The sequence below is a fragment of the Vibrio hyugaensis genome (genome assembly GCF_002906655.1).
Taxonomy (GTDB): domain Bacteria; phylum Pseudomonadota; class Gammaproteobacteria; order Enterobacterales; family Vibrionaceae; genus Vibrio; species Vibrio hyugaensis.
In genome coordinates this window covers 749,728-807,398 of the sequence record NZ_CP025795.1, presented here as the reverse complement: position 1 = coordinate 807,398, position 57,671 = coordinate 749,728, and the positions used below count along the sequence as shown (strand labels likewise).

At 44.3% G+C, this 57,671-nt stretch carries 48 protein-coding genes (2 of these 48 only partly in view); 17 read left to right on the top strand and 31 right to left on the bottom strand.

The window, feature by feature from the left end:
• Positions 1-755, bottom strand: partial view of a sensor domain-containing diguanylate cyclase gene (locus tag C1S74_RS20845; protein ID WP_231578838.1) — the 5' portion only. It extends 199 nt beyond the left edge of the window; 755 of the gene's 954 nt are visible here — the first part of the coding sequence; the start codon lies at positions 753-755; the stop codon falls past the left edge of the window.
• Between the two features lie 325 nt (positions 756-1,080).
• Here C1S74_RS20845 and C1S74_RS20840 point away from each other — a divergent pair, with 325 nt between their 5' ends.
• Positions 1,081-1,401, top strand: a complete 321-nt coding sequence (locus C1S74_RS20840; protein ID WP_045399686.1) for a hypothetical protein — start codon at positions 1,081-1,083, stop codon at positions 1,399-1,401.
• Between the two features lie 239 nt (positions 1,402-1,640).
• Complete coding sequence (locus C1S74_RS26550) at positions 1,641-1,802, top strand: hypothetical protein (RefSeq protein ID WP_167391153.1); 162 nt, start codon at positions 1,641-1,643, stop codon at positions 1,800-1,802.
• 306 nt (positions 1,803-2,108) lie between these two features.
• Here C1S74_RS26550 and C1S74_RS20835 read toward each other — a convergent pair whose 3' ends face one another.
• The 4 genes from C1S74_RS20835 to C1S74_RS20815 form a co-directional block, all read right to left on the bottom strand.
• Complete coding sequence (locus C1S74_RS20835; protein WP_045399684.1) at positions 2,109-3,371, bottom strand: metal-dependent hydrolase family protein; 1,263 nt, start codon at positions 3,369-3,371, stop codon at positions 2,109-2,111.
• 87 nt (positions 3,372-3,458) lie between these two features.
• The gene (locus C1S74_RS20830) at positions 3,459-4,256 is read right to left on the bottom strand and encodes an XRE family transcriptional regulator (RefSeq protein ID WP_231572665.1); all 798 of its coding nucleotides are present in this window, start codon (positions 4,254-4,256) and stop codon (positions 3,459-3,461) included.
• Positions 4,257-4,759: 503 nt separating this feature from the next.
• Positions 4,760-5,035 (bottom strand): ANR family transcriptional regulator, encoded by a 276-nt coding sequence (locus tag C1S74_RS27140; RefSeq protein ID WP_045399680.1) that lies wholly within the window; start codon positions 5,033-5,035, stop codon positions 4,760-4,762.
• A gap of 250 nt (positions 5,036-5,285) precedes the next feature.
• Positions 5,286-9,509 (bottom strand): Ig-like domain-containing protein, encoded by a 4,224-nt coding sequence (locus C1S74_RS20815; RefSeq protein WP_103415359.1) that lies wholly within the window; start codon positions 9,507-9,509, stop codon positions 5,286-5,288.
• Positions 9,510-10,332: 823 nt separating this feature from the next.
• On the opposite strand from C1S74_RS20815, the gene C1S74_RS20810 reads away from it, so the two are divergent.
• Positions 10,333-11,346, top strand: coding sequence for an OmpA family protein (locus C1S74_RS20810; protein WP_052437285.1), 1,014 nt, complete (start codon positions 10,333-10,335; stop codon positions 11,344-11,346).
• 576 nt (positions 11,347-11,922) lie between these two features.
• Here C1S74_RS20810 and C1S74_RS20805 read toward each other — a convergent pair.
• The 5 genes from C1S74_RS20805 to C1S74_RS20785 form a co-directional block, all read right to left on the bottom strand.
• Positions 11,923-12,966: a GMP reductase gene (locus tag C1S74_RS20805; protein ID WP_045397571.1), complete on the bottom strand. Its 1,044-nt coding sequence runs from the start codon at positions 12,964-12,966 to the stop codon at positions 11,923-11,925.
• A gap of 451 nt (positions 12,967-13,417) precedes the next feature.
• On the bottom strand, positions 13,418-14,953 hold the full coding sequence (locus C1S74_RS20800) for a bifunctional ADP-dependent NAD(P)H-hydrate dehydratase/NAD(P)H-hydrate epimerase (protein WP_045397569.1): 1,536 nt from the start codon (positions 14,951-14,953) through the stop codon (positions 13,418-13,420).
• A gap of 90 nt (positions 14,954-15,043) precedes the next feature.
• The gene (locus C1S74_RS20795; RefSeq protein WP_038875327.1) at positions 15,044-15,484 is read right to left on the bottom strand and encodes a PAS domain-containing protein; all 441 of its coding nucleotides are present in this window, start codon (positions 15,482-15,484) and stop codon (positions 15,044-15,046) included.
• The gene (locus tag C1S74_RS20790) at positions 15,484-16,488 is read right to left on the bottom strand and encodes a response regulator (RefSeq protein WP_045397566.1); all 1,005 of its coding nucleotides are present in this window, start codon (positions 16,486-16,488) and stop codon (positions 15,484-15,486) included. Before C1S74_RS20790 ends, C1S74_RS20795 begins: the two co-directional genes overlap by 1 nt.
• Positions 16,489-16,810: 322 nt before the next feature.
• Positions 16,811-17,719: an aldo/keto reductase gene (locus C1S74_RS20785; RefSeq protein ID WP_045397563.1), complete on the bottom strand. Its 909-nt coding sequence runs from the start codon at positions 17,717-17,719 to the stop codon at positions 16,811-16,813.
• 95 nt (positions 17,720-17,814) lie between these two features.
• On the opposite strand from C1S74_RS20785, the gene C1S74_RS20780 reads away from it, so the two are divergent.
• Positions 17,815-18,222 (top strand): helix-turn-helix domain-containing protein, encoded by a 408-nt coding sequence (locus tag C1S74_RS20780; RefSeq protein WP_045397561.1) that lies wholly within the window; start codon positions 17,815-17,817, stop codon positions 18,220-18,222.
• Here C1S74_RS20780 and C1S74_RS20775 read toward each other — a convergent pair.
• Complete coding sequence (locus C1S74_RS20775; protein ID WP_156145314.1) at positions 18,209-18,649, bottom strand: hypothetical protein; 441 nt, start codon at positions 18,647-18,649, stop codon at positions 18,209-18,211. The genes C1S74_RS20780 and C1S74_RS20775 overlap by 14 nt on opposite strands.
• Positions 18,650-19,434: 785 nt before the next feature.
• On the opposite strand from C1S74_RS20775, the gene clcA reads away from it, so the two are divergent.
• On the top strand, positions 19,435-20,841 hold the full coding sequence (clcA, locus tag C1S74_RS20770; protein ID WP_045397555.1) for a H(+)/Cl(-) exchange transporter ClcA: 1,407 nt from the start codon (positions 19,435-19,437) through the stop codon (positions 20,839-20,841).
• 261 nt (positions 20,842-21,102) lie between these two features.
• On the top strand, positions 21,103-22,068 hold the full coding sequence (locus C1S74_RS20765) for a TDT family transporter (protein ID WP_103415358.1): 966 nt from the start codon (positions 21,103-21,105) through the stop codon (positions 22,066-22,068).
• Between the two features lie 63 nt (positions 22,069-22,131).
• Here the strand turns inward: C1S74_RS20765 and C1S74_RS20760 are convergent, their stop codons facing one another.
• Together C1S74_RS20760 and folE are read right to left on the bottom strand one after the other, a co-directional pair.
• Positions 22,132-23,373, bottom strand: coding sequence for an NRAMP family divalent metal transporter (locus C1S74_RS20760; RefSeq protein ID WP_045397548.1), 1,242 nt, complete (start codon positions 23,371-23,373; stop codon positions 22,132-22,134).
• Between the two features lie 277 nt (positions 23,374-23,650).
• The gene (gene folE / locus C1S74_RS20755; protein WP_042605649.1) at positions 23,651-24,304 is read right to left on the bottom strand and encodes a GTP cyclohydrolase I FolE; all 654 of its coding nucleotides are present in this window, start codon (positions 24,302-24,304) and stop codon (positions 23,651-23,653) included.
• Positions 24,305-24,592: 288 nt separating this feature from the next.
• Here folE and moeA point away from each other — a divergent pair, with 288 nt between their 5' ends.
• Together moeA and moeB are read left to right on the top strand one after the other, a co-directional pair.
• A complete protein-coding gene (moeA, locus tag C1S74_RS20750) occupies positions 24,593-25,828 on the top strand; it encodes a molybdopterin molybdotransferase MoeA (RefSeq protein WP_045397544.1) in 1,236 nt (411 codons plus the stop codon).
• Positions 25,829-25,837: 9 nt separating this feature from the next.
• Positions 25,838-26,587 (top strand): molybdopterin-synthase adenylyltransferase MoeB, encoded by a 750-nt coding sequence (gene moeB / locus C1S74_RS20745; protein ID WP_045397541.1) that lies wholly within the window; start codon positions 25,838-25,840, stop codon positions 26,585-26,587.
• 136 nt (positions 26,588-26,723) lie between these two features.
• Here moeB and ribB read toward each other — a convergent pair whose 3' ends face one another.
• The 7 genes from ribB to luxC form a co-directional block, all read right to left on the bottom strand.
• A complete protein-coding gene (gene ribB, locus C1S74_RS20740; protein WP_045397538.1) occupies positions 26,724-27,416 on the bottom strand; it encodes a 3,4-dihydroxy-2-butanone-4-phosphate synthase in 693 nt (230 codons plus the stop codon).
• A gap of 22 nt (positions 27,417-27,438) precedes the next feature.
• Positions 27,439-28,140, bottom strand: a complete 702-nt coding sequence (gene luxG / locus C1S74_RS20735) for a flavin mononucleotide reductase LuxG (RefSeq protein WP_045397536.1) — start codon at positions 28,138-28,140, stop codon at positions 27,439-27,441.
• A 5-nt stretch (positions 28,141-28,145) separates the two neighbouring features.
• The gene (gene luxE / locus C1S74_RS20730) at positions 28,146-29,279 is read right to left on the bottom strand and encodes a long-chain-fatty-acid--protein ligase LuxE (RefSeq protein WP_045397533.1); all 1,134 of its coding nucleotides are present in this window, start codon (positions 29,277-29,279) and stop codon (positions 28,146-28,148) included.
• A gap of 85 nt (positions 29,280-29,364) precedes the next feature.
• Positions 29,365-30,339: a luciferase subunit beta gene (gene luxB, locus C1S74_RS20725; protein ID WP_045397530.1), complete on the bottom strand. Its 975-nt coding sequence runs from the start codon at positions 30,337-30,339 to the stop codon at positions 29,365-29,367.
• Positions 30,340-30,365: 26 nt separating this feature from the next.
• Positions 30,366-31,433: a luciferase subunit alpha gene (luxA, locus tag C1S74_RS20720; RefSeq protein ID WP_045397527.1), complete on the bottom strand. Its 1,068-nt coding sequence runs from the start codon at positions 31,431-31,433 to the stop codon at positions 30,366-30,368.
• Positions 31,434-31,468: 35 nt separating this feature from the next.
• On the bottom strand, positions 31,469-32,386 hold the full coding sequence (locus tag C1S74_RS20715; RefSeq protein WP_045397525.1) for an acyl transferase: 918 nt from the start codon (positions 32,384-32,386) through the stop codon (positions 31,469-31,471).
• A gap of 15 nt (positions 32,387-32,401) precedes the next feature.
• Positions 32,402-33,835, bottom strand: a complete 1,434-nt coding sequence (gene luxC, locus C1S74_RS20710) for a long-chain-fatty-acyl-CoA reductase LuxC (RefSeq protein ID WP_045397523.1) — start codon at positions 33,833-33,835, stop codon at positions 32,402-32,404.
• A gap of 640 nt (positions 33,836-34,475) precedes the next feature.
• Here luxC and C1S74_RS20705 point away from each other — a divergent pair.
• From C1S74_RS20705 to C1S74_RS20685, 5 genes are all read left to right on the top strand, one after another.
• A complete protein-coding gene (locus C1S74_RS20705) occupies positions 34,476-36,590 on the top strand; it encodes an LruC domain-containing protein (protein ID WP_045397521.1) in 2,115 nt (704 codons plus the stop codon).
• A gap of 12 nt (positions 36,591-36,602) precedes the next feature.
• On the top strand, positions 36,603-37,070 hold the full coding sequence (locus C1S74_RS20700) for a hypothetical protein (protein ID WP_045397520.1): 468 nt from the start codon (positions 36,603-36,605) through the stop codon (positions 37,068-37,070).
• Positions 37,071-37,223: 153 nt separating this feature from the next.
• On the top strand, positions 37,224-37,523 hold the full coding sequence (locus tag C1S74_RS20695) for a hypothetical protein (protein WP_045463044.1): 300 nt from the start codon (positions 37,224-37,226) through the stop codon (positions 37,521-37,523).
• A 50-nt stretch (positions 37,524-37,573) separates the two neighbouring features.
• On the top strand, positions 37,574-38,404 hold the full coding sequence (locus tag C1S74_RS20690) for a sulfurtransferase (protein WP_045397508.1): 831 nt from the start codon (positions 37,574-37,576) through the stop codon (positions 38,402-38,404).
• A gap of 21 nt (positions 38,405-38,425) precedes the next feature.
• The gene (locus C1S74_RS20685) at positions 38,426-40,717 is read left to right on the top strand and encodes a bifunctional diguanylate cyclase/phosphodiesterase (protein WP_045397505.1); all 2,292 of its coding nucleotides are present in this window, start codon (positions 38,426-38,428) and stop codon (positions 40,715-40,717) included.
• A 50-nt stretch (positions 40,718-40,767) separates the two neighbouring features.
• On the opposite strand, the gene C1S74_RS20680 is transcribed toward C1S74_RS20685, so the two are convergent.
• A complete protein-coding gene (locus C1S74_RS20680; protein WP_045397503.1) occupies positions 40,768-42,063 on the bottom strand; it encodes a glycoside hydrolase family 18 protein in 1,296 nt (431 codons plus the stop codon).
• Positions 42,064-42,189: 126 nt separating this feature from the next.
• Complete coding sequence (locus C1S74_RS20675; RefSeq protein WP_038873779.1) at positions 42,190-43,191, bottom strand: sugar-binding transcriptional regulator; 1,002 nt, start codon at positions 43,189-43,191, stop codon at positions 42,190-42,192.
• A 465-nt stretch (positions 43,192-43,656) separates the two neighbouring features.
• Between C1S74_RS20675 and tal the strand changes: the two genes are divergently transcribed.
• Together tal and tkt are read left to right on the top strand one after the other, a co-directional pair.
• On the top strand, positions 43,657-44,607 hold the full coding sequence (tal, locus tag C1S74_RS20665; protein WP_045397500.1) for a transaldolase: 951 nt from the start codon (positions 43,657-43,659) through the stop codon (positions 44,605-44,607).
• Between the two features lie 79 nt (positions 44,608-44,686).
• Complete coding sequence (tkt, locus tag C1S74_RS20660) at positions 44,687-46,678, top strand: transketolase (protein WP_045397499.1); 1,992 nt, start codon at positions 44,687-44,689, stop codon at positions 46,676-46,678.
• 122 nt (positions 46,679-46,800) lie between these two features.
• On the opposite strand, the gene C1S74_RS20655 is transcribed toward tkt, so the two are convergent.
• From C1S74_RS20655 to aroG, 3 genes are all read right to left on the bottom strand, one after another.
• Complete coding sequence (locus tag C1S74_RS20655; protein WP_045397497.1) at positions 46,801-48,363, bottom strand: methyl-accepting chemotaxis protein; 1,563 nt, start codon at positions 48,361-48,363, stop codon at positions 46,801-46,803.
• Positions 48,364-48,581: 218 nt separating this feature from the next.
• Entirely contained in the window at positions 48,582-49,754 is a 1,173-nt protein-coding gene (locus C1S74_RS20650) for an MFS transporter (protein ID WP_045397494.1), read from the bottom strand.
• Positions 49,755-49,938: 184 nt separating this feature from the next.
• Positions 49,939-50,997 (bottom strand): 3-deoxy-7-phosphoheptulonate synthase AroG, encoded by a 1,059-nt coding sequence (aroG, locus tag C1S74_RS20645; protein ID WP_045397492.1) that lies wholly within the window; start codon positions 50,995-50,997, stop codon positions 49,939-49,941.
• Between the two features lie 459 nt (positions 50,998-51,456).
• Here aroG and C1S74_RS20640 point away from each other — a divergent pair, with 459 nt between their 5' ends.
• Positions 51,457-52,437, top strand: coding sequence for an OmpA family protein (locus C1S74_RS20640; protein WP_045397490.1), 981 nt, complete (start codon positions 51,457-51,459; stop codon positions 52,435-52,437).
• Positions 52,438-52,924: 487 nt separating this feature from the next.
• Here the strand turns inward: C1S74_RS20640 and cyoE are convergent, their stop codons facing one another.
• From cyoE to C1S74_RS20620, 4 genes are read right to left on the bottom strand one after another with little or no spacing between them, the layout of a single operon-like run.
• Positions 52,925-53,836, bottom strand: coding sequence for a heme o synthase (gene cyoE / locus C1S74_RS20635; RefSeq protein WP_045397488.1), 912 nt, complete (start codon positions 53,834-53,836; stop codon positions 52,925-52,927).
• On the bottom strand, positions 53,829-54,848 hold the full coding sequence (locus C1S74_RS20630) for a COX15/CtaA family protein (RefSeq protein WP_045397486.1): 1,020 nt from the start codon (positions 54,846-54,848) through the stop codon (positions 53,829-53,831). Before C1S74_RS20630 ends, cyoE begins: the two co-directional genes overlap by 8 nt.
• A gap of 11 nt (positions 54,849-54,859) precedes the next feature.
• Positions 54,860-55,396 carry a hypothetical protein gene (locus tag C1S74_RS20625; protein ID WP_045397484.1) on the bottom strand — a complete coding sequence of 179 codons (537 nt, stop codon included), beginning with the start codon at positions 55,394-55,396 and terminating at the stop codon, positions 54,860-54,862.
• Positions 55,393-56,157 (bottom strand): SURF1 family protein, encoded by a 765-nt coding sequence (locus tag C1S74_RS20620; RefSeq protein ID WP_045397481.1) that lies wholly within the window; start codon positions 56,155-56,157, stop codon positions 55,393-55,395. The genes C1S74_RS20625 and C1S74_RS20620 overlap by 4 nt, the downstream gene beginning before the upstream one ends.
• Between C1S74_RS20620 and C1S74_RS20615 the strand changes: the two genes are divergently transcribed.
• Complete coding sequence (locus C1S74_RS20615) at positions 56,156-56,392, top strand: DUF2909 family protein (protein ID WP_005425979.1); 237 nt, start codon at positions 56,156-56,158, stop codon at positions 56,390-56,392. The two genes, C1S74_RS20620 and C1S74_RS20615, sit on opposite strands and share 2 nt — an antisense overlap.
• A gap of 2 nt (positions 56,393-56,394) precedes the next feature.
• On the opposite strand, the gene C1S74_RS20610 is transcribed toward C1S74_RS20615, so the two are convergent.
• Both C1S74_RS20610 and C1S74_RS20605 read right to left on the bottom strand, forming a co-directional pair.
• Entirely contained in the window at positions 56,395-57,279 is an 885-nt protein-coding gene (locus C1S74_RS20610; protein ID WP_045397479.1) for a cytochrome c oxidase subunit 3, read from the bottom strand.
• 11 nt (positions 57,280-57,290) lie between these two features.
• Positions 57,291-57,671, bottom strand: the 3' portion of a protein-coding gene (locus C1S74_RS20605; RefSeq protein WP_045397476.1) for a cytochrome c oxidase assembly protein. Its footprint extends 225 nt past the window's final position; only the last 381 of its 606 coding nucleotides appear in the window; the start codon falls outside the window, past its right edge; it ends in the stop codon at positions 57,291-57,293.

The following is a 57,671-nucleotide window of genomic DNA, read 5'->3' as shown; positions in this document are numbered from 1 at the left end:
GATTGAATGGTTTCTTTCAGACGATAAATTGCTTCAAATGCATTACGAACGTTGGTCTCTGGCATGATGATGGCGAACTCTTCTCCGCCAACACGAGCGACGATGTCTGTCTCTCGACACTGCGCTTGCATCAACTTTCCCAGTTCTTTGAGCACTTGATCACCAACATCATGGCCATGTTGGTCGTTGATTTGTTTGAAGTGGTCAATATCGATAATGGCTAACGTGGTATTAGAAGCCTCGTAACGGTCAGCGATAGTCGCATGACGCGCTAACTCTTTGTCAAAACGACGACGATTCCAGCAGCCAGTCAGTGGATCTTTTTCAGCAAGGTTCTTTAGCTTGTTCTCTAAACGAGCACGGCGACTGATATCTCTAAAGCTCACGACATAACGGTCTCTCATTCCCACCCCCATTTCATAATGAGTCACATGAGTATCGAGTGTTAAGTGATCACCAAAGCGATTGGTGACTTTAATCTCACCTTTCCAATGGGCTTTTGCACCAAGCTTATCTAGCGCCTCATTCAAGGTACTAAAACCATATTGGGTAAGGTTTTCACCGTTTAGTTGGGAGCGAGTATAACCAATTAACTTAGCAAAACTCTTATTAGCAAAGTCAATGCGCTGGTGCTGGTTAAGGATAACCACCCCGGTTATTGAGTGCGCGGCAATGCCGGCAATCTTTTCATCAATACGCCTGCTCTCTAGTTGATAGTTACGCAACACCATCATCAACCCGATGACAAGCAACATGAGAGCCTGCCAACTATAGTCATGCGTAAGAGTATAAATTCCCCAACCTGTAATAGTTAACAGATAAACAAAAGGAAGGAACTTTCGCTTGGTGTCGCTAGTAAATTGTCTCGCATTCATAATGCGTGCTCCGAATGATTCGATAAGCAGAGATTATTGAATTCAAGCAATTAAGATTTACCAATTCGCGCCACGCGTTCATCGCTGACATGGTTCTGACAAAATAAGTATCGTGATTTGTTCTTCGTCAATGTCGCTTAATGGCAATTTTTGAACGTCATTCATCTTTACATTACTCATCAGATTGATTGAATTTGGAAAGAAAATGAAAGCACATAACGCCCTTTTGATTTTACTGACTAGCACCATCGGTTTTAATGCTTACGCGATCACTGACGCCAGCAAGATTGGCGCAAACGCTGGAGCAATGAGTTACTGTTACGACCACATCGCATCAGGCAAAGACAAATCAAAGTATCGCTTATTGAAGCTGAAAACCTTGGAAGAATACCAAGATCTAGACAGCGATGACCGAGCGAGAGCGCTTGTTATGAAGAAAGCAGCTGAGGATGGTGAATACCTTGGCGATCCGCTGGACAAATCTCGCTGCAACAGCCTCAGAAAAATGTTATTTGTGAAATACTAATAGCACCAGAATCCAGCAAAGCCATCACTTGTTAGTGGTGGCTTTTTTTGTATTTATTCAGCGCCAATCAATAAATTCATGGGAAGTATCTTTAGAGAGTCAAACCAATATTAATTTTCTATCTTTACGTCGAGAGTGGCGCTAAATGGTAAGCCCATGTTCTCCCTTATTCCTACTATATCGCTACAGGGTATGCATTGAGCGACAGGAGTCCCCCACTTAAAAAATGAGAGACAAATATGACTTACGCAGAGTTCAAACAAACTGATTTACACACTTGCCTGACGGTTGCTGGCGAGTTAATGATGACAATTGGCAAAGTTGCCTTCAAAACCGTAAATATTTTATTCAAAGCCCTTTGTTGGTTGGCCGTTAAAACTTACCGTTATGTTATGAAGTAAACTCGTTCGAGTCCCCTTCTACTTCTCTCCCTCTTTCAATCGAGAACCTTCTTTATTAAAACCGTGCCTTATTTAAGGCGCGGTTTTTATTCATCTTCCATATTGTCTGGTCATTTTCTTTCTTTAACTCATTCACCTGTTGCCGTTTACTCCACTTCCTCGGACTACCTAGAACAACTGTCCCTCATATAACTGTTTGGACAGAACACTGGAGAGTTCCATTCGCGCTTTTTATTAACTAATTACACACGGTTTAAAACGCAAAAAGGTGCTCAATGAGCACCTTTAGTAAGGGAGGTAATTCGCTTATAGCGTGTTCTTGTAAACCAGACCGTCTTTCATGATCAACTTTTGTGTTTCAGTATTTGCGATACATTCCACACCCTCTAATGGGTTCCCATCGATGATCAGTAAGTCTGCGTAAGCACCTTCAACGATTTGACCCAATTTACCTTCTTGGTATGGGTGTTGGTAAGTCGACATTTCGAATAGACGACCACAGTTTGATGTCGCCATGCGCAGCGCAGTGATGGTGTCGAACGTTTTCTCAATTGCACGAAGTTCATTCAGTTGCGTTGCATGTACATTGGTTTCGCCTACACAGTCAGTACCAAATGCGAGGTTTTGAATATCGTATTTCTTGATAAGGTCTGCCGACTTAAACATCGCCTTACCAACGCGCTCGGTTTTTCGGTAAGTCTCTTCGTTTGGCAACGGGATCTTACGTTCTGCAATCAATGATGACGTGAAGTATGATGGAACAAGCCAAATGCCTTTCTCTTTCACAATTTGAGCGATTTCTTCATCCATAATGGTGGCGTGCTCAAAGGACATTACGCCTGCCTCTGCGGCACGTTTCATCGCTGGCGCTGTATGAATATGAGCCGCCACATAGGTTCCATAATCGCTTGCCGCTTCCACCGCCGCTTTCATTTCATCTAACGTGTATTGCAACGTATCCAGTGGATCGAACGTCGAGGATGCACCACCACCTGCCATCACTTTGATTTGTGACGCCCCCATAAATAACTGCTCACGAACGGCTTTCAACACTTCAGCACGACCATCAGCGACCTTCATTGCACCCAACTTCATCATTGGAGAATCTTCATGACCATTCGCTAAACGTTCTTGAGCTTGGTTTTGACGGTAGTCAGCGTGACCACTGGTTTGCGAGATTGCAGCCATAGATGGCAGAATGCGTGGACCTTTGGCATAACCTTTATCGATACTGTTCTTCAAACCTAGGGTATTACCGGCCACATCACGAATGGTAGTAAATCCGCGCATCAACATCTCTTCTGAAATTTTCGCTGAACGAATCGCCACTTCTTCACGCGTCATGGTATCAATCTCGTTGAAAGGCGCTGATAGCGTGATGTGCACGTGCGCATCAATCAAACCTGGCATCACCGTTTTTCCTTCGGCATCAATGACTTGATCAGCATTCGAGTCATCCACTTTCCCGATTTGCGTGATTAAGTTGTTTTCAATCAGAAGATCCACATTATTCAGAAGTTGCTCACCTACACCGTTAAACACGTTGGCATTTTTAATTACGATACTCATGGTTTCTATCTCCGAGTCAGTTGTCTCAATACCGTTGCATCATATCGAGCGACTCGGAAATAGAATTGCCATTTCGCGACATTGAAATCAATCCAGACTCACGCCAATTTTCGAGATAGATTCGGTCACATCTAAAAACGGGATTGCACGACCGATTGGAATTTCATCTTTTCTAAAGTCACGAAGATTGCACAAGTTACAGTCTGGAACGCAGTTATCGAGGCATTCGAGCTTTTCTTTGACCTTTTTTAAGAGTACCGGATTAGATATCGACTTGATTATATTGTGTCTAAAGAGGTAGACGCCCATGCTACCTTTCTCTTTTGGCGGGTAGTACTTTACCTCTTCTGCATTAAAGACCAGTTTACTGAAAGCGACCAGCGGTTGGAAATCGACAATAAAGAAGTAAGCGTATTCTTTCTTACCAGAATATCTGATTAAGTAATAGCAAAGTGCCTGAACGATCAATTCAAAATAATGAGCGGAGTTTGTATAGTACCCCACACCAATCAAACAACTGCGTTCGGCAACTTCCTGTGGGATGGTAATGAATGAAGAAAACCCATTAATACCTTCGATGTTCATCATGCCGTACCAATGACCAACCGTGGCATCTTGATCGTTTTTAATCAAAACGCATTGATACTTCACTTCACTCGCTTTCTCTTGAAGGTCTTGATAGAAACGCTTCAACGGTGAGATATTGTGGTTGAACTCTTTGAACATGTCTGAGTACTCATCAAACGTCAGACTTTTGATTTCGCTTTTAAGTGGTCCAGAAACCTTGCGATAAGAGAGATTAGAGATAGAGAAATCAAGTGCCCTAACTAATGCACTGATAACAATATCATGTTTGTTGGAGTAACGAATTTTTGATAGATCCATACGTAAAAGCACCTCTATCAAATCGATATCCAAACACCTAGCAATATAAAGCTGCTTGTATATTGGTGGCACACTTTTACCTGTAAACCACCGACTAAGAGTTATAGCGTCTAGACCTTTAAACTGTTCATAATCCTTATTCTGTAATAATGCGATAAGATCTTTTCGAGAAATACCTCTAGTATCCACCCATCGACTCAGTTCATCTTGAAAACAATAAGTCATATCACTTCCCCCTCACTATAAAACTCGAAATGTAATTTTATAAAACCGTACTTCTAGGTTAGAAATTGCATTAAAAGCCTTGAATACTTCTATAGGTATTCTCTATCGATCAATGTCGCCAACTATAGGGGGAGGTTATTAAATTTTTCCTGATTTAGAAATATGTCTTTATTACTCTCAGATTTTTCTTACACGACATCAAGAACCTCTGAAAGATAAGTCTCGAGAACTAAACGCTTCTTTAAGGTTTTACTAAGGACTGAGTAAAAGATCCTTCTTCAATTATCTTTCAGATAGTTAAGTCGACTCAGGCCACGTAACGCCTCTCTCTTCTCCTCCCTTTGATCGAACGTCTCAGGTATAAAGCACATACTATGCTCTCTACCACGTGAGCGGCAAAAATCTGAACGAAGTAGTGCCCAGTACCTATCCGTGCTACTTTCAGGTGCTTTTGAGGCAGCTTCTAACCAAAGTTCGCAAGCCATGCCCCATTCGTATTCTCTTTCATTATCGCCAGCTTGCTTTGCTAACTCTAAATACACTCGATTAGCCATATGTTCACCTATGCTTCTGCTATGAAAAAGAGCATCTTACGAAGTACAAAAGAACAAAAGATAGCATCTAAGGGTGATATAATTCGTGCAAAGCAATTTAAAGAGCTCATGGAATTAACATCAAAAAAGACAGAACATTTGCATGTTCTGTCTTTTAATTTCCAACAAGCTTTCACTTAAATATGAGAGTTTAAGCGGTGACGATAACTAGGTATTCCCAATAATCGCTCTAACCTACAGTATTTAGCTATCAATCGATACTACAAATCAAATTCGCCCTACCAAAACTACTTGAAATCAAATCATATGTATCTGTTATAAATTCCCTTCCAGTACTTGGGCTTGTGGCACCATCTTCAATATAAACAGCCCTTTTTACTGGCCCCGATGCAGTTCGAGGTAATATTCTTCCGAAAATATCAGCGGTAAGGCCATAGGACCAATATTGACTAGTAGAATCCCAACTAGAAACATCAGCAGGTCTGAACTCCGAATTGAAGATCTCAATAAATGCAGCTTCATTTATTGACTTATAACCAAGATCCTCACAACTTCGGCTCTCGCCTCCGACATCATCTTCCAAAACTTGTATTATCTGTGTGAACAATATCACTTCTTTTGAAACACAAGTAACACCATCTTTAACACACGCAGTCAAAGTGACTTTTCCTGCAATTTCTGGAGCCATAGGGTTCGTTGTAATTGAATAAGACACAGGGTCAAAAGTAGCTAACCCAATGACAGAAATATCAACTTCCCAATCCAAACTCCCAACATACTCTACCGTTCCAATATCTGAATATTCAGCATAAACTTTATAGTGCTCTGTGATAGGTCCCAGATAATTATACACAGGTATGCTTGCTGCCCCGTCAATGTAAAGCGCATGCAACTTGTCCTCAGTTATACCCACATTCGCGCTAGCAGAGAACAAAACATCATCAAATTTCCCAGATACAGCTATAACCGAGCTACCAATAGAGATACCTTTTACAATTCCATTCCCGGAAATGTAACCGGTAGTAACAGTCGCAACATCTGAATTTTCGCTTTTCCAATGTATTGAGGGATCATCAGTGACATTTAACTCAGAGCCATCAGAAAAAACCAAGGTTGCAATAAACTCTTTCTCTATTCCAACGGGAAGCAAGCGTTCTACAGGAGAAACTTGAAGCTCCATAACAACTGCATCTGTTACTTGCAACTCCGCACTAGCGCTAAAGGTTTGGCCATTTGCAACGCCTGTCGCGGTAATGATGGCTTTGCCTACAGCAAGGCCTTCGACATCACCTTTAGTTTCCTCTGTATTACTGACACTGGTAGCACCATCGTTATCACTACTCCAGCTAATGGACTCATCTTTAGTCACATCCAAAGCACTGCCATCTGATAGATATGCCGTTGCTGTGAACGAGTACGTTAAACCAACAGGTATTTCACTTATCTTTGGCGCCACGACTAATGATTTCACCACTGCATCCGTCACTTGCAACTCCGCACTGGCGCTAAAGGTTTGACCATTTGCAACGCCCGTCGCGGTGATGACCGCCTTGCCTACAGAGATACCTTCGACATGACCTTTTGTCTCGTCTGCATTACTGACATTGGTGGCCACATCATTATCACTTCCCCAGCTAATGGCCTCATCTTTAGTGACATCCAAAACACTGCCATCCGATAGGTACGCCGTTGCCGTGAAAGGTTGCGTTAGACCTACGGGTATTTCACTTATCTCTGGCGTGATCACTAGTGACTCCACCACAGCATCCGTTACTTGCAACTCCGCACTGGCGCTAAAGGTTTGGCCATTTGCAACACCCGTCGCGGTGATGATTGCCTTGCCTACAGCGAGACCTTTGGCTGAACCTTTTGTCTCTTCTGTATTGCTGACACTAGCTACTTCATTATCATCGCTGCTCCAACTAATAGCCTCATCTTTAGTGACATCCAAAGTGCTGCCATCCGATAGGTAAGCCGTTGCAATGAAGGGATGTTTTAAGCCGACTGGGCTCTCACTTACCTTTGGTGTGACCACTAATGACTCAACCACCGCATCCGTTACTTGCAACTCCGCACTGGCGCTAAAGGTTTGACCATTTGCAACGCCCGTCGCGGTAATGATCGCTTTGCCTACAGCATGGCCTTTGGCTGAACCTTTGGCTGAACCTTTTGTCTCCCCTGTATTACTAATACTGGCTACTTCATTATTATCACTACTCCAACTAATGGCCTCATCTTTAGTGACATCCAAAGCACTGCCATCCGATAGGTACGCCGTTGCAATGAAGGGGTGCTTTAAACCAACGGGGATCTCACTGACCTTTGGTGTGACCACTAATGACTCAACCACAGCATCCGTTACTTGCAACTCCGCACTGGCGCTAAAGGTTTGGCCATTTACAGCACCCGTTGCGGTAATGATCGCCTTGCCTACAGCGAGACCTTTGGCTGAACCTTTGGCTGAACCTTTTGTCTCCCCTGTATTACTGACACTGGCTACCTCATTATTATCACTACTCCAACTAATGGCCTCATCTTTAGTGACATCCAAAGCACTGCCATCCGATAGGTACGCCGTTGCAATGAAGAGGTGTTTTAAACCAACGGGGATCTCACTGACCTTTGGTGTGACCACTAATGACTCAACCACCGCATCCGTTACTTGCAACTCCGCACTGGCGCTAAAGATTTGGCCATTTACAGCACCCGTTGCGGTAATGATCGCCTTGCCTACAGCGAGACCTTTGGCTGAACCTTTGGCTGAACCTTTTGTCTCCCCTGTATTACTGACACTGGCTACCTCATTATTATCACTACTCCAACTAATGGCCTCATCTTTAGTGACATCCAAAGCACTGCCATCCGATAGGTACGCCGTTGCAATGAAGAGATGTTTTAAGCCAACGGGGATCTCACTTACCTTTGGTGTGACCACTAGTGACTCAACCACAGCATCCGTCACTTCGAATTCCGCACTGGCGCTAAAGGTTTGGCCATTTACAACGCCCGTTGCGGTAATGATCGCCTTGCCTACAGCGAGACCTTTGGCTGAACCTTTTGTCTCCTCTGCATTGCTGACACTGGCTACCTCATTATTATCACTACTCCAACTAATGATCTCATCTTTAGTGACATCCAAAGCACTGCCATCTGACAGGTACGCCGTTGCAATGAAGGGATGTTTTAAACCGACTGGGCTCTCACTTACCTTTGGTGTGACCACTAGTGACTCAACCACGGCCCCCGTCACTTCCAATTCCGCACTGGCGCTAAAGGTTTGGCCATTTGCAACGCCCGTTGCGGTAATGATCGCTGTACCTACAGCAAGACCTTTGGCTGAACCTTTTGTCTCGTCTGTATTACTGACACTGGCTACGGCACTATTATCACTACTCCAACTAATGGCTTCATCTTTAGTGACATCCAAAGCGCTGCCATCTGACAGGTACGCCGTTGCAATGAAGGGATGTTTTAAACCGACTGGGCTCTCACTGACCTTTGGTGTGACCACTAGTGACTCAACCACGGCCCCCGTCACTTCCAATTCCGCAATGGCGCTAAAGGTTTGGCCATTTGCAACACCCGTCGCGGTAATGGTCGCTTTACCTACAGCGAGACCTTTGGCAGAACCTTTTGTCTCTTCTGTGTTACTGACACTGGCTACGGCACTATTATCGCTGCTCCAACTAATGGCCTCATCTTTAGTGACATCTAAAGCACTGCCATCCGATAGGTACGCCGTTGCAATGAAGGGATGTTTTAAACCAACTGGGATCTCGCTTACCTTTGGTGTGATCACTAGTGATTTCACCACTGCATCCGTCACTTGCAACTCCGCACTGGCGCTAAAGGTTTGGCCATTTGCAACACCGGTCGCGGTTATGATCGCTGTACCTACAGCGAGACCTTTGGCAGAACCTTTTGTCTCTTCTGCGTTACTGACACTGGCTACGGCACTATTATCGCTGCTCCAACTAATGGCCTCATCTTTAGTGACATCTAAAGCACTGCCATCCGATAGGTACGCCGTTGCAACGAAAGGATGTTTTAAACCAACGGGGATCTCACCTACCTTTGGTGTGATCACTAGTGACTCCACCACTGCACCCGTCACTTGCAACTCCGCACTGGCGCTAAAGGTTTGGTCATCTGCAATACCCGTCGCGGTAATAATGACATCACCTTCAGATACTGTAGTTACTATCCCTTTGTGATTAACTACGGCAACTTCATTATTACTAGAATGCCAAGTAATATACTCTTCATTGGTTACATCATATGACAACTTATTAGATAAAAGCGCCTCTGCTTTGTAAGACATAGAAAAACCAACAGGAGTCTTTGATACCTTAGGAGATACGTTCAACTCAGTGACTTTTTCGGGTAAAACTCCCGGTTCTCCAAGTAAACCTTGGTCTCCATTATTACACCCAGATAATATTAGGAGGGTAAACAAAAAAACTATATATCTCACAAACTTTACTTCCTCTACTATGTCTTATTCTGTCAATTCATCGAGCGAACTTTAAATCGATAGCTCTAGCAGTTGTATACAAAGAGTTTTTCTATATTGTGCAAGTAATTAATCTTGCTTAAGAAAAATAAAAAATATTACATACTTTATAATCAAAGATATAAATGCCAACTTAGATTTAGCCTAGCACCATTTTTAAGTGGTCGCTATTTGAGCACTACAGATGGATTACGTAAAGTAAGAAAAGTCTGAACCTCGTTACAGTAACTTCTCATTCAAGAACTTTCCTGTTGTAGTCAACTGATTCCAGACAGTAAATTAGACCGACTTTCTGCTTTAACAAGTGGAACATTGGGGTTAAAGCTGCGTGCGCTTGGTTTTTTGCCATGAGCATTTTACTTTAACGTATTTGTAAGCGTAGAAAGACAAAAAACCGAATCGGCTATGGACTCAAACGACGCGATGTAGATATCTAGCAACACAAGTCACTGCCTCTTTACTATTGGGAAGCAATGCAAGAGATTAGGGTTATGTGTATCGCTGTATCTGTGTGTCTTGGATAGTCCGTGATTCAGTCTTTGAAGTTCGCGACGAGGACGTTCACATCAACTTACTGGCGCACTTTGTTGCCTACAGGTGGTGAATAAGTTGGTCACTGATCATGTTCAAAGTTCTTTCTCATTAATTCTCCTGGATCGACGTCTACTATTATAAATAAATAGAGAGACTGACGTCGTCAGCGAAAAAATAATCACCTTGACAACTCACTGCACTTATTTAGAGGACACTTATGAATAAGGCCTTATTAGTATGGTTAATTCCCATGATACAGACCTTCCCCGCCCTTGCGGCAGAGAAGCAGGTTTCAGCATTAGAAGATGTGAGCGTGTTATCTTCCCAAACGTCTGCTCATTTTTATCTTGGAGGCCGTTTAGGTTGGTCGGTCTTTAAAGATGCCTGCGGTCGTGAAGCTAACGCTTGTAACGATCAAACATTTGGTGCTGGTCTCTATGGCGGTTACCAATTTAATGATTGGTTTGCCCTAGAGGGTGGTGTTACAGATTATGGTAAACCAGATGCTCGCTATGACGCAGGATCCGTTAGTGCAGATACCTTTGGTGCAGAACTATCAGCGAAACTATCTTACTCCCTTTCCCCGAAGTGGTCTCTCTTTGGCCGCTTAGGGGGGGCTTATCAAGATATTGAAAAAGTCTCTGACAATAGCAAAAAACAAAGTAGCCAAGACTGGAATACCCTCGTTGCATTAGGGGTAAACTATCGCTTGTCTCCGCAGTGGTCTCTGCGCAGTGAGTATCAGTTTATTGATGGTATCGGTGACAGCCGTGCTCTTCAGTCTGATTTACACTTTACTTCTTTAGGACTCACCTATCATTTTGTCCAGCACACACCAACACTGAATACATCATCAACGCCAGCGCCTTCACCTGAGTTACCTCAAACAGTTGTGATAGAGAACGTTCCAGTTAAGATCAATATTTTATTTGCTTTTGACTCTTCTCACATGCAAAGCAGCGATGAGCTTAATCAACTAGTGACAGAATTCAAAAAGGGTAAGTTGGGGCAAGTATTCATAACTGGGCATTCCGATAACCGCGGAACAAAGGTTTACAATCAAGCTCTATCAGAACGTCGAGCGAAAGCAGTAGCGGAGTATTTGGTTGAAAATGGTGTGGCATCTGAAAAACTCATTGTCTTAGGTCTAGGAGAGAGCAAACCGGTAATGAGCAACGCAACCCAAGATGGCCAAGCGAAGAACCGTCGAGTTGAGGTCCATTTTGAAACACAAGAAGAACGCGTTCAAGAAAGCGCCATGTAGAGCTTAAGGATCGGGCGAAATGAAAGCCATGACATCCATGTGGAAACTCCGCCTCTATTCGTTCTATTGTTAGTGGCAATAGCGTTGATGACCAAGTACAACGTACACTGAGAGCAGTTCACATGGATATTTTTGTGCAGCGAATAACTAAAGCAGTTGTTCAGTTGGTTAATGCTTCCATTGAAGTGAGGAATACCTACTCCTCATGCATTGCAGGCTGCTCTAATTAGTATAAACCTTCCCGCCCCCATTTAAGCCTTCGGCATTATGCCAAGGCTAGTAAATTCAACTTTTTACAAAAGAAAGGGGCGGGCTCTATTATCGGTTCAGTATTTATATCGCAGTGTGGCATCTAACTACACATGTGAAACAGATTTGTATCTGCTCATGTTCTATCTCCTTGATTTATTGGTCACAAACGAGAAGATATTGAACATAGGCCGACCTTCGGGCAAAAAAACAAAGAAAAATCACCGTCTTCTAAAGAAGGGGATTTATCGATAGAAAACAAAATACGAAACAAAAAGAGCCGCAAACTGCGGCTCTTAATCTATTCAATTGTATTCCAGCGAATGCTTACTCTTTACCAAATACGTTGTTTTCTTGCTCTTGTACACGGATGAAAGTTGTACGCTTAGTTAGCTCTTTGAGCTTAGCTGCGCCTACGTAGGTACACGTTGAGCGAACACCACCAAGGATGTCTTGGATAGTACCGTGAACGCTACCGCGGTAAGGTAGAAGTACGGTTTTACCTTCCGCTGCACGGTATCCAGCAACACCACCAGAGTGTTTGTCCATCGCGCTCTTAGACGACATCCCGTAGAATTTCATGAATTTCTTGCCGTCTTGCTCGATGACTTCGCCGCCTGACTCTTCGTGGCCAGCAAGCATGCCGCCTAGCATTACGAAATCTGCGCCGCCGCCGAATGCTTTTGCAACATCACCCGCACATGAACAGCCGCCGTCACCGACGATCATACCGCCAAGGCCGTGCGCTGCATCGCCACATTCTATGATTGCAGAAAGTTGAGGGTAACCAACACCTGTTTTAACGCGTGTCGTACATACCGAACCAGGGCCGATACCAACTTTAACGATGTCTGCACCCGCTAGGATGAGCTCTTCACACATGTCGCCAGTTACTACGTTACCCGCAGAGATAACTTTATCTGGGAATTCTGCACGTACACGTTGTACGTATTCTACTAGGTGCTCTGAATAACCGTTCGCGATGTCGATACAGATGAAGATGAGCTCATCAGAAAGCGCCATGATGTCTTGCGTTTTCTTGAAGTCTGCTTCAGACGTACCCGTAGACACCATTACGTTATTTAAAGTGGTTTTGTCTGCTGATTTAGCAAACTCTGCCCAGTCTTCAACTGTGTAGTGTTTGTGAACAGCGGTCATTACACCATGCTCTGCTAGTGCTTTCGCCATTGCGAAGCTACCAACCGAATCCATGTTAGCCGCAATTACAGGTACACCAGACCATTGACGGCCACTGTGCTTGAATGTAAAATCGCGGGTTAAATTTACTTGAGAACGGCTCTTAAGGGTTGAACGTTTCGGGCGAAACAGTACATCTTTGAAACCTAACTTAAGTTCTTGTTCGATACGCATTGTGTAATTCCTTGATTCATAAGTATATGTGTCATCTCAGAGTGCGTAGTGGCATCGTTGGCAGACGAGTTCACTGTTCTTCGGACACAAAAAAACCGGAGCGTTGGCAGACGCTCCGGTTTTCAGCATTATAGGCTGTGATTTCTTTCCTACAAGTCTGATATTTGATTTTTTTTTGTGATACCATCTGGAAAATCGCATATCAAAAACACCTTCCCTCCCAACCAAATCACAATTTAATCATTAATATCAAACAGTTAAGAACACTCTCTATGTAATCCTTTGCGCAAACCTTTGCGTGACATCGCAGAGCATTTGACGTTCAACTTCTCATAAACGTTTAAAATCACATCAATCGAACGCAATTTGAGTGTTTATTTAAAAAGTTTTTATCGTTTTTTTTACCCTAGACATCACTTTTTTTGCCAAAATCAACGGCATTTTTGTGCATTTACGCATCCGGTGAGTTAATCGCTTGTCGAAGTGTTCCGATCACATCAGTAGCAGTCAGCCCTATTTCACCATTTTGCTGCACATTTAAGTCCGCAGAATGGCTATGAAGAATGACACCAAGACGAGCGGCAATTGCAATCGGCAACCGTTTCGCAAGCAAAGCCGCAATAACGCCAGAAAGAACATCCCCCATTCCCCCACTCGCCATTCCCGGATTACCCGCCAGGCAAACGTACATTCTCGCTCCATCGTATATGAGAGTGCCTGCGCCTTTGAGAACAATAACTCCGCCATAACGCTCATGCAGTTGTCTTGCTGCTGCGTAGCGGTCACCTTCGATCTCTTTTGTCGAAATATTCAGTAAACGCGCGGCCTCTCCCGGGTGTGGTGTCATGACACGTAGTTCGTCTCGCAAGACCACCACATCATTCCTATGGTTGAGCATGGCCAAAATATTCAAGCCATCGGCGTCCACTACCTTGGGCTTATGTTGTTGTGATAAGAATTGATAAGCCTTATGCGCCCATTCGTCCTGACCAAAGCCTGGCCCAAAGACTAAAACATCTGCCCATAACGCTCGCTTCACCAGCTCGTTATCTGTTGCTTTTAATTTCTCGTAGGTGATGCTCTGGCTCATCACTTCTGGCACTCCGACTTGTAAAGGAAGCAATGAATCCGGATGAGTGATGGTTGCAATTAATCCCACGCCAGTCCGAACGGCGGCAGAAGCACATAATCGAATGGCTCCAGATAGTCCTTGATTACCGCCAACACAGAGCAACTTTCCATTATCACCTTTGTGGGAAGTGGCTTTCCTATCGGGAAGTAATCTTTTGATGACTTGCTCATCGAGGCCTAACGCACTTTCTTCTTCTATGGACTCAAATTCTACATTCACGCCCAAACCAGAGAAATGCAACTCGCCAACGTAGTCTCTTGCTTGTCCAGTACATAGCCCCTGTTTCACTCCGATAAACGTCACAGTATGGTTGGCTTTAACGGCATCACCGAGCACAGCGCCTGTATCTGCACTTAATCCAGAAGGTATATCGATGGAAATGACCGGACAATGAATTTGGTTTATTTGGTCGATAAAACGGCGACATTCGTGTCTCACTACTCCACTCAGCCCCGCCCCTAACATGGCGTCAATGATCACGTCTGCTTCCAGTAAAGCAGTATGCCAATCATCCCAACTGCTGATTTCACCATCGACCGTTTGCCAGTCTTCAAATGCTCTCAACGCGTCACCTTTCAGTGATGTAGGGTCTCCTAACTGAAACACACGTACATTTAATTGCGCCTGTTTAGCGAGGGTCGCAAACACGTAACCGTCTCCCCCATTATTACCTTTGCCACAGACCACCAGCACATTTCGAGATCTAGGGTAAAGATGAAGAAAACGTTCGTACACAGCCATTCCAGCACGTTGCATGAGGCTATACATCGAAACACCCGCCATTTGAGCAGCAACAACTTCTCCGCTTCTGACTTGTTCTGAGGTGTAGAGTTTGAGGGCGAGATTAAAGTCCATTTTAATATTCTGCAAATTGGGGAAACACGATTTAAGTATACAAAAAAGCCGAGGCGAACCTCGGCTTTTACCATGCTTATTTTTTCAAGCTTATTTTTGGTCTTTCACCATCAAGGCTTCTGCGGTCGCATCTTGAATCGACAAGAACAACGAATTGATTTTCCCTGTTGGGGTACGCATTGGATTTAGCGTCACGTTTTGGTACATAAACTCGGCTTGCTGAGTGACAGGACGAACGTTACGACATCGGAACAAATACGGACGCTGACGCCAAGTAATAAAGCTGCGACAACCCAAATCATAGACAGGTTTAGTCTTGAGCTTGAACCACTCTTGTGGGATTTCTGGGAAAATATCGAAGATAGAGCGGCCAATAGCCTCATGTGACTGCAAACCACTGTGATGAGTCATAAACCCGTTCCACACTTGCACGTTATATTCTTTATCTATAACGACCAAACCCATATCGACATTCTGCACCATGTCAACCATCCAATGGAATTGTTCAAATTCTGCGGGTAGATTCAGCATTAGAAGTCCTCCATTAAGTACGACAGTTTGTTATCCAGCAACGGCAATGACTCATCAACGAACATAAACAGAAGATCACAACGAATTGAGGTGCCTTCGATGTTGTAGCTCACTTCAAAGGTCATGGTACGACTGAACGCGCCTGTGGTTGATTCGATAATAGAGTCAATCGAGATATGCTGGCCGAGCAAAACCGGAGGACTTTGGAAAAATCGTACTTCAGATTGCTCGCCTAAGCCATTCAAGAAAGAACCGACCAAAATGTTGGAGATATCCATCAGCAGCTCAAGCTCTTCCAACTCTTCACTGTCTGCTGGCACCTTCATCAGTTTCTTAAGATCAGAAACACTGGAGTCACTCAAGAGCACGAGTGCTTCACCCGCGATCCCTTCACCACAAAAACCTTGGCACACACCTGAGACGTTGTCTTGTGAAGCCAAATCACGTAAAGCCATATGAAGTTCGCTGACTTCGAAGATGTTCACATTCGGTAATGGAAGTTGAACAAATACATCGAAATGACGTGCTAGGGCATCCGCCGCACGGCCAATAGAAACGTTCGCCACTTCCATATAAATATCGCGGCGACGTAAAATCGGCAGCTCGAGCGTCGTAGGCGTGATCACCTGAGGGCGTTGATCGGGTTCGACAAGCTCTCTTAACGTTGCCTTAAGCTCATCTTTTCCAATTGGCTTTTGAATAAACGCTTTAGCACCAAGTGCGAATACACGTTCCTTCGCTTTTGGTTGGATATCACCAGACACAACGACGACGGGCGTCTGGATGCTAAGGCGCTTCATGTTTTCTAATGTTTCAAAACCGTCCATCTCTGGCATGGTCAAGTCTAGAAACATCAGTTTGAATTCTTTTTGCGCGAGTTCTTCAAGCGCGTTTTTACCGTGAATGGCAAATGTCACGTCTGCATTTAATGTTGCTGGCAGTGATCTTGCCATCTGTTTGCGTGCTAACGCTGAATCATCACAGATGAGTACAGGAAAAGACATTCAACCACCTTTAAATATTCAACAATCTGCGCAGGAGTCTATCAGATTGTTCGTGCGATACAGACAAAGAGTTGTCGTTTTTTGTTTACTGGGTAAGCATACGCAATATGAATAGATGAGTGAACCTGCGAAAGCAACTATTCCCCAATTCGTGATACATTTAGTGACATAAAACACGAGTGATTAAAACTTCTACAGCCCTTGATACGCAAAGGGTTGCGTTAAATAAATAAGAAATTGAATCAAGCAGGAAATGCAAAAGGCACTCTTCGTTAGAGTGCCCAGTCGATGGTTCTATTTGTATTGCTTTGAAATGTGCTTTCTATGGCACACCGTGGCCTTTTGAAGCGACCCAAACTCGGTACCACTGCTCACGAGTCAGTTCAATATCAAGTGCATTTACCGCAGTTTGTACGCGCTCGATCTTACCTGAGCCAATGATTGGCATCGGTTTTGATGGTAAGCGACGAATCCAAGCGTAGATCACTTCGTCGATGCTATTTGCACCGACTTCTTCACGGATGGCTTCCAGCTCGTTACGAATACGAATTACTTGCTCGCTGTCGCCGGTAAAGATAGCGCCGCCGCCTAGGCATGACCAAGCCATTGGACGAGTACGAAGTGCTTGCATTTGGTCGAGTGTACCATCGTGAGCAACCTCGAAGTTAAGCGGGTTAATTTCCACTTGGTTAGTCACAAGAGGCTTACCTAAACGCGATTGCAGTAGTTCGAATTGACGAGGCGAAAAGTTAGACACACCAAAGTGCTTCACTTTACCGACTTTATGTAGCTCAGTGAATGCTTCTGCGACTTCGTCTGCATCCATCAATACGTCGGGACGGTGAATCAACAGGACATCAATTTCATCCACTTTTAGTCGCTCAAGCGAGTTATTTACCGATTGATAAATGTGCGCTGCGCTTGTGTCGTAGTGGTTGATCTTACGCTCTGGCGTTTTGTCACCACACAAGTTGATGTCGCACTTAGTGACGATTTGAATTTGCTGACGAATACTTTTTTCTAATGCTAGAGCTTCGCCAAACAACGCTTCACACTCGTAGTTACCATAGATATCTGCGTGATCGACGGTGGTAATACCTAACTCAATATGTTGCTTTAGGAATGACAGACGCTCTTGAGCCGTCATGCCCCAATCTACTGCACGCCAATATCCTTGAACCAGTTCAGAAAACTCTGGACCGTTTGGTGCAGTCACTACTTTTGCAACCATGGGTTTTCTCCTTTTCTTAATCTGCTTTCATCCTAGTCTTGTTTTACCGTGGGCTCAACGGGTAAACTTTCGCAATTCGAACTGGAGTACGAATTATGTCTTTTGCCCAACGATTAGCGACTTTAATTGGTGAAGAGAGCATCAGTGGCTTTGCTCGACGTGTCGATGTTTCTGAGGCGATGATTCGGAAATATCTGAAAGGCAGTGAACCAAGTTTAAGCAAAGCCAACCAAATCGCGATGCGTGCAAACTGTTCTTTAGAATGGTTAGCGACAGGTTGCGGTTACCTCTATCGCCAAGCAGAAGTGGTAGATATGCCCGCTTACAAGCTGGCGTTCCAACATGTCATGAGTAAGACCATACCTGAGTCGGAACTAGCACAGCATCGAAAGCTCATCGCTGGCTATCAGTACTTACGCGCACACAAAAAGTCAGATGGCTTTCTTGACGAATCGGCCATGGCGACGTTTCTTGCCCTACATAATGAATCTAAAGGCGAGTGATGGTTAACTCTAGCACCTCCCCATCACTCGTTAAATTAGCCTTAACTTTTGGCAACGATGCTTCAAACTCTTGAGCCCGTAGCCAATCGAGTGTTCTAGGTACATCTTGAGGATATTGATTCATAAGCAATACGACGTCCCTATCTACCGCTTCAGGCGATTGCTGTTGCAGTGCTTCACGTACATCATAATGCTCGTCCCCTATATCAAGCGCACTCATCACAAAACCGTCTTTTCTCAAATTCAGAATAAGGTCACTCAACGTTTGCGCATCATATGCCGCTAACAAAGATAAGGTCATGCTCTGATTTCTTAAGGTTAGCTCACCATAAAGCGCTATATTGTAATAATAAAACTCGTCTAAACACATGACCGTCATTTGATCGAAGGCATCACATTCATACCATTCGCCACCTTGCTTTATCACTTCTCTTACCTCTGTCAACGGCTTCTCTGACAACAATGCCTGCCACCAAAAACCGTTTGCAAATGAAACATGAGTGTGGAAAAAAACAACGAGTGAAAAGCAAGTGACAGCAGATAAGGAAAGACGCGGCATGATTCAGTTTTCTGTTCTTCAGTGAGATTGAGAATCGAAGATCATTACGGTTTGAAAGAAAAATGACAAGGTCAAAGGTCTAAATTTGGCAACAAAAAAAGCGGACCTTCTAGCCCGCATCAATCTTGTATCGAACCTGAATAGCGTAGTCCTTCACGCTGAGAACCATTACAAAATACAAGATATCACACCCATTATATTAATCAACATTCCATACTGTATTATAACCAACACTGAAACGTTACTAGCAGGCATTAAAAAGGCGCACTTATGCGTGCGCCTCTGCCTCGTGACTCAATCGTGAGTATGCGAATCGGGAAGTCTATTGATGCATCCCGAACAAATGACGAGGAATTTCTGTAGGGTTTGAATCCATCCAAATTGTGTGTAAAACCTCACATCCCTCCTTCTTAAGCAGTCATGTTGCTTTACACCTAAAGCATGGTTCATTTTGCTCAGAAAACAAGGTTAACCAATAAAAAAATGTCGCTATATATGGGATCAATAGCACAATATTTATCAATATTTGGACAAAGGACACTTGAACCGCTCAATAGTGGAAAGCTAAATTGCATCTTTACTGATTAGGTCTAGACTCTCGTCAGCGTATAATTTCTTTCGTCCATTCCATTTATTTCCAGGAGAATCTGTTAATGACCAAGCGAGAGAGAATTGTAAAATCTGTGTTAGCGCACGTACCGAAAGATGCGATTAACCAGTTTGTCTCTCGAGGGTCAACGTCTACTTCATTTCCCGTCCTTTTTATGGCAGCTATCGTTGGTACGTTAGCGGGTATTGTCGGCACTTATTTTGAGCTTGCCGTTCACTTCGTATCCGAAACTCGTACTGAGTGGCTTAAAAGCGAAATTGGTAATGTACTACCATTGTGGCTTGCCGCTATTTTGATCAGTGCAACGCTCGCCTTCATTGGTTATTACCTTGTACACCGCTTTGCTCCAGAAGCGTCCGGCTCTGGTATCCCTGAGATCGAAGGGGCGATGGACAACATTCGTCCAGTTCGTTGGTGGCGCGTCATTCCCGTAAAATTCTTTGGTGGCATGGGCGCTTTAGGCTCAGGTATGGTGTTAGGCCGTGAAGGTCCTACAGTACAGATGGGCGGGGCGGTTGGCCGTATGGTCACTGACATTTTCAGAATCAAAGATGACGATACTCGCCACTCGCTTTTAGCATCCGGCGCAGCAGGCGGTTTGGCCGCAGCGTTCAACGCACCGTTGGCTGGTATTATGTTTGTGGTTGAGGAAATGCGACCTCAATTTCGCTACTCATTAATTTCTATTCGTGCAGTGATCATCTCTGCGATCATGGCGAACATTGTCTTCCGAGCGATTAATGGCCAAGAAGCGGTGATTACTATGCCGCAGTATCAATCGCCAGAACTGCAATCATTATGGTTGTTCTTATTACTGGGTTCACTCTTTGGCGTGTTCGGAGTGGTCTTCAATAAACTGATCACCATTGCACAAGACAGCTTTGTTGCACTTCACAAGAATGACCGTAAACGCTACTTAATCACGGGGACCATCCTCGGCGGGGTATTTGGCTTATTATTGCTTTATGTACCTCAATTAACCGGCGGCGGTATTGGGTTGATCCCTGATATCACGAATGGCAACTACTCTATCTCTATTTTAGTGATGTTGTTTGTTGGCCGTGTCATCACCACCCTACTTTGTTTTGGTTCTGGTGCGCCTGGCGGTATCTTCGCACCGATGTTAGCTTTAGGTACTTTATTCGGCTACGCGTTTGGGGCAAGTGCGGATATGTTGTTGCCATCTCTCACTATCGAGCCGGGGGTGTTTGCTATTGCTGGTATGGGCGCTTTGTTTGCGGCTACCGTGCGTGCGCCAATCACTGGTATCTTGCTCGTTATCGAGATGACCAATAACTACTATTTAATCCTACCGCTTATTATTACAAGCTTAGGTGCCGTGATTGTGGCTCAATTACTTGGCGGACAACCGATTTACAGTCAGTTGCTACATCGTACGCTTAAAAATGACAAACTACGTCAACAAGACCTACCAGAGAATCAAGCTTAACTTAATATTGATTCCAAATTATCTTCCTTAAATAGGATATTTTTGGAGCCAGTAATTCTGCATTTTTGCATCTCTCTGCAAATATTCGCTATCAAACTCACAAAATTCCCATTCATTAATATTTACCCAGTACATTTAAGGGTATCGACGCGTGAAACTTGATAATATCCCGTACATAAATAGAGCAATCTATCCAAATGTCGGATAGTCCTAGAGCAATAATCATTCGTTGAATTCAGACAATATCAATTCGGAGTAGATTTGAACTGGAAAAGACTTGTGCAGTTTTACAGTGTTCCGCCCTCGCAAGCGGCATTAGCACTGGGCATGATCGGACTTGGCCAAGCTTGGGCACTATATGTACCGGATATCGGTGAACCTATACGTCCTTTCCTCGCTGCGCTAGGCGCGCTTCTTCTCACACCTGTTCTATTGAAATACGCCACCAGCCCACGTTTGTTTATGGCAGACATCAAACACCCTCTTAGCGGCAGCTTGATGGCACCAATGAGCATGGCGTTATTGATGTTGTGCGACTATCTTGCTGCCGTCGAACCGATTATTGCTTACCCACTGTGGTTCATGGCGGTTGCGTTGCATTTTACCATGATGGTGATGTTCTTCGGCTTTCAGATAATGAACTTCAAAATGTCGAATATCGTCCCGAGTTGGTTCTTATATCCGGTGGGGTTGATCAGTTCTTCACTTGCTGGATCTCAATTTGGTCACAATGTCTTTTCTGAAACCTTGGCAATGATGTGTATCGGCATTTACTTCTTTATGTTGCCATTAGTATTGTATCGCCTCGTTTTCTTTGGCTCTCTACCCCGTAGAGCACGTCCAACCCTTGCGATCATGGCCGCACCAGTCAACTTATCTCTTGCGGCTTATTTGGTTAACTTCGGAAGTCCAGACCCCATCCTAACCGGCGCATTGGCTGGCATCGCTATTACAATGACATTGTTGATTTACTTGTGTTACTTCCGTTTATTGCGTCTCAAATTCCAACCGTCCATTGCAGCCGTGACTTTCCCTTCGGTCATCAGTGCAATTGCGATGCACCGTTTAACCTCTTTCTTTGCTGAATCTCACCCACAATGGCATTGGTTACATGACTTTGGATTCTTAGAACTGAGTATCGCCACGGTTCTTGTGGTTTGGGTGTCTGCGGGTTATGTAAAAATGTACTGGCCGGAACTTATCAGAACGCCTTCGAAACAGACATAAAAACGACCTCCTTGTGAGGTCGTTTTCTTTTGTCCTAATTTGGCTAATATTACCCAATCAACATTAGCCAATAAACTTAGCAATAAAGTTGCTGATATTGGTCATACTCGACGCCGCCATGACCACCACAATCGCCGCACCAGTAAGCGTCAAGTAAACTGGGTGTTTGTAGTCACCAACAATGTCTTTTCTGCGTGTTGCCACCAGCACCATACCGAGAACAATCGGCAAAATGATACTGTTCACCAAGCCAGCGAGCATGAGAAGTAAAATTGGCATATTCATCGTCACTGTGCCAAGCGATGTGATAATGATGAAGCCGACACACCATGTTTTCTCGTTACGAGCCACCACAGGGAATCGTGTTTTAATTAAAGAAATCGCCATGTATGAGTTACCGACCACCGAGGTAATCGATGCAACAAACAATACCAAGCCAAAAATGAAGTAACCTACATCACCCGCGCCTTGGCGGAACGCATCCGCCGCTGGGTTAGCACTGTCTAACGTCGCACCAGTCGCAATCACACCAAACACGGCTAAAAACAACAAAATACGGATAACCACCGCGATAGATATACCCGCCCACGCTGCGGTTTTGATTGCTGGTACGTTTTCTTTACCTTGTAAGCCAATATCAACCAAGCGTTGTGCGCCAGTGTAATATCCACCAACTGCACCGCCCACAATCGTTAACGTTGGTAATAACAAGCTATTCATGTCCGTTGGCATTACCGCAGCACTGAGGGTTTCTCCCATTGGTGGTAGGCTTGTCATAGCAACATAGGCAATCAAAATGATCATAAACAAACCTAGGTAACGAGCCATCTGATCCATTCGTTTTGAGGCATTGTGTACCACGAATAATAGACAGCCAACTACACCAGTAAACAACGCTCCCCACGTCGTATCGACACCCGTCAAGACATTAATACCGAGCGCAGAGCCGCTAACATTACCAAAGTTAAACGCAACAGCACCAAGCGCGAGAAGAATACCGACGACATAACCCATACCCGGTTTCACTTTATTCGCAATATCTTGAATGCGCATGCCAGAAACACCCACAACGCGCCATAGGTTCATCACAATACCAAAAGTAATAAACATGGATGCGAAAACAGGAAAAGCCATATCGATTTTGTAGATATTGGTAAAGACGGCGGTTTGCGTTAAAAAGCCCGGCCCCACAGAAGTGGTTGCCATTAAGAATGCAACACTAAGAATGGCTTTCTTTTGCCAGCTATTTTCCGATGCGTGACTGGAAGTAGGAATAGACGAGTTAATGGAGGTTTGTGTGGTCATACCGAGTCTCAATTTTGTTGGCTTTCTATTATTAGAAAAAAGAAAGACAACTGACCGAGATCAGCTGAACTTGAAGTATCAGATTGAGCAAAGTGAATAGAAGAAAAAATCTCTCGCAACCGTTTGCTGGGCGCGGATATTAAGTGGTTCGCCTATGGCTGTCAACATAGAGTTTGATAAATGATTTTTGTCGTTTCAATTCCCAGTTTCTTTTTGTTTCAGAGGGATACAAAAAAGGATGGCGTTTGCCATCCTCTTAGAAAACTCATTGCGTTACTTAGCGTAAACCGTGCAAGAACTCAGCGCGCGTGGCTGGGTTGCTTTTAAAAATGCCGCCGAGAGCTGTTGTAGTCGTTTCACTAGTGGCATCCATCACGCCACGAGATTTAACACAGTAATGCGTCGCATCAATGGTTACAGCGACATCATCCGACTCAAGTAGCGTTTGTAACGCAACGAGAATTTGCTGCGTCATGCGCTCTTGCACTTGTGGTCGCTGCGCAAAGAAGCGAACGATTCGATTGATCTTCGATAGACCAATGATTTTTCCGCGTGGGATATAAGCGACAGCGGCTTTACCATCGATTGTCACAAGATGGTGTTCACACGTGCTAGTCACCGTGATGTCTTTCACGCGAACCATTTCGCTCACGTTCATCTTGTTTTCAATGACTGTAATTTTAGGGAAGTTGGTGTAATCCAAACCTGAGAAGATCTCATCCACGTACATCTTCGCAATGCGATGCGGGGTTTCTTCGAGGCTATCGTCAGTAAGGTCAAGCTGAAGAAGGCTCAAAATCTCACGCATATGATGCTCGATCTTCTCTTTCTTCTCTTCACGGCTTACGTTATTTGGCTGCATTGGTGTTTCCAAACCACGTTGCTCTAGCGCTTCTTTTACTAACTTCGCTGACTCGCTAAGACCTGACATTCCACTTCCTCTTTTGTTACTTCTGCTAAGCGAGCTAAATTCAATCCATATTGATATCTGTCGATTAGCTTTGAGCTGCTCAGTTCGTGTCTTTACACCAAGGCACATCAAATGAAGTTACTGAGCTGATTTTATTGACCTCCGTAAGGATTTTACCCCTTTTGGATGGCTGACAAGGATACTCGGATTTTTGAATAATTACACCCATATTTTATAGGTGGACATTCTTACTCAGTCCCCTTTTTATGGTAAAGTTGCCACAAAACAAAAGAACACAGGATTTTCTCAATGGGCTGCTGCGACGCACCTGGCTTGATGCCAATTGAAGACGCGATGGACAAAATGCTATCGCGAATCAAACCTATCCAAACTACTCTCTCCCTTCCACTTGCTGACGCATTAGGTTTTGTACTGGCAGAAGACATCTTGTCTCCAATCCATGTCCCACCTTTTGATAATTCAGCGATGGATGGCTATGCAATTCGCATTCAAGATCTTGAGTCGTCTTCGGTCCTTCCTCTAACGGGGAAATCATTTGCAGGCCAACCGTTTGAAGGTGAATGGCCTCAAGGTACCTGTGTTCGCATCATGACTGGCGCGAAAATCCCACAAGGTTGCGATGCCGTTATCATGCAAGAAAACACCGAAGTCACGGATGCAGGCATTCAGTTCAATCAAACTGACGTGAAGCCGCAAAATAACATCCGCCCAACAGGTGACGACATCAAGCAAGGCGACATCGTACTGGCAAAAGGTGCGCGTTTAACACCTCGCGATATTCCGATGATTGCGTCTCTTGGTGTAAGCCATGTGACAGTAGTACGTAAGCCAAAAGTTGCGTTCTTCTCTACTGGTGATGAACTTAAACCACTGGGCGAACCGCTAGACGAAGGCCAAATCTACGACAGCAACCGTTACGGCATTAAACCGCTGATCGAAAACTTCGGTTGCGAAGCTGTCGACCTTGGCATCATCCCTGATTGCCCTGCGACATTGAAAGCTACCTTTGAAAAGGCACAAACACTCGCTGACGTAGTTGTTACCTCCGGCGGTGTAAGCGTTGGGGAAGCAGATTACACCAAAGACATTCTTGAAGAGCTTGGTGAAATCGGTTTCTGGAAACTGGCGATCAAGCCGGGTAAACCTTTTGCATTTGGTAAACTAAGTACAGCGTGGTTCTGTGGCCTACCGGGTAACCCTGTTTCTGCCGTACTCACCATGTATGTGCTTGTTCAACCAATGCTGGCAAAACTTGCTGGTCATACTGAATGGAAAGCGCCAGAGTCTATTCCGGCGACAACCAAAACGGCATTTAAGAAAGCGCCGGGGCGTACCGATTACCAACGTGGCATCTATAGCTTAGAAGATGGCAAGTTTGTGGTTGAGACAACGGGTAACCAAAGCTCTGGTGCATTCCGCTCAATGAGCTTGGCAAACTGTTTTGTGGTGCTAGAGCGTGAACGTGGTCGTGTCGAAGTAGGTGAAACCGTGCAAATTCAGCTCTTCAACTCAACCTTATACTAGGACGTCGTTGTGGTTATTCTTTCCGATGCAGAAATGCTGCGATACAACCGCCAAATCATTCTTCGTCAATTTGATTTTGAAGGACAAGAAGCGCTCAAACAAGCATCTGTTTTGATGCTCGGTGCGGGCGGTTTAGGTTGTGCTTCTAGCCAATATTTAACGACCGCAGGTCTAGGTAAGATCACGTTAATAGACGATGATGTTGTCGAGCTATCAAACTTACAACGTCAAGTACTTCATCATGATGCTGATATCGGCCGTAAAAAAGTAGAGTCAGCGGCCGAGGCTTTACGCGAACTGAATCCACACATCACGGTAGAAACCATCGCTAAACGTCTTGACGATGCAGAACTCAAAACACTGATCGAAGAACATACGATTGTGGTGGATGCTTCTGACAACGTCGATACTCGCAATCAACTTAACCGCCTGTGTTTCGCAACAAAAACACCGTTGGTATCCGGCGCTGCCATTCGTATGGAAGGTCAAATCAGCGTGTTTACTTACGACGACCCAACTCAGCCTTGCTACCAGTGTCTAAGTGCTTTGTTTGGTAATGGTGCACTAAGCTGTGTTGAAGCAGGCGTGATGGCCCCCGTTGTCGGTATCGTTGGTGCGGTTCAAGCGATGGAAGCGATTAAAGTTATTGCGAATTACGGCCAGCCCAAAAAAGGGAAGATTTTAATCCTTGATGCACTTAGCATGTCTTGGCGAGAAATGAACCTAATGAAAATGCCAAGCTGCCCTGTATGTAGCTAACCCATTCAATACAACATTGATTAGCCCGCTCATTGCGGGTTAATTTTTATGTGCCTCAAACGAAAAAGCCGCCCGAGGAAGGGCGGAAAAGTCAGCGTAGGCACTGAACAAAAGGAGCGTTAAGGATTAAATTTGACTACGTTAAGCTCACCTCACTCATTGGGCTGCTTTCATATTCATTTCGTAGGTCTATCCCCGTCCGATATTCAACAATGTCTTCTATTGTCAAAACTGGCATCTCATGACGTTTTGCAAAAGCAATGGTTTCAGGAAGCTTTGCCATAGTGCCGTCTGAGTTGGTCAGTTCGCATAGCACACCGGATGGAACAAGGTTAGCAAGATACATTAAGTCAATCGTCCCTTCCGTATGACCTCGACGAGTCAATACACCATTGGTTTTGGCAACCAAAGGAAATACGTGCCCCGGTCTTGCAAGATCATCTGGTTGAGCGTCAAAGTAGATCGCTGTTTTTACCGTTGTCACACGGTCTTTTGCTGATACACCGGTTGTTACACCTTGTTTCGCCTCAATAGACACCGTAAATGCGGTTTGGTTTTTACTTCGGTTATCTTCTACCATGGGAGGCAATTCCAGCCAGTTCGCTCGTTCTTGGGTTAAGCACAAACACACAATACCACTGCACTCTCTTATCATTAACGCCATTTGTTGATCAGTAAGGTGCTGCGCTGAAAAAATGAGGTCACCTTCGTTTTCTCGGTTCTCATCATCCATTAATAAAACACCGTTTCCATTTTTCAATGCCTCAATCGCCCTTTCGACTCTTTGCAGCGGATTACCAAACTCTTCTAAAAGTGATGCAGAACTCATGATTTCTTCTCCTTGAAACTTGTTATAAGTAAGCGAATGCGTCAGCGTAAAGTTGGTCGAGTTCCGCACCTCTTTCCTTACAAAACCAATTTCGAGCGACTTCCACCATTTTCCCAGGGCCACATAAGTAGATATCGAACTCAGATAGATTGCGAAAATCATTCATCACGCAATCGAGTACTTGTCCATGCTTTGCATATTGAGGTGAATTTGAGACTTCAGTAATAGGGACATAGCTGACATTTTTGTTTTCTAGCGCAATATCAACGAGCTCATCATGCACGTAGAGATTGTCCATGTCCTTTGCACCCCAATAGACATAGATCGGTTGGGTAAACCCGCGCTGCAGACTGTTTCTTAAAATGCTCAGCGTGTATGACATGCCCGTCCCACCAGCCACAAGTAACAGTGGTTTTACACTTTGGCTTCGCAGCCAAGCTTCGCCTCTTGCTTCACTCACTTCTAACTTTTTACCGCTGAACCAAGCATTAGTCAGCTCTTCCATCACGAGAATATTCTTATTGCGCAGTTCTGAGCCTCCAATATGAAGTTCCAGAAACCCACCTTCAGACGGGCAAGAGGCGATAGAAAACGGCAGGCTGCCAAAGCTTAAGCTGACGTTAATGTATTGGCCTGCTTTAAAATCAAAAGATTGGTCTGGTTTTAAAACCACACGGAAGATACAGCTAGTCAGTGGTTCTATCTTTTCTATCGTACATAACATGGCATTTATTCCTTCACGTCCTTCACTGTAATAGCTTGAGACAGGCTAAGTGCGCATCCCTTTAGCCCTCTCGTATTAACTCGTCTGACGATCTCAACCGTTGTGCCAGGCCTGTCACCCTGCTCTTCTCTCACAATACCGATATCATCAGTGACCAAAAAACAAGGGTAACTCACCGCCGATGCATCCATATAACTCATTAGGCCAGGCTCTCCATTAGGCACGGGTTTAAGCGTGATAGGGTTCAACGCTCTAGCGAACACCCAAGGAGGCACTCTCTTTTTATGTTCGTTGTCTTCAAAAAAGCAGGTATTTAGCTCCACTTGGTTGAAGGTATCTCGGATCTGCTGCACGCTATCTAAGCCAAAAGTATCCAGCAGAAGCTGATTAAAGGCCTTTCGATCGAGTGATTGGTCTTGGTGCTTCTTCCAGCCCCCACCGGTAATAATGTAAAGCTCGCTGCCACCATTGAAATCTTGCCCTTGCTCACGTATGAAGTGGCAAAGCAAGTAGATAAAATAGGGAGGACCAATAAGACAGATTGTCTTACCCTTTTCTTTAATCCGCGCCATGTTTGCTAACGTGGCTTCGAAATCGATTTCTTCTTCGTTCACCGTAAAAGCCGTCGGATAGAGCAGCTCCACCAAGCTCATCACGTATTTAAACCAAATATTATTGGCGTTAAAACGGTCAGGGCCTAAGTTGACCAGTTCCATTTGATGATCGAACCAGTCACCGACATAGTTCATACCGAAATTGACCGAACCAAGCAGGCGCTCTATGCTCAGCCGGTCTCTAGCAACCACACTTTTTATTCCACTGGTGCCACTGCTTGTGAATCGATTTTCAACCTCAGTGTCATCAATCGTAAGCAACGTTCTTAGTTTAAAAATTGAAGTTGGGAAAACGGGAATATCATTAAGGTCAGAGATATCGCTTGTCACGCCTAATGATTGACAGAAATGGCGATATTCCTCGTTATTCTGGTAATGATGTCGGTACGCCTCTGTGACGAGGCGGGATGTCAATTGCTTTTGTTGCTGCAAAGACCACTGCTGCGGTGTACCCATAAAAATCAAGTCATCGATTTCTGTGCTTGCCGCGATGTTTTCCTGCTTGACCGCTGAAAGTACGTCCATATAAATGCCTATATAAATAAGCGCGATTGCGCATAGAGATGGAGAAAGGGGCGTCTATGTAGCCCCTTTATGCGTTGGTATGATCTTAAGCGTGGTATTTCACAATATTGGCATTCACAACATCGATGACCGCTCTTTGCTGCGTCTTGTCTGCGATTGACTCAAATGACATCAATACATCAGAAGCACCACAGCATTCGATTGCGATACGTGCTGCTTGGGTACTTTCTTCATAAGTACCAATTGCATTTTCAGACAACAATTCGGACATTTTTGTTGAGAAGTCACTATTTGGATAAGATTCGCGAACATACTCTGCTAAGTACTCATGCGTTTCTGCTCTTGCTTTGTCACCATCAGGATTCTGGTTGACTAAAAGAGTCAGCTTATGGCGTACGCTCGCAATATCCACACCGTGTTCGTTTGCGACATCGTTGTAGAGCATCGCGTATTCTTGGCGCAGCGCATTGGAATCATCCCACTTAAACACAAGAGCGAGACCTCGCTTCGCTGCCCATTCGACCACTTCTTTACTTGTGGCATTCACAAACTGAGCGGGACCACCTTCGGTATAAGCATGCGGATTTACAGAAATCTTTGGAAAACTGAAAAAATCGTTGTCTGGGTGGCAATAACCCGTTGAAAAAGCATCATTGATGATTTCATAACATGCATCAAACACCTGAAATTGCGCATCGGTCGGACGATTAAAGAAACGCATATCCGCACTTTTCTCACTATCACTAAAACCAAATACAAACCGCCCTTCACTCATTTGATCAAGCAAGCAAGCTTCTTCGGCAACGCGGACCGGGTGATGAGTGGTGATGACATGATTCAAAGAGCCCACTTTGAGATTTTGAGTCATACCAAGTAAAAAACCCGCAACCGTCAACGGTGCGCCAACGGCACCAAAGTTCGAAAAATGATTTTCATACACAGCGACGGTATCAAAGCTAAGTTGGTCGGCGTAATGAGCGGTATCTAACATCTCTTCAATGACTTGGTCTGAAGAGCGTTTTGAGTTCAAAAAATTGAGGAAGAATAATCCAAATTTCATGTCCCTTTCCTTATCGAAAATAATTATTACTGTTTCTCTTTGAGGTATGGCATCACATCAGATTGAAAGAGCTTCATGGATGCGATGATTTCTTCTTCTGAACCGTTAGCTTCAAAACCGCAGCAAATGTTGTTGATGCCCGTCGCATCAATATCCTGCTGGATAATTGCGATACATTCTTCAGGCGTGCCTACTGGATTGATTTCGTAGCTGTAATCAATACGACGATTCGTGTCTTTATGACCTTTCAAAACAAAGTCACGCCATTGGCCTTTGTTAAAGTCGTACCCTTTGGTCTGATTGGAGTCGTCAAAAATGGTGGTGGCATTCACGTAAGAGTCATACCAATGGCCAAGGAAGTTTCGGCAAATGTCTTTGGCTTTCTCTGAATTATGATCAACCGAGGTAATGTAAGATAGGCAGTGGTCAATTTGGGTAACGTCGTAACCATGCTCCGCCGCGATTTCATTGTAAAGGTCGAGCTGGGCTTTCTTTTCATGCGTGTTGATGATCCAACTTAAAATCATTGGTAGACCGCGTTGTGCTGCCCATTCCGTTGTCGATGCTGACTCTGCTACCACATAAACTGGAGCTCCGCCTTTAGTGTGTGCTGCTGGATTCAGTTGGACTCTAGGAAACTTGATATGCTCGTTGTCTGCCGCCATATAGCGTTCGTTAAAACCTTCCTTCATCAAGTCATACCAACAATCCATCAGCGCACGGCTGTTATCCATGTCAGTCCCAAATACACGAAAGTCTTTATCGTACAACCCGCGACAAATACCAAAGCGGAATCGCCCTTTCGACATTTGATCAAGCAAGTTCACATCTTCAGCTTGTCGAACAGGATGCGCCGTTGGTAATACAATCGCAGCGGTACCAACATTAAGGTTTTGAGTCGCACCAAGTAAGTGTGCAGCGGCCACATATGGGTTACCTAATAGCCCGAACTCGGTAAAGTGATGCTCTAGTAGCCAAACGGTATCGAAACCACAACCTTCAGAGGCTTTGCCAAGATTAACCAATCGCTTCATCACTTCTGTCTGATCTAACTCAGGTGGTTGGTAAGTGAGAAGGAAATTTCCAAATTTCATAACGTTTCCTTATTTATTGGTGTTGCGGATAAGCATTAAGCCATTTCTGGCGAGCGACTTTCGATTTCTGCTTTTAGACGGCGCTCATTGACCGTCGCGATGGTAAGCTGCTCGAAATCGGGCTCGACAAAATCAACATCGATTTCTAAACGGCCGCCATCCATCGCGATCGCGGCTTTCGTCACGGATTGATAAAAGTTGCGGAGGACGACTAAGTTCTCACCTAAGTCGTGGGAGCTCCCAAGCAGGGAGTACAGTTTGCAATTGCCACTGCTGATCTTTCCGAGCATACCGTACACTTCCTCTTGCTCTACCCAATCATCGTTATTGGCAGTAAAAGCAATTAACGGAACGGACGTATTGGCCACCTTGGCAAGCGTAGATTCCAATGTATCCCAATGATGTTCAAAACAATCTCGAACAAACACTTCAGAGCCAAGCTTGTGCCCTTCGAAATCAAGATCGTTTGGCAACTCATCGATAGGTAAACTGAGATAGTCAAACCCAAGCGCTTTTTCCAACGTGTCACGCAAATTAACAACGCCAACAGCAGTAATGAGGAAAGACAGTTCAAGATCAGCAATGACCTCATAAGCCACACGCGCTGACAAACTTGCCGCAATGAGGCCGATGTTCGAAATGCCCTTTTGTTGTAGCCAGTGATAGACCATACATAAACTGTTTTTTCCAGTGGTCATCGTAAACTCATCGATGGTACCTGAACTCAAACCGACGTGGTGAAGTGAGTCATAGCGGAAAACATGGAACCCATTTTCAGACAAGTACTCTGCGAGGCCTGCGAAATGATCCATTCTTCTGGCAAACCCAGAAGCAATAAGAATGGTATTATTTTTTTTGGGCACACTTTCATTCGATGGTGTTTCCCAGACATGAATTTCCTGACCATTATTCACGCTCAACACGTGAGAAATAGTCTTGCATTGGTTTTTCATTATAAATTTCCTTATTTAAGGGACGAAAACCAAGAACTTATCTTCTTCAAGAAATCGGGTTTGCTCTATTTCTACAGATACATCCTTGGTGGTGAAGCTATATGGCCTTTCATGAGACACAAATCGAACTAAGCGTTGTAGTGGTCGCATCGCATCATGTGCACCGCCTGCTCTAAATATATTGTTCATTCCTGATTCAACTATTCGCTCAACACCTTTTTTAGCAAAGATATCTCGGTATTTAGTTGAAGAACTCCAAGGATAAAAAGAAATCGTTTGAGTTTTATGCTTGGCGATATAATCAACAATATCTTCCACCTTATTTATTTTGTGGATATAAACACAACGACTTAAAGGGTGGTTATATTCAACACCAGCTTCTGATTCTATAATCATCCACTTATTATCCGGTTCCGATATAACGTTAAGACCTGAGAATTGGCACTCTAATCGAGTAAATGAAAACAAAGCTTCTTCATCAAAACTTTGCCTAGACTTCGGGAGAATATTTTCATAAAGACATAATTTCTCTACTAACTTTTCCTTAAAAGCTTCGTAGTTGTCTCCACAAAAGTATATATTTTGGGTAGAGAAGCAAGCATTCTGGTCATAAAAACAAATATCGTGAGCGACGCCAGAAGCCGCTTCTTCCAAGTTAGTCGGCTCATCTAAAACCGTGAAACTTTTTTTAGGACCAAATTTCAAAACATCAATGTGTGAAGGTGAATGCTTAACCGCCCAATCAATCGCATCCTGCCCGCCCCAAGCAACAACCGCATCCATATGACTGATGAGCTCTTCCGCAAGCGTCGTATCCGCTTTATGAGGCCAATACAATACAGAGATCGACTTAGAAATTGGGTGGTCAGGATTAACGTCGATGAAACTCATCGCTAACGCATGGGCAGTAAATGGATCAGAAGCCGACATTCGAACGATACATTGATTTTTAGTTAAGATACCGCGCAATATTGATGTCACACCAGAGAGAGGGACATTGCCAGCAAGCAAGTGCATGACTCGCCCTTTAGGAAAGGCTCTTACATAGCACTCTCCTTGAGGTAACCACTCATCTTGGAGATGCGTAGACCCAAGCTCGGTATTAATAATGTCATATAATGCACTTTTAGAGCAGAGAATCATCGCGATCCAATTTGCCTCTAACTTTGCCATTTGTGGAGAATACCCCAAATAGGTAATTAGAGATCTAATATACGCTCTTCTTCTCGAATATTCTTCGTTCTTCCAACGTTGACCTACTGTATAAAGAAAATTGATAATATTATTTACATTTAGATCACTCAAAAAGTCATAATGAAGTATTTGTGACAAAATTTCATGGTTCAGAGAATCTATCTTTACTTTTTTTTCTTCAAAAGTGATCTCATAACCTTTTCCCTCAGTAGAAACTATTTGACCATTTATAATCAATGGTAAGTGTTTTTCCATATCAAAGGCTCTCCTTCTAATTTGGAAAAACATTAAGGCTTAGACTTTCATTTTGAAAGCTAAATTATTTAAAAAAACCAAGACTAATACACTTGTCAAATTAATAAGCATTTTTATGGATCGATAACACTATAGTTTATATTGACTATAATTATTAGTGATATTTAATTAATGCGTATATTTCAGTAATTTTTATTATTAGAATAATCATTTCCACTATGTTTATTGGAAACAATAATCATTAAATAGTGCATAAATCCAATTTACACTTGTCAGAGCAACCTTATAATAAAGCGAGCGAACCCCCTTTCTTCCGTTACTTTTTTATGCGAATCTCAGAAAAGATCCCTTTGCAATAAGACGCAATATTCACAAGAAAATATTCAAAATTGCAATTCATAGACAAAAAATACCACAAATAAAACAAGGCTTTGACGCTCAACTTGTTTAGATTTCAAGCCAAGTCATTCTCACTCTGGACCAAGCATCTTGAGGTTACTTGGGTATATTACGATTGTCATTTTGACATTCAGATTAGAAAATGAAGAACGCAAAAAATAATAAGCCTTATATTTCAACAACTTAAAATTTGGCACATTCCTTTCATTGCATATCTTACGAATCAATGAGAGGGCGAATCATGAAAAGGACATCACTACTACTTGGGTCTCTTTTGGTTAGCGCATACGCAAATGCTGCACCATTTGATACCTGCCCAAGCAAAGCATATTTATTTCAATCTACGCCAGTTCAAGTCTATGGGGTAAATCTAGTTACTGGTTCAACGGTTTTACTAGAAGACGATACTGGATTGGCATCGGGCATTAATGGTGTAGGCTTTAATTTTACCGACCGCTACATCTACGGCTACGACACAACCAATAAAAAGATCGTCCGTTTAGGTGAGGATTTCCAAGCCGAAACCTTAAATGTTTCGGGCTTACCCACCGACCATACCTTTTACGTAGGTGACGTATATAACCATGTTTACTACCTCTACCGAAAAGGTAAAGGTCTGTTCTCTATCGATCTCTCACCGCTGGATTCTGACCCAAATGCAACGTTAAGCATTACTCAAATCACATCAAACGCGAATGTGAATTTGACAGATTTTGCTTTTCACCCAGGGAATGGCTTTCTATACGGCATCGATAATAACTCGGGCGTACTTTACCGATTTGACCCAAGTAATGGTAATGCAGCGGCAATTGGCGATACCGGTGAAACAGGTACATTTGGCGCTGGCTATTTTGATGTAAATGGTAACTACTACGTATCAAGAAACCAAGACGGCAAAATCTATCGTATCGACTTATCAGACGATAATGCTGCAAACATCGCTGCAGGTATTGTCCCTGCTGTAGAGTTTGTATCTAACGGTCCAAGTTCAAGCCAAAATGACGGTGCTCGCTGTGCCAACGCTCCGGTGATTGACGAAGATGATCCAATCGATTTCGGTGATGCCCCAGACAGCCACAACACAACATTGAGCTCCAACGGACCACGTCATGAAGTCGATGGTATTACCTGGCTTGGTGCTATTGGGCCAGATGGCGATACTGATGGACAAGCAGACGATAACGCAGTCGGTACAGCAGATGAAGACGGCGTTGGTTTTGTTGCAGCACTCGACCCTGGTTTAAGCTCCGTGATTGAGGTAACTGCTTCTACCTCAGGCTATCTATCCGCATGGTTTGACTGGAACCGAGACGGTGACTTTGATGATGAAGGCGAGCAAGTTTTCACCAACGAGCTTCTAGCTGCTGGCAGCAACTCTCTTCCGTTCATTGTTTCTACCGCAGCAACAGCGGGTTCAAGTTGGAGTCGCTTCCGCTTTAGTCAACAAACTGATCTTAACTATGATGGTGGTTCAACGTCTGGTGAAGTGGAAGACCACCCGATTACGATCACTGCAAATGGCTACGCTGTTGAACATTTCCCAAGTGCAGACGATTATGCGTCCGTCGCTTATGAAGACAACTGGCCATATACTGCGGACTACGACATGAACGATGTCGTGGTTGACCTCCAAATGACAGAAACCACCTTAGCTGGTCACGTCGAACATATCAAAATCTCCGGTAAACTGGTTGCCTACGGTGCAACCTATAAAAACGGTTTTGCTATCCGACTACCGGGCATATCGAGAAACAGTATCGAGACTACGTTGACAACATTGACGTTCGACGGTGTAGAACAGGCGTCGAGTGGACTGGAAACCATCTCTGATGAAGCAATATTTATCATTGGTGAAGACATGAGTGTTCACGCAGGGGCCAGTAACGGCTGTACCTTCTTTAGAACCGAATCTGACTGTGATACCAATACTGCGTTATTGAATTTCACGCTCAATATTTACTTTACCGAAGGTTCCGATCGTTCAGCTCTCACTGCTATGCCATATGACCCGTTCATCTTTGCAACACCAGATACTTACCATGGTGAAGGCATTACTTTCCAACCTGGTCGAAAATGGGAAGTTCACTTACCAGGACAAGCACCAACCGAGCAGTTCGACACGACCTTGTATGGTCGAGGTGTGGATGCAAGTTTGAACGGTTCAAACAACTACTTCAAAACGGCAACTTACCTTCCTTGGGCCCTACTGATTGTAGAAGATTGGGAATGGCCCCTAGAACGAGTTGACATGGTTGAAGCGTACCCCGCATTCCAAGCTTGGGCTGAATCAGGCGGTACAGAGAGTCAAAACTGGCACCAATCACCAACAGCCGACAAATGCTACAGCCGTCCATAGGGAGATAACATCATGAAATACTTAATTACAATCATTATGGGATTAGCACTAACGGCATGTGGCGGCGGTGGTGGAGGTGGTGGCGGAAGCAGCGACAATGACAGCTCAACGCCACCACCTGCACCTCCAGCAGCGGTGACAGTTCCGGAAGAAGAGACCACCATGCAGGATCTAGTCGTTCCAGAGGGCTTTAACTATAATCCGGTTAAAGAAGGTACACTTAGCGTCGATATCAGTGGTTTTTCTTCACAACGAGCTCATTTAAGCTTGTATAAGGAATTCCAAGAAGACAACTCTGGTAACTATAAAGCCAGTTACCCAAGTAAAGTGGCTTCTATCCCTTTGAACAACGGTCAAGCAGATTTTGATTTCAACATGTCTGACAGCCAAGGGGATTTGCTGGTCGAGATTTGGTTTTACGACGGTACCGATCCGATCCAACGAGTTATCTCAGCAAGCGATACAAGCTTAACTTTATAGCTATCGTCTAAGCCGAAAGGGCTGCTAAGATATGAACAACAAGGCGTTACAGCATAATTGTCCGTGCTTTAGCTTAAAAATCGCATCGTTCTTTTGAACATGCGATTTTTTTGTTGTAAAACAGAAGGATTAAGAAATAAGCGGGCAAGTACGTTGGACAACCCCAAAACCTATATTTTTGTCTTTGCAGGTACCATACTGCTGTTAGTTTTGGTGCTTTGGTTAACGTCATCAGAGAAAACAGAAGTCGTTACTGCAACAGTCATCAGTAATACCTTAACTCAGTCTATTGATGGGCAACGTCGGTACTTAACCATCGATTTACCCGAACAGGGCCAAGCACCTATCTCTGTACCCGCAACGGTAAATTGCCAAGTAGGTTCTTTGGCTACATTCAGCCAGACCACTGATTCTCTCTTCGAGCAACAGCTCACGTTTTTGAAATGCGAATAAGCCTACTCTGCTCATTTAAGACTTCATGCCATGATGAGGAAGCACAAAACATGCAAGCACTGATTACTACCGATGAATTGAAAAACCTCTTAGGTCAAGCCAATCTGAAGCTCCTAGATGCGAGCATTACTTTTCAAATTCCATCTGAAGGCAAGAAAATCCAAAACCAATGGATTCCTGATACGTTGCGCTTTGATTACGACAATGACTTTAGTTTACTCGGCTCTTCCCTGCCACACATGATGCCTACTGAAGCAGAGTTCAACAGCAATGCACAGCAGCTAGGGTTAAACAACGAGGATTTAATCATCCTCTATGACAACTCAGGTACATTAGCCTCACCAAGAGCTTGGTGGATGTTAAAGGCAATGGGACATGAAAAGGTTCGAGTCTTGAATGGCGGTCTTCCTGCATGGATAGATGCGGGCCTTCCTGTTGTAGATGCTCTTATTCAACCAAAGGAGCTAGGTAACTTTTCTGGCAAATTGAATAAAAAAGCGTTCCTGAGTGCGAAAGCTGTTCTCTCTCACTCAACCAATCAGAGCGCCAATATTGTTGATGCGCGCTCTAAAGCACGATTCTTAGGTGAAGTACCAGAACCTAGAGAAGGTCTACGTAGCGGGCACATTCCGGGGGCAGTTTGCTTGCCGTTTCAAGAACTCTTAACGGACGGTCACATTAAACCAAATTCAGAGTTGCAACAGATATTTAGCGCACTAACAATAAATAATGACAAACCAATCATTTTCAGTTGTGGCTCAGGTGTCACAGCGTGCATTTTGTTATTGGCTGCTTATCAGTTAGGCATGCAAAAACTGTCCGTCTATGATGGGTCATGGACTGAATGGGGCGCAGAGCAATCCCTACCAATCGAGTACTAATTTAGGAATCATCAAAACAATATGATCGGATTAAAGAAGAACATTTGGACGCTATACATGACGCTTTTCGCAATTAGCGTCGGCTTGTTCTCTCTGTTTGGTCATTATCATTACGAATCCACGCTCGATAAATATAAAGACAAACAGCTCCTTCAGCTGGAGCTGTTTGCCTCGTCGGTTGATTCACTTTTCAAAGCACAAGAAACACTTCTCGAAGTCGTCGGTCATCAGCTTGTAGAGCAGAATGACTTCACCCGAACCGCCTCACTCCAGATGCGACCGTTGTTAGATAACCTTATGCACATCCACCCCGCGATTGCTGCATTTGGTTTAACTAACCCCAAAGGAGATTATCTTGCAATTAGCTCCAATCTCGATCTTCAGAAACTCAAGAACCTCAATCATAACCCGCAAACCAGAGACACGTTCCAGGCCGCTCTCACATCCCACCATATGGTCGTCGGGCGAACGTATTTTATGCCTGCGCTCAATTCATTGGTTATCCCGATTAGAAAGGCCATTCGCGACAAACAAGGTGAAGTTGTTGCGGTGATGACGGCTGGCTTCAAAATGAATTCATCCTTGGTATTTCGCAGTGACATTCATGCCAACGAGCACAATCGCGTTTCCTTAGTGCGTGAAGATGGTTATTTAACGTTCACATCAGCAGAACAAGCAACGGTTTCCAGCTACAATCACCCTGCCGATGGTCATAAAAAAGCGATCGTCTTTGAACAGGTAGATAAAAAGTATGGCTGGAACAGGGACACCGTCAAATCGCTATCTAGCGCGGTTAACATTGTCGCGGATGATCCTAGAATCAATCAATTGGTGACATTAAAGTATCTACCAGATTACAAACTTTGGGCGTCATCTTCTACCGATCTTAGATACATCCAAAGCGGGTTCTTCGAACAATTTGCACTGTACTCCCTCGTCTTTATCTTCATCCAGGCTGGCTTCTATGCGTTAGTTCGCTCAATTGCGAATAACGAATTAGCAACGCGAGAAAAGCTCTTATATCAAGCACATCATGACCACCTTACTCTATTGCCTAACCGTGAATACCTGCGTACTCACATTGGCCAATGGCTAGGGGGGGCTTCAAGTCCTTTTAGCCTTATGTTTATTGACATTGATAACTTTAAATCGGTAAATGACGCGCATGGCCATGAGTTTGGTGATGAAGTGCTCAAACAAATCGCTCAGCGCCTAAAGACGTTTGAAGCTGAAGGGCGATTTATCATCCGAGAAGCCAGCGACGAATTTATTCTTCTTGTGAATCGCGTTGAGGATAGCAGCATAAAAACACTCGCTCGCGACCTCATTGATTATTTATCGGAACCTTACATTGTCAAAGACAATCAATTCTTACTCAGCTGCAGTATCGGTATTGCTTTTTATCCATCACATGGTAACAACCTAGATACGTTACTTCGATCTGCCGATATTGCGATGTACCAAGCGAAGAAAGAGCGCAATACTTACAGCTTGTTTGATCAACAAATGCATGCGACGCATTTACACAAAATGCGCATCGAGCAACGTTTAAGGCTAGCAATTGAAAGACAAAGTCTATTTATGGTTTATCAGCCTCAACTGAACGTAAACGGTGACATTTATGGCGTAGAAGCGTTGATTCGCTGGCAAGATGAAGAGCTTGGATTTGTACCTCCTAACGAATTTATTCCTTTAGCCGAAAGCTCAGGCTTAATGGTACGCCTTGGCGAGTTGATCATAGAGAAAAGCCTTGTTGATATGGCAAGGCTGATGGCAACTTCAAGTCAACCGATTCAAATGTCCATCAACATCTCAGTAAAACAATTTATTCAAGTTAACTTTGTCGATAACCTCTTGGCATCGATTAAAAAGCATGGCGTCGACCAAAATCGGGTTACGTTGGAAATCACTGAAAACTTATTCATTGAAGATTTAGATAAGTTCGCACCTATTTGTGAGCGCTTGCACCAACTAGGTTTCAAAATTTCTCTGGACGACTTCGGTACGGGTTATTCTTCTTTAAGCATGCTAAAAGCACTACCCATTGATGAAGTAAAGATTGACAAGAGCTTTGTCGACAACATCGAAGGTGATGCTAAAGCCCTCAACATGGTGCAAAATATCATCGCTATCGGTAAAAACTTTGGTATGAAGGTATTAGCAGAAGGCGTTGAAACCAGCCAACAACGAGATCAGCTTGCTGTTTGTGGCTGTGACCTAATCCAAGGGTATTTCTACTCCAAGCCACTGCCTTTTGAATCCTTAGTTGAATATGCCCAACAAAGCAGCAATGAAAAAGCCGTCGTTGGTTAACGACGGCCAGTTTTAATTATCATAGATGCAGAAGCGGTGTCTTTGCGGACTTACTTTTGCATTTCTTTATACATGACTTCAACCAACTCCCCCTTCGGATCGCCAGACAGTTCCCAAGTAAAAATACCACCTAGTTTTGCTTGTTTAGCCCAGTCAGCTTTGGCTTTGATTGAGCGCTGATCTTCAAACGAGATAAACACTTTCTTTTCTGGGTTCCACAAGTAAGGAGCTTGTGATTGCTCGTCATACTTGTATTCGTAACCTTGCTTCGCGCCGTAGTTCTTCATCAGGTCCCAGAACATGAAGTAGCCGTTCTCACCGGTACCAAACTGAGCTCCTTGTTCAGAGACCAAGTCTTGCGTCGGTAATTCACCAGAGAAATCTTTCGTCCCCTGCCAACCACGACCATAGAAAGCAGCACCAATAACGAGCTTTTCACTCGGGATACCAAGTTCAATCATCTGATTGATGAACACGTCCGCGCCCATTCCCCACCAACTACGTTCGGTCGCGTGCAAATTGGTTGTATGCCCCGTTTGTTGCCCCCAACCGCCAAGGAAGTCGTAAGTCATTGCGAACATATTGGTCAAATAAGGTTGAGCGACTTTCCAATCAATACCCGCTGCTTTTGGTCCAACGCCCACGGCGGTGGAAAGCTCATATTCGCGCTTGGTTTGTTTCGCTAATGCGTCTAAGTCACCACGCATGGTTTTTACAAGATAAGTGAATGCATCACGTTCTAACGCTTTCTGCTCATCGGTCAGTTTGGTATCTGGGTTCCAAGGAGATGTGGTTAAACCGCCGCCACCTGGGTATTCCCAGTCAAGATCGATCCCATCGAAGAAATCGTATTGAGCAATCAACTCGACGGCCGTTTTTGAGAACTGATCCATCGCTTGCTTGTTCTTCGCCATTGCGTGAAACGGTTCAGACATGGTCCAGCCACCAAAAGAAGGCAGAATTTTTAAATCAGGATGTCGCTTCTTAAGCTCGGCGAGTTGAGCAAAATGCCCCTTGTAAGGCACTTTGACAGATACTGGGCCAAAATCTTTCTCAAGCGCGGCTTCGGTATCAACAAGAATCGCGGTGTAAGGTTCTTTGCCTTCGCATTGTTTGGCAACGAGCTTTTGAACCGTTTCCGACGCGCCAGTATGAGGACCACACATGCTTAAAAATGCGTAAATAATATGGGTAAGGTTGTCCGCTGGGATGTCTTTCACTGTGTATGGGTTATCAGCATTCGCGTATTGCCAATCAGCGAAGTAGCCTGCAACGACCTTTTGCTCAGCTTGAGCAACCCCAGTTAACCCCGTAAATAGTGCAGCTGCGAGAAGTGTTTTTTTCATGGTTTCCTCCAGAGTAATCAATTCCAAACTACTCCTGAGGAATATTTTTAACTTGCAAACGAAATCAGGCTGCGAGTGATCTATAAATCCTCTCAGCCTGATTACATAAGTTGCATATTATTTGTGCTAAACCTCTGATGCTTCGCTATCGTGCATTTGCTCATCTAAGTTCAAAACGGTAAGTGCGTTACTCACGCTCGTCGCGATAACATCAATAACTCCAGTTCTCAATGCTCCCAGTAGCGCAAGAGGTTTACTGTTTTCTGCGGCAATGGCGATGACTTCAGCAATAGGACGGAATTCATCAATCCCTAAACCTATCACTCGATCGCTCATGACAGTGTTTGCCACGTTCCCGTGAATATCAAAGAAATCATATCCAGCAAAGTCTCCGACAACACCTTGCATCAATCGTGATTGCACGACTTCATCTGGAGTAAACCAACCAAGGTCAACCATGTAACTGTTCTCGCTCATATCACCAATACCAACAAGGGCGACATCCGCTTTACGTGCAAGATCTAGCGTTTGCTTTACCGTTGCGTTTTGCATGAAGGCTACTTTTTGCTCGCGGTTTTCTGCGTAGGCTGGTGCATACAAGGTTTCAGAAGTACCGCCGTATTTCTTAGCGAACTGTCGGCAAATATGGTCCGCGTTAAACATACCGCCACGCGGGTGAATACCGCCGATGCCGCACACGAACTTACAATCTCTCGGGGTAATCACGCCCACGTGATGTGCAACAGAAGACACATTACGTCCCTGTCCAACGGACACCACCATGCCATTTTTAAGCGTGCTGGTTAAATAGTTAGAAACCAAGCCCGAAACCTGCAATCGCTGTGCTTCTTCATTCGGCTGGTCGAGCGCAACCAATGCTCGCTTAACACCAAATCGTTCAATTAGACGTTGTTCAATTTTGGCGCTAAATACTGGGTGATACTTTACGGTAATTTCGACAATGCCTTCATCACGTGCCTGCTTTAGCATTCGGCCAACTTTGGCACGTGAAATCGCGAATTTTTTTGATATTTCTTCTTGCGTCGCACCATCCTGATAATAAGCAACGGAGATCTCCGTCAACAAGTCTGTGCTTTCAATAGAAATATCTTGGTTAGAACTGCTCATGGTTTTTCTCGCCCTTTTAGAGGATCGACATTGTATGTGGTAGTGAGCATCTGCTCATTGACTTAGCATATGTTACCTAGCAATTTTAACGTTACATTTGCTCACTGCAATAACATTTTCTCAGTAGTGATTTATCACTTTTATATGACTGTTCAAGCCTTGAACAATAAGGGCAAACGTTTAATTCGTTCAACGACTAAACATCCAAGAAAAAAACGTTGATGAAGTTCACTATAAGTCAGCTTCCCCGATTGACTTTCCGTATAGATAGGATAAATATGGACACATCATTTACTCAGCTACCGATCATATGTTCAGAGCAAATGTTCGGTACCGAAATTTTCCGTAGTTGGCTGAGCAGATGTCTCGTTAATTATGACGAGACGATTGGCCGACTCGCTTGCAAATGCACAAGCTGTGGTTCAGATAACCACACTTAAGCCCATTTATATAGGATGATCGATTATGAGCAACAAGTTAGAGCAACTTCGTAAACTAACGACTGTAGTAGCGGACACTGGTGAAATTGACGCAATCAAAAAGTACCAACCAGAAGATGCGACAACTAACCCATCTCTTATCCTAAAAGCGGCTCAAATCGAAGAGTACGCGCCTCTTATCGATGCTTCTATCGAATACGCAAAAGCGCAAAGCAATGATAAAGCACAACAAGTTCAAGACACTTGTGACATGCTTGCTGTAAACATCGGTAAAGAAATTCTGACAACGATTCCAGGTCGTATCTCAACAGAAGTAGACGCTCGTCTTTCTTACGATACAGAAGGCAGTGTGGCTAAAGCTCGTCAGCTTGTGAAAATGTACAACGATGCAGGCATCACTAATGACCGCATCCTTATCAAGCTTGCTTCTACTTGGGAAGGCATCCGTGCTGCTGAAATCCTAGAAAAAGAAGGCATCAACTGTAACCTTACACTTCTATTCTCATTCGCTCAGGCTCGTGCTTGTGCTGAAGCTGGCGTATTCCTAATTTCTCCGTTCGTAGGCCGTATCATGGACTGGTACAAAGCGAAAGAAGGTCGCGACTTCGAAGCTTCAGAAGATCCAGGCGTAATCTCGGTAACTGACATCTACAACTACTACAAAGAACACGGCTACAACACTGTTGTTATGGGCGCGAGTTTCCGTAACATCGGCGAGATCCTAGAGCTTGCTGGTTGTGACCGTCTAACTATTGCTCCTGCTCTTCTTGCAGAACTAGAAGCAGCTGAAGGTGAAGTAATTGAGAAGTTGGTTGACTCTAAGGGCTCGAAAGAGCGCCCAGCGCCAATGACTCATGCTGAGTTCCTATGGGAGCACAACCTAGACGCAATGGCAGTTGAGAAAGTTGCAGAAGGTATCCGCAACTTCGCCGTTGACCAAGGCAAACTAGAAGACATGATCGCAGCTAAGCTGTAATCACACAGAATTAAAAAAGGGGAACGTTTGCGTTCCCCTTTCAATTTCCAATTCCAATATTGAAAGACTGGTAGTTATTATGGACCGTAAAAATCTAGCTAATGCTATTCGTGCACTAAGCATGGATGGTGTACAACAAGCAAACTCTGGCCACCCAGGCGCACCTATGGGTATGGCTGACATCGCTGAAGTACTTTGGCGCTCTCACCTGAACCACAACCCATCTAACCCAGAGTGGGCTGATCGTGACCGTTTCGTGCTATCTAACGGTCACGGCTCTATGCTGATCTACTCTCTACTGCACCTAGCAGGCTACGAGTTGTCTATCGATGATCTTAAGAACTTCCGTCAGCTTCACTCTAAAACTCCTGGTCACCCAGAGTACGGCTACGCACCAGGTATCGAAACAACGACTGGTCCTCTAGGTCAAGGCATCACTAACGCAGTTGGTATGGCGATGGCTGAGAAAGCGCTAGCGGCACAGTTTAATAAAGAAGGCCACGACATCGTTGATCACTTCACTTACGTGTTCATGGGCGACGGCTGTCTAATGGAAGGTATCTCGCATGAGGCATGTTCTCTTGCTGGTACGCTAGGCCTAGGTAAACTGATCGCATTCTGGGATGACAACGGCATCTCTATCGACGGTCACGTTGAAGGTTGGTTCTCTGACGACACGCCTAAGCGTTTTGAATCTTACGGCTGGCACGTTATCCCAGCAGTAGATGGTCACGATGCTGAAGCAATCAATGCTGCTATTGAAGCGGCAAAAGCAGATCCTCGCCCTACGCTGATCTGTACTAAAACCATCATCGGTTTTGGTTCACCAAATAAATCTGGTTCGCACGACTGTCATGGTGCACCACTAGGCGCTGAAGAAATTGCAGCGACACGTAAACAACTTGGTTGGGAGCACGGTCCTTTTGAAATTCCGTCGGAAGTCTACGCAGAGTGGGATGCGAAAGAAGCAGGCGCAGCTAAGGAAGCAGCGTGGAACGAGAAACTTTCTGCTTATGAAGCAGCATACCCCGAGTTGGCGGCTGAGTTTAAGAGACGAGTAAACGGCGACCTACCAGCTGAATGGGAAGAGAAAGCAAACGCAATCATTGCTGATCTTCAAGCTAATCCAGCGAACATCGCATCACGTAAAGCATCACAAAACGCACTAGAAGCGTTTGGTCAAATGCTTCCAGAATTCATGGGTGGCTCAGCTGACCTAGCGCCTTCTAACCTAACCATGTGGTCAGGTTCTAAATCTCTAGAAGCAAGCGACTTCTCTGGTAACTACATCCACTACGGTGTACGTGAATTCGGTATGACAGCGATCATGAACGGTATCGCACTACACGGCGGTTTTGTTCCTTACGGCGCGACGTTCCTAATGTTTATGGAATACGCTCGTAACGCAATGCGTATGGCTGCTCTGATGAAAATTCAGAACATCCAAGTTTACACGCACGACTCTATCGGTCTTGGCGAAGATGGTCCAACTCACCAACCAGTTGAGCAAATTGCATCTCTACGCCTAACGCCAAACATGAGCACATGGCGTCCATGTGACCAAGTTGAGTCTGCGGTAGCTTGGAAGCTTGCGATTGAACGTAAAGATGGTCCGTCGGCTCTTATTTTCTCTCGTCAAAACCTAGCGCAACAAGAGCGTACAGCTGAGCAAGTTGCAGATATCGCGAAAGGTGGTTACATCCTGAAAGACAGCGATGGCAAACCTGAGCTGATCCTTATTGCGACAGGTTCTGAAGTTGAACTAGCAGTGAAAGCAGCTGAGCAACTAACGGCTGAAGGTAAGAAAGTACGTGTTGTATCAATGCCTGCGACAGACACCTTCGACAAGCAAGACGCGGCTTACCGTGAATCAGTACTGCCATCAGACGTAACAGCACGTATCGCTATCGAAGCGGGCATTGCTGACTTCTGGTACAAGTACGTTGGCTTCGATGGTCGTATCATCGGTATGACAACCTTCGGTGAATCTGCACCAGCTGACCAACTGTTCGAAATGTTTGGCTTTACTGTAGAAAACGCAGTAAACACAGCAAAAGAACTGCTAGCTTAATCGCTTAGTATTATCAGTTTTCTCTATTGCGAATGTGAAAACTGAAAAGCCCCACTCTCTGCAGCGGGGCTTTATTTTATCTATCGATTATCGATAACGAATCCTAAAACATCTAATCCAAATTACTTCTCTTCAAACTGAATCGCAATTCGATAGAAGTCTTGTACTTGCTCTTTCAATTGTTGGCTGTTTTGCTCAACGGAGTGCGTCGCTGCTAAGTTCTGCTCTGCGGTAGAAGCAATCGAATGAATGTGCTGATTCACATCGCTAGATAACTGGAGCTGCTTATTCGCAGAATCAGCAACGTTGACCATTAATCCGCTCATGCTCTGCATCATTTGCTCAACTTCAGACAGGCGTAATGCGCTCTGTTCAGCGACCTGTGAGCACGTGTCCGTTTGATCTTTATTGGCGATAATGTCTTTTTGCCAGCTTTGAATCGTTGCCAGCATCGCTTCAATGGAAGCTTGAATTTGATCCGTCGCATTGGAAGTCCGTCCAGAAAGGGCTCTCACCTCGTCAGCAACGACGGCGAATCCACGTCCTTGCTCACCCGCTCTTGCAGCTTCAATGGCAGCATTCAACGCAAGTAAGTTAGTTTGGTCAGCAATTCCGCCGATCTCTTCCATCAATTGGCTTACCTTCTGAGCTTGGTCACTCAACTGATAAGTGGTCTCCGTGGCTTTTTCTGCTTGTAAGCTCAACTGTGACAAATTGGTATGAGTTTGGTCGATGGTTTCTTTCGCCATTAGACAAGACTTCAGTGTGTCATCGATCAATAGGTGCGCGTCATGGGTGCTCGATGACACTGAATTGGCAGACGCTTCCATCGAATCCGCCGCATCGCGAACTTCATGAATGTCTTTATTTTGCTGTGTCAATGCTGTGAGTACTTCCGCCGTCGTATGACTAAGCTCTTCTGCGCAATTTTGTAATGGCATTGCTGAATCGGTCATTCGACCAAGTACCGTACGAATACGAGCCGACAGCATTTTGATATGAAAATCAGCGATAGAAAACGGCTTATCACCTGAATACACCAAACGACTTACACTGTCGTATTGCAACCGAAGTTTCTTAAACTGTTGTGGCGTATCAATGAGTTCTTGACGGAAAAACAATGCCAGAACCCCAGCTGGCAGTAATGACGCCAGCCAAGCTAGAGGACCATCTAAGGCTAAAGCGAAGCTCGCCATTGGCGCAACAAGTGCACCTAGAAGGATGCCATAACGCAGTGTTTCATTGAGTTTTAACGACCAAGTTCTGCCAGACTTCTCTGCTTTCAACAGCCCCTGATAAGCTTTAGCCGCGATGTCAACCCATTCTCGCTTTGGCTTCACACGAACCGATTGGTAACCAACCACTTGATGGCCTTCGTAAATCGGCGTTACATAAGCATCCACCCAGTAATAACCTCCGGACTTAGTGCTATTTTTTACAATACCTCGCCAAGCTTTGCCTTGTTTCAAACGCACCCACATGTCACCGAACGCCGCTTTAGGCATATCACCATGGCGCACAATGTTGTGGTTTTGACCGAGTAATTCTTCCTGCGTGTATTCCGCAATACGGCAGAATGCATCATTACAGTAAGTGATTACTCCTTGCAGGTTGGTGGTAGAAACCAATTTATCGGTTTCTGAGAAGAGCGTTTCTTGAGCTTTGAGAGAAGATTTGGCTGACATAGATAGACTTCTATAATTATTATTAATTGCGACAGGATATATACACGATTGTTATTTTCATTACAAAATGCTAGATAAAAAATCTTACCAATGCGACATATCAGGCCTAAAAAACTTACTTAGATAACAATAATTAACCAGTAACTCTGAAGATTGTGAACTTCTAGACAAAAAAGACCCGGCCATAATGACCGGGCCTTATAAATTTCTATTAACGGTTACGCAGCTTGAGACTGAGTATCGTTATTCGCTTTAAGCACGAACATCACCATCACGAAAATAACGAACGGAAGCACATATAGGTTTAGATTTTGCCATCCCACCGCCGACTCCAACCAACCAGAAAGCAATGCGGTAATCGTAACGCAACTGAATACAAAGAACTCATTGAATGCCTGAGCTTTGCTTTTGTTCTTCGCCTCATAACTTTGGCTAAATAAGCTTGTTGCGGCGATAAACATAAAATTCCAGCCAACCCCAAGTAAAATCAACGCGATGCTGAAGTGCCAGATTGAAAGGCCATGCATGTTAATCGCAATACATGCAATAAACAAAACGCCACCAGCCAATATCAACTTCTTAGCACCAAACTTCTCAATCAAACTTCCAGTAAAGAAAGCCGGTACAAACATGCCTAATACGTGCCATTCAATAACACCTGCCGCTCTCGCGAAATCGAAACCACAACCAATCATCGCAAGTGGCGTTGCGGTCATTAAAATATTCATCACCGCATAAGCCACCATGGCAGCCATGACTGCAATCATAAAGTTTGGCTTACGAATGATGATACTCATCGGGTCGGGTTTAGTGTGAACTGATTGTGTGTGAGCAGGAGGAAAACGGATCGTTTGCAGCAATAAAAGCGCTGTCACATAGAGCACAATCAATACAGCAAAAGCAGTGATATAAAGGCCATCATCTGACCATTTTTGAGAATAAACCGCCAAGTTTGGTCCCAAGACCGCAGCAAATACCCCACCCGCCATAGAAATAGAAATAGCGCGGTGCCTTGCGGATTCATCACATACTTCAATGGCAGCGAACCGATATAAAGTGCCAAAACCGATGCCAATACCCAACAAAAAGGTAGCAGTACAAAAAAGAGTGAAGTTTTGTTGTGACAATGCGTAAGTGGCCAACGAAGCACCAAGAATACCAATGACATTACTGAGGCTAAAGCCCAATCGTCGTCCCAGTTTACCCATAATTAAAGAAGCGGGAATCGTTGCTGACATTAACCCTAAAAATTGCAACGCGACAGGTAGAGTAATCATGCTTGATGACGGGGCAATTTGTTTACCGATCAGGGCAATAACTGAAATCAGTAAGATGTTTCCTGTCATGAGCAAAGCTTGGCAAAGTGACAGTAACCAGACGTTTCTGTTCATCTCATTCCTTGAGTATTTCTAATCCATGCAAACACATTAGCGGATTTGGTCCATAAATACATGAGATAGTTGCAAACGTTGAAGCATAATGAACGCGCATTTATGACAACCAATAGCTCTAAGGCGCTCAGAAATGAAAAAAGCCAGCGGTTGCTGGCTTTTTTTAATATTGAATGCTTAATGCTTATTTAGCTTTAGCGCGACGTGCTTTGATTGAATCAGACAGCTGGCGTAGTACCGTTTCAGTATCTTCCCAACCAATACAAGCATCGGTAATAGATTGGCCGTAATTTGCGACTGTGCCATCCACAAGATCCTGACGACCTTCAACAAGGTGAGATTCAATCATGACACCAAAGATCGCATCTTCTCCACCAGCAATTTGCTCTGATACATCATCAGAAACTAGCATTTGACGTTTGAATTGCTTGGAGCTGTTCGCGTGGCTAAAGTCGATCATGACTTTCTTTGGTAGCTTGGCTGCATCCAATTCATCTTTAATTTGAGCTACGTGCGCGGCACTGTAGTTTGGCTCTTTACCACCACGAAGGATGATATGACAATCTGGATTGCCTGCTGTTTCTACAATTGCAGAGTGGCCGTATTTAGTAACAGATAAGAAGTGGTGAGAAGCGCTTGCTGAACGAATCGCATCACTCGCGATCTTGATGTTGCCATCTGTACCATTCTTAAAGCCAACAGGGCAAGAAAGACCTGAAGCAAGTTCGCGGTGAACCTGAGACTCTGTCGTTCGCGCACCAATCGCACCCCAGCTGATAAGATCCGCAACGTATTGTGGCGTGATCATATCTAGGAATTCGCTCGCCGTAGGTAGCCCCATATCTGTCAGGTCGAGCAAAAGCTTACGTCCGATACGCAAACCATCATTCAGCTTGAACGTATCATTTAAGTAAGGGTCGTTGATAAGCCCTTTCCAACCAACAGTCGTGCGGGGTTTTTCAAAGTAAACACGCATCACAATTTCTAGTTGGTCATTAAGTTCATCACGCAACACTTTTAGCTTTTTACCGTATTCTACGGCCGCTTCAGGATCATGAATTGAACAAGGGCCAACAATGACAAGTAGGCGGTCATCTTTACCTTCAAGAATGTTGTGAATGGCATTTCGACATTCAAAAGTAGTCGAAGAAGCAGTTTCAGTTGCCGGAAATTTTTCTAATACAGCGACAGGTGGCAATAGCTCTTTTACTTTATTAATTCTTACATCATCAGTTTGAAACATTACTTCTACTTCCTAGTTACTATCCCTGGCCCACTATTTATCCCCAACCTTGCTCAGTGCAACATCGTTCACAAAGCAAGCAATTTCAAGGGCTGTAGGCTCATTTCATTGTGTCATGGAAGTAACTTATCGGCTTACCAATAGACTTGCAATCACTTTTTCCAAATAAATGCAAATTAACAACTAACGTTCACTACAAAACACGGCGTACATTTAAGTTTACGAAAAAAGTTCAATAAAATTAGTTATTTTCTTAAAAAATTAAAAATCTTGTCTACAATGTAAGAAATATCAGAAGTTTGTGAGGGAGTTCGCGACTAAAAGTGTAGCAAGATCTAAGATATTGTTGCTTGATGTTAAATTAAATGACTATTAAACTAATTTCTTATAACTACCTAGTTTTACTCAAATTGTTAAAACAAAGTAGAAGTTAATATGCAATCAATACAAGGAAACATTATGAACAAAGTAGCAATTGCAGTAGCAGCAGTGGTAGCTGGTGGTTTAATGAGCTCTGCTCATGCTGAGATGTATATCGGGGGTAAAGTAGGTATGACTACGTTGGATGACGCTTGTTATCTAAACAGCCCTTGTGACGATGATGCCTTCGGTGCCGGAATGCACATCGGTTACGATTTTACCGATATCATTGCACTTGAGTATGGCGTTGATTACTTGGGTGACTACAAAGCTAACTTCAAGTCAGGGGCTAATACTGTAGATACTATCGATGGTGATCTATGGGCACTAACACTTGCACCTAAATTCAATTGGCATCTAAACGATACGTGGAACTTATTCGCGAAAATTGGTGGTGCTTACATGATTTCTGGTGACGAGAAAGACATCGTGCCTACAGGCTCACTTGGTGCTGAATACACCATCGATCGCAACTGGAGCGTTCGTGCGGAATACCAACGTTACCAAGACATCTCAGACGACGTTCTAGATGATATGGATGCCAACTTCTTCGGCATTGGCGTTAACTACAAATTCGCGGCAGCGCCTGTTGTAGCGGCAGTAGTAACAGAAGAGGTAATGGAAGAAGAACCAGTAATGATGACGAAGACGCACAAAGAAGAGTACGGTACAGGTACGTTTGAATTCGACAGTGCTAAGCTGACTGACTCAGTATCTGAGCGTCTAGACAACTTCGTTAACTTCTTGAATGAGTACCCACAGGCTCAAGTTGAAGTTACTGGTTACACAGATAGTTCTGGTCCAGCAGCTTACAACCAAAAACTGTCTGAGCGTCGTGCTCAATCTGTTGCTGATTACCTAATCGCAGCGGGTGTTGATGCAGATCGCTTCACAGTTAAAGGCATGGGTGAAGAAAACCCAGTAGCTGATAACAGCACTCACGAAGGCCGCGAGAAGAACCGCCGTGTTGAAGTTATTGTACCTGAGTTCCAATACGAAGAACTTGTACAACCAGAATAAGAGTTCCTACTCTAACCTTTAGTCTAAGGGGTGCTTCGGCATCCCTTTTTATTTGCTTCGATTCCTCGCTTTATCCGTTTCATGTTAACGACACTAATCAGGCACCACATAGCTCTCTAGCCTTAACCATTTCCACAACTTAACGCTTAGCTCTTATCCAAGCGACACACTCAAACCATTTTAACACTCTCTTCTTGAACAGCCTTGCCGACTAAATAACTCAAGACCTAAACAACCCTCAACACTCTTTATCTCTCACGTCTATTCCCAGCGAACTTATACTGTCAAGATGGCCTAGAGCTTTCTTTTAGATACTCTTCTTTTAGGTTCTATTGACCTTTCGAACTAATTTTTGCAGAGAATGGTTGGCTGTTTATACAAGACAGAGGCTTCTTATGTAGCTAACCTACATAAGAAGTCGACAACGCAGTAGAAATACCGCCGCACCGAAGATCGGTGCGGTTAGTCAGTAGTTAGAAGAAGGGTTTTACACAGAGAACAATGAGCCTAAGTAATGGTCAGCTAATAGTGCAACGAACAGAGCAAGCAAATGGTAGATAGAGAATTTAAAGGTTCCCATTGCACTGCTTGGTTCAGGAGAAAACTTCAGCTTCCATGCATGGTACATAAAACCAGCATTGAGCAACAAAGAAGAAAACAAATAGACAGAGCCAACCATCCCCACTAACACAGGAAAAATACAAACCAACGTTAGTAGAATCGTATAAAGAAGAATCGATGTTTTGGTGTATTCAATACCATGAGTGACAGGCAACATCGGGATATCCACTTTTCGATAATCTTCTACCCGATGTATTGCCAATGCCCAAAAATGAGGTGGAGTCCATATAAAAATGATCATCACAAGCAGCCACGCATTGGCATGTAATTCGCCAGTAACCGCTGTCCACCCTAACAAAGGCGGCATTGCGCCCGCAATCCCCGCAATCACTATGTTCTGTGGAGTAGCGCGTTTGAGATACATGGTGTAAACCACCGCATAACCCAACAAACTTAAAAACGTCATCCAAGCAGTGAGCGGATTAACCAACGCATATAAGAGCACGAAACCAATCATCCCCAAAGCGGTAGCAAACATAGCGACTGGCAAAGGGTGAGTGTCGCCAGAGGGCAAAGGGCGCTTATGAGTTCGAGCCATGCGCGCATCAATACGTCGATCAATGAGATGATTAAATGCCGCTGCAGATCCTGCCATCAAACCAATACCCATCAACCCAAAGACCGCTTGGATCCATGGAAAATTAACCACCGGCGCGAGGATCATGCCGACTATCGCAGTGATCAACATTAGTGCGACTACCTTAGGTTTAGTAAGCTTTAGGTAGGTTGAACCAATCTTCTTACCACTTTCTAGAGGTAATGTGATTTCTTTACTCATAGCGAACTCCTTTCGCTTGATGACTCCAACGAGATTTCCCTTGCCATAGGTAGAACTGACTGACACAAATAAGCGTTAACATGATGGCTGCGCCTAAGTTATGCGCAACGGCCACATAAATAGGAAATTGGAACACAACATTGCTTACACCTAATAGGATTTGGCAAACCAAAGCTAAGCCAATCCAAACACCCAAGCGCTGAGAATGATGTGAATCCTGCTTTAATAGCAAGATGCAATAAACCAGCACAACACTTGCCGTTATAATAGCCCCAATACGATGACTGACATGTATGGTCATCCTTGCTGGGTAATCCAACACACCAAACTCATAATTATCAAAACCTGATTGCCAGAATGAAAAAGCCTCTTTCCATGAGAGATAGCGCGTCCATTCCCCTTCACAAATTGGTAAGGCGGTACACATCAGAGCGGCATAATTAGATGATGTCCACCCCCCGAGTAATACCTGTGCGAGTACGACACCGAACGCAATAAGAGAAAACGTTCGGACGGTTTTAGAAGAAGGGGAAAAATAAAGACTCCTACGAGACTGCAGCTGGCAGTAAAACAGAGCTTGTAGTGCCAACAGAGTGAAACCGCCGAGCAAGTGAAGCATCACGATCACTGGCATAAGCTTTAATGTCACAGTCCACATTCCGAGTGCCGCCTGCCCTATCACTAATAAACAGAGTAACAAAGGAATGGTTGCATTCACTCTATCTGTTCTCACTGCTGCAATTGCCATTATAAGAATAACGATACCTAGTGAGCCTGCGAAGTAACGATGAATCATCTCCAACCATGCTTTATCCTGTTCGACGGCTCGTTCAGGGAATAAGGCATTGGCTTTGGTTACATCGGCTTCCGATTGCGGGACTAAAAGCTGACCGTAGCACCCCGGCCAATCAGGGCAGCCGAGCCCCGCGTCCGCTAAACGCGTGTATGCACCAAGCATGATGACGAGTAGTGTTAGACCAATGCTGAACTTAACCAAACGGTTTAAAAGCATAGGGACTCTCCTTATCCGACTCGAGATAATTTCAGAAGCTTACGCAGATCGGCCAACATATCCTTGCTTAATTGAGCCAAATCCTCATTTTCACTCGGCGTATAGGACATCACCAATTGGCCAAGAGGATCAACAATCAGCACCTGCCCTGCCTCCACGGTTTTGGCCAAAGATTCATTCATCTGCATAACCAACATCGAGCCATTAAAGGGGGTAGCGTCGCCTGTTGTCCACACAACCGGCACTACACGTTCCTGATATTTCCCCAATGCAATGTGGGACTGCTGCATCAAATGCAACTGCTGCTGACATTGAGCTTCACAAGCCGAAGGCAATACATATGCCAACTGCCACCCTTTCTCTGTTAGAGGAGAAGATTGCCCTAATTGTGTTAGCGATGTGTACGGTTCAACCAATTTCCCCCGGTTGGTCACGCCAGATTCATACCAGCCCTGGCTTAAAATCAATTTTGCGATAACCGCAGGAAGAGCAAATATGCAAATAAGCGAAATCAAAACGACTCGCCCTCTCGTTACAGCTGTCGTCATACGTCACCTCCATGTGATGTGCTCCGTAACCATCGAACAAAAATAAGAACAGTGATGAGCAAAAACACTCCCGCCATTGCAAACCATTGAAAGGAGTAACCAAAATGCTTAGCACTGGTTAATGGCAAAGGATTCCATGGGAAAGAATACGGCCATCGGACTAAATTGTTTGGCTGTACGACGGTCGGCATTAATTCGACATTGAGTAACTGGCTCAGTTGATTGATGTTGAGGTTTTGTACTCGCATCGGGTTTCCCATTTCCGCCATCAAATCAGTGCTCAATGGGTTAGAAGATTTACGATATAGACGACCAGTGATGACTTGCGGTGATACCAATGATTCTACTTGAGGAAGTTCCGAACGCGTTTGCCCTCCCCTTACAAAGCCAAGCTCCAATAAGGTTAAGGTGGTCGGTTCTTGGCTCATACTGACTATTTGAAAAGCTAAATAACCAACCTTGCCGTCGTGGGTTTGGTTGTCTAACAAGATGAGAGGTAATGGCTCTGGTGTAACCTCTGCTTCTACTTTTATTCCAATGACACTTTCTTCTCGCCAATCGTTTTTCTCAAGAACCGCGTTGATATGCTGATAAGGCGCATCGGCCCGCGCAGTAATCGTTTGCTCCAACCAACGCTTCTCGTTGCCACGCTCAAGTTGCCAAAAGCCCAGTTTGACCAATAGAGAAAACACAGCCACAGTTAAAAAGACAGCAACCCAAACCCATTTCGATGATATCGACGACCAAACCGGAGGCGCCATGTCCACCGTATTTCTGTTTAAGTTAACGCTTGTCCTTTTGCTGCTTTTCATCATCTTTAACCTCGCAAAAGCGCTTATCGAAATGGTTCGCGAAGACCCAGAGGATTCATCGAAGAAAGGCAAACCAATGAGCCACTATCTCGGTCGTCGTGTCATGTTTTCTGCGTTAGTCGTGATACTCCTTCTGATTGCTCTAGGGGCAGGATGGATCGCCCCTAATCCTCGTCCTTACTAGTTTTACAGGACATAAACGAAAACAAATAAACACAGCCAAACCACATCTACAAAGTGCCAATACCAGCTGCCCGCTTGGAACGCAAAATGGTTTCTAGGTGAAAAATGGTCTTTGGCGATGCGAAACAGCAGCACAATAAGGAAAATGGTACCAAGACAAACGTGCAAACCATGAAAGCCTGTGAGCATAAAGAAGGTATTGCCATAAACGCCCGATTGTAGTGTCAGACCAATATCTTGATAGGCATGGGCATACTCAACCGCTTGGTAATAGAGGAAGAAACCCGCTAAGACGATGGTGATCTCCAACCAGACAATGAGCGCCGTTCGTTTATCTTGTTCTAAGCTGATGTGTGCCATATGTAACGTAATCGAAGACAATAGCAGCAGAATCGTGTTAGTTAATGGAATGCCTTGCCACGGCATTGCTTGGGTCGTATCACCACCCGGCGTGGTAGTGAGCGGCCATATCGCCTCAAAAGCTGGCCACAGCACTTCGTGAGTCATTGCATTGTTATCTGCGCCACCCAGCCAAGGTACGGAAATCATCCTTGCGTAGAATAGAGCGCCGAAGAAAGCCCCAAAGAACATAACTTCAGAAAAGATAAACCAGCTCATCCCCTGTCGAAATGAACGTGTAATCTGAGCGCTGTATTTCCCGGACAATGACTCTGTGATGACATTGCTGAACCACCCTGCCAGCATATAAAGTAGGAAAAGCATGCCGACAGCAAGAATGATTCCACCTACGGTGCCAACATCACTTTCACTTTGCGTTCCCTGCACTGTCATTCCGGCACCGACTGCAACGAGGAAAAGGGCGAATGCTCCTACGATTGGCCAACTGCTTTGAGCTGGAACATAATAGGTGTCAGGCTTGTTACTCATGAGTTCTCTCCTTACAGACGCGCTTTGGTTTGAGGCGTTAAGGTCTGTTTCTCACTCCCCGAGAGGCTAGCTGTCGAAGACTCGCCTGATTGAGGAGGAAATTTGTAGAGTGTGTAAGACAAGGTCAATGTATGAATTGAATCCGGCACGTCCAGCTCAATGTAGAAAATCAAAGGCATACTCGCTTGTTGCTTACCTTCCAATGGTTGTTGATTAAAGCAAAAACACTCGATCTTATTGAAGTAAGCCGCACCAGTACCCGGCGATACGGAGGGCACAGCTTGTCCTACTAAATCTTCACCGCTTTGATTAAAAGCAAGATATTCAGTTTGAATCACTTCGCCAGGATGAACATCCATGGATACGACTTTTGGTTTGAATTCCCAAGGCAT

Excerpts from the sequence above, each read along its gene's own strand:
- C1S74_RS20840 (WP_045399686.1), top strand. The coding sequence starts at position 1,081 with ATGAAAGCACATAACGCCCTTTTGATTTTACTGACTAGCACCATCGGT.
- C1S74_RS26550 (WP_167391153.1), top strand. The coding sequence starts at position 1,641 with ATGACTTACGCAGAGTTCAAACAAACTGATTTACACACTTGCCTGACG.
- C1S74_RS20835 (WP_045399684.1), bottom strand. The coding sequence starts at position 3,371 with ATGAGTATCGTAATTAAAAATGCCAACGTGTTTAACGGTGTAGGTGAG.
- C1S74_RS20830 (WP_231572665.1), bottom strand. The coding sequence starts at position 4,256 with ATGGATCTATCAAAAATTCGTTACTCCAACAAACATGATATTGTTATC.
- C1S74_RS27140 (WP_045399680.1), bottom strand. The coding sequence starts at position 5,035 with ATGGCTAATCGAGTGTATTTAGAGTTAGCAAAGCAAGCTGGCGATAAT.
- C1S74_RS20810 (WP_052437285.1), top strand. The coding sequence starts at position 10,333 with ATGATACAGACCTTCCCCGCCCTTGCGGCAGAGAAGCAGGTTTCAGCA.
- C1S74_RS20805 (WP_045397571.1), bottom strand. The coding sequence starts at position 12,966 with ATGCGTATCGAACAAGAACTTAAGTTAGGTTTCAAAGATGTACTGTTT.
- C1S74_RS20800 (WP_045397569.1), bottom strand. The coding sequence starts at position 14,953 with ATGGACTTTAATCTCGCCCTCAAACTCTACACCTCAGAACAAGTCAGA.
- C1S74_RS20795 (WP_038875327.1), bottom strand. The coding sequence starts at position 15,484 with ATGCTGAATCTACCCGCAGAATTTGAACAATTCCATTGGATGGTTGAC.
- C1S74_RS20790 (WP_045397566.1), bottom strand. The coding sequence starts at position 16,488 with ATGTCTTTTCCTGTACTCATCTGTGATGATTCAGCGTTAGCACGCAAA.
- C1S74_RS20785 (WP_045397563.1), bottom strand. The coding sequence starts at position 17,719 with ATGGTTGCAAAAGTAGTGACTGCACCAAACGGTCCAGAGTTTTCTGAA.
- C1S74_RS20780 (WP_045397561.1), top strand. The coding sequence starts at position 17,815 with ATGTCTTTTGCCCAACGATTAGCGACTTTAATTGGTGAAGAGAGCATC.
- clcA (WP_045397555.1), top strand. The coding sequence starts at position 19,435 with ATGACCAAGCGAGAGAGAATTGTAAAATCTGTGTTAGCGCACGTACCG.
- C1S74_RS20760 (WP_045397548.1), bottom strand. The coding sequence starts at position 23,373 with ATGACCACACAAACCTCCATTAACTCGTCTATTCCTACTTCCAGTCAC.
- folE (WP_042605649.1), bottom strand. The coding sequence starts at position 24,304 with ATGTCAGGTCTTAGCGAGTCAGCGAAGTTAGTAAAAGAAGCGCTAGAG.
- moeA (WP_045397544.1), top strand. The coding sequence starts at position 24,593 with ATGGGCTGCTGCGACGCACCTGGCTTGATGCCAATTGAAGACGCGATG.
- ribB (WP_045397538.1), bottom strand. The coding sequence starts at position 27,416 with ATGAGTTCTGCATCACTTTTAGAAGAGTTTGGTAATCCGCTGCAAAGA.
- luxG (WP_045397536.1), bottom strand. The coding sequence starts at position 28,140 with ATGTTATGTACGATAGAAAAGATAGAACCACTGACTAGCTGTATCTTC.
- luxE (WP_045397533.1), bottom strand. The coding sequence starts at position 29,279 with ATGGACGTACTTTCAGCGGTCAAGCAGGAAAACATCGCGGCAAGCACA.
- luxB (WP_045397530.1), bottom strand. The coding sequence starts at position 30,339 with ATGAAATTTGGATTATTCTTCCTCAATTTTTTGAACTCAAAACGCTCT.
- luxA (WP_045397527.1), bottom strand. The coding sequence starts at position 31,433 with ATGAAATTTGGAAATTTCCTTCTCACTTACCAACCACCTGAGTTAGAT.
- C1S74_RS20715 (WP_045397525.1), bottom strand. The coding sequence starts at position 32,386 with ATGAAAAACCAATGCAAGACTATTTCTCACGTGTTGAGCGTGAATAAT.
- luxC (WP_045397523.1), bottom strand. The coding sequence starts at position 33,835 with ATGGAAAAACACTTACCATTGATTATAAATGGTCAAATAGTTTCTACT.
- C1S74_RS20705 (WP_045397521.1), top strand. The coding sequence starts at position 34,476 with ATGAAAAGGACATCACTACTACTTGGGTCTCTTTTGGTTAGCGCATAC.
- C1S74_RS20700 (WP_045397520.1), top strand. The coding sequence starts at position 36,603 with ATGAAATACTTAATTACAATCATTATGGGATTAGCACTAACGGCATGT.
- C1S74_RS20690 (WP_045397508.1), top strand. The coding sequence starts at position 37,574 with ATGCAAGCACTGATTACTACCGATGAATTGAAAAACCTCTTAGGTCAA.
- C1S74_RS20685 (WP_045397505.1), top strand. The coding sequence starts at position 38,426 with ATGATCGGATTAAAGAAGAACATTTGGACGCTATACATGACGCTTTTC.
- C1S74_RS20680 (WP_045397503.1), bottom strand. The coding sequence starts at position 42,063 with ATGAAAAAAACACTTCTCGCAGCTGCACTATTTACGGGGTTAACTGGG.
- C1S74_RS20675 (WP_038873779.1), bottom strand. The coding sequence starts at position 43,191 with ATGAGCAGTTCTAACCAAGATATTTCTATTGAAAGCACAGACTTGTTG.
- tal (WP_045397500.1), top strand. The coding sequence starts at position 43,657 with ATGAGCAACAAGTTAGAGCAACTTCGTAAACTAACGACTGTAGTAGCG.
- tkt (WP_045397499.1), top strand. The coding sequence starts at position 44,687 with ATGGACCGTAAAAATCTAGCTAATGCTATTCGTGCACTAAGCATGGAT.
- C1S74_RS20655 (WP_045397497.1), bottom strand. The coding sequence starts at position 48,363 with ATGTCAGCCAAATCTTCTCTCAAAGCTCAAGAAACGCTCTTCTCAGAA.
- C1S74_RS20650 (WP_045397494.1), bottom strand. The coding sequence starts at position 49,754 with ATGAACAGAAACGTCTGGTTACTGTCACTTTGCCAAGCTTTGCTCATG.
- aroG (WP_045397492.1), bottom strand. The coding sequence starts at position 50,997 with ATGTTTCAAACTGATGATGTAAGAATTAATAAAGTAAAAGAGCTATTG.
- C1S74_RS20640 (WP_045397490.1), top strand. The coding sequence starts at position 51,457 with ATGAACAAAGTAGCAATTGCAGTAGCAGCAGTGGTAGCTGGTGGTTTA.
- cyoE (WP_045397488.1), bottom strand. The coding sequence starts at position 53,836 with ATGAGTAAAGAAATCACATTACCTCTAGAAAGTGGTAAGAAGATTGGT.
- C1S74_RS20630 (WP_045397486.1), bottom strand. The coding sequence starts at position 54,848 with ATGCTTTTAAACCGTTTGGTTAAGTTCAGCATTGGTCTAACACTACTC.
- C1S74_RS20625 (WP_045397484.1), bottom strand. The coding sequence starts at position 55,396 with ATGACGACAGCTGTAACGAGAGGGCGAGTCGTTTTGATTTCGCTTATT.
- C1S74_RS20615 (WP_005425979.1), top strand. The coding sequence starts at position 56,156 with ATGTCCACCGTATTTCTGTTTAAGTTAACGCTTGTCCTTTTGCTGCTT.
- C1S74_RS20620 (WP_045397481.1), bottom strand. The coding sequence starts at position 56,157 with ATGGCGCCTCCGGTTTGGTCGTCGATATCATCGAAATGGGTTTGGGTT.
- C1S74_RS20610 (WP_045397479.1), bottom strand. The coding sequence starts at position 57,279 with ATGAGTAACAAGCCTGACACCTATTATGTTCCAGCTCAAAGCAGTTGG.